The sequence below is a fragment of the Streptomyces sp. NBC_01198 genome (assembly GCF_036010485.1).
Lineage (GTDB): Bacteria > Actinomycetota > Actinomycetes > Streptomycetales > Streptomycetaceae > Actinacidiphila.
The window spans coordinates 1,256,276-1,312,893 of sequence record NZ_CP108568.1 but is presented as its reverse complement, the minus strand read 5'-3'; the positions used below and the strand labels follow the sequence as shown (position 1 = coordinate 1,312,893).

The window sequence follows — 56,618 nt, the reverse complement described above, 5'->3', positions numbered from 1 at the left end:
AGCGCAGGCCCGGGTCGTCGACGGGCCGCTCCACGAAAGTGATCGGCGAGGCGGAGCCGCACAGGTCGCGGATGCGGCGAGCCAGGTCGAGGACGGTCAGCTCGACCGGGTTGCCCAGGTTGACCGGACCCGGGTGGCCGCTCGCGGCAGCGGCGAGAATGCCGCCGACGGCGTCGTCCACGTAGCACAGGGACCTGGTCTGCGAGCCGTCCCCGGCGACGGTGAGCGGCTTCCCGGCGAGGGCCTGGGTGACGAAGGTCGGCACCGCACGGCCGTCCGTGGGCCGCATGCGCGGCCCGTAGGTGTTGAAGAGCCGCACGATGACGGTGTCCACGCCCCGGGTGGTGCGGTAGGCGGTGGTCAGGGCCTCGGCGTAGCGCTTGGCCTCGTCGTACTGGCTGCGCGGGCCGACCGGGTTGACGTTGCCCCAGTACAGCTCGGTCTGCGGGTGGACCAGCGGGTCGCCGTAGACCTCGGAGGTGGAGGCGAGCAGGAAGCGGGCGCCCTTGCGCTGGGCGAGGTCGAGGGCGTTCGCGGTGCCGTGGGCGCCGGCCCGCAGCGTCTCGACGGGGTGCCGGGCGTAGTCGTGCGGTGAGGCGGGGGAGGCCAGGTGCAGCACCAGGTCGACGAGACCGGGTACGTCGAACGGCTCGCTGACGTCGCGGACGTCCAGCGTGAAGCCCGGATCGCCGGACCGGGCACGGACGTTGTCCGCGCTGCCGGTCAGCAGGTTGTCGACGCAGACGACTTGCGTGCCCTCCTCGCGCAGCCGGTCGCACAGGTGTGAGCCGACGAATCCGGCGCCGCCCGTGACCACCGCCCTGCGCACCGGGATGCTCCCGTCCATGTCTGTCTCCTTCCGTGTCGCCCCGTGTGTCATGGTCAGGATTCCCGCAGCGACCGGCCGGTCCTGGCCAGGAACACGTCGTCCAGGGAGGGGCGGTGCAGCTCGATGGTGGCCAGGTCGACGCCGACGTCGGCCAGCGCGCGCATGATCCGAGGCATCGCGGTCTCGCCGGCGTCCACCGACAGCCGCAGGCCGCCGTCGTAGCGCACCTCGGCCGACGCCACGCAGGCCAGCTCGGCCAGCACCTCGGCCGCCTTCGCCGCGTGGTCGCCGACCTCCAGGGTGACCACCTCGCCGTCGATCCCGCGTTTGAGCTCGGCCGGGGTGCCCTCGGCGACGATGCCGCCGCCGTCGATGATGGCGATCCGGTCGCACAGCGCGTCCGCCTCGTCCAGGTAGTGCGTCGTCAGGAAGACGGTCATGCCCTCGGTCCGCAGCCGGCGGATCTCCTCCCACAGGTGGGCGCGGCTCTGCGGGTCCAGGCCCGAGGTCGGCTCGTCCAGGAAGAGCACCTTGGGCCGGTGGACGACGCCGAGCGCGATGTCCACCCGCCGCCGCTGGCCGCCGGAGTACGTACGGCAGGGGCGGTCGGCGTACGCGGCCAGGTTGAAGGCGTCCAGCGCCTCGGCGGCCCTACCCTGCGCCTCGGCCTTGCCGACGCCGTGCATCCTGGCCTGCAGGACCAGCTCCTCGCGAGCCGTCACGGCGTCCCAGGTGCCGCCGCCCTGGGCGACATAGCCGATGCTGCGGCGGACCGCCGCCTGCGCGGTCCGCAGGTCCGCGCCGGCCACGACCGCCTCGCCGCCGTCGGGCGGCAGCAGGGTGGCGAGCATCCGCAAGGTGGTGGTCTTGCCGGCGCCGTTCGGGCCGAGGAAGCCGAAGATCTCCCCCTGCGCCACGGTCAGGTCCAAGCCTGCCACTGCCTCCACGGTGGTCGCCTTGCGGCGGCGCCCGGTGCGGAAGGACTTCCGCAGTCCCCTGGTCTCAATCATCGAGGCGTCCTTGTCGTGGGTGGGATTCAGCGGACCGAGCGGGCGAAGAGCCGGGCCGACCAGGCCAGCGCCAGCAGCGCCACGGCGGCCGTCAGCGCGATGCTCTGCCAGACCGAGGCGTCGCCGGCGTCCCCGGCGAACAGTGCGCGCATGCCGACCACCGCCCGGCTGAAGGGATTCCAGTCCGAGATCCGGCGCAGCCACAACGGCGCCAGCGCCAGCGGCAGCAGAGTCCCCGAGAGCAGCATCAGCGGCTGCGCGAGGTTGTTCACCACCTGGCCCAGCGCGTTGGGGTCGCTGACCTTGAGTGCGATCCCGTAGCTGACCGCCGAGCTGGCCAGCGTGATCAGCGCGAGCAGCGCGTACGCCAGCAGCAGGTCCTCGACGTGTACGAACAGGCCGAGCGGCATCGCCAGGACGCTGATGATCCCGGCCTGCACCACCAGGGTCACCACATCGCGCAGCGCCCGTCCCAGCAGCAGCGCCACCCGGCTGACCGGGGTCACCCTGGCCCGCTCGATGACGCCGGAGGCAAGCTCGGCGAGCAGACCGAACCCGACGTAGAGGCCGCCGCCGAGGGCGAGAGCGACCAGCATGCCGGGGACGTAGATGCGGTAGGCGTCGGTCATCGAGTCGGCGCCCATGGTGGCGAGCGCGGGTTTGAGCAGCGGGGCGAACAGCGCCAGGTAGACCACCGGCTGGGCCACGCCCAGCAGGATCGACAGCGGCGACCTGGCCAGCAGCAGCATGTGCCGCCCGAAGACCAGCCAGATGTCACGGAGTGTCTTCATACCGGTTGCGCTCCCCTTCCTCTTCTCCCCACGGGTCCGGGGCCGGGCCCGCCGTCGAGCAGTCCTTCGAGGTGCCGGGCCGCGGCCCCCGCGCCGCCCGCGGCGGCGAAGGACCGGGCCACCCGGTGCGCCGCGGCGCGGTAGGAGGGCTCCTCCATCACGGCGAGCAGCTCCTCGCGCAGCTCCTTCGGCCGTACGCTCGCGAACCTGACCCGGCGTCCGGCGCCGACGGCTTCCACCCGGGCCGCGTTGATCGGCTGGTCACCCTTGATCGGTGCGACCACCAGCGGCACCCCGTGGGCGAGCGCCTCGCAGACGGTGTTCAGGCCGCCGTGGCTGACCACCGCGTCCAGCCGCGGCATCAGTTCGAGCACCGGCGCCCGGGAGCGGACCAGCACATCGCCCTCGGGGGCGCCGGGCACCGTGCCGTCCGGCGCCACGACGATCGCCTGGACGGTGCGGGCCAGCGGGCGCAGCGCCTCGACCACTCGGGCGTGGAAGTCCTGGGCCAGGTCCATGGACAGGGTGCCCACGGTGACCAGGACCAGGCGCCGCGCCGGGTCGAGCCGGTCCCACGGGAAGTCGCGGTCCGGCGGGCGCGGGGCCAGTGCCGGGCCGACCAGGACGGCGTTGTCCGGCCAGCCGAGCGGTCCCGACAGGGCGGTGCCGGTGAAGCCGATCAGCAGGTGCGGGGAGAACCGCAGGTCGTGCGGAGGCTCGCCGGGCATGCCCGCCGCGGCCCAGGCCGCGGCCATCTGCGCGTGGATCCACGCCTCGACCCGCGGCAGCGCGCGGTACGGTCGGGTCAGCTCCATGGTGGTCGGTGCCAGGCTCGCCCAGGGCAGACCCGCCCGGTGCGCGGCGATCGCGCCGGCCACCGCGTGCTGGTCGACCGCGAGGACGTCGGGGCGGAACGCGGCAACGGCCCGCTCGATACCCGGCAGGGTGGCCTTGGCGTGCGGGACGGCATAGCCCGCCCAGCGTGACCTGGCCGCGGCCATGCCCCGGTCGGCCTGGCCGCGGTGGGCGCGCAGCGGGATGGGGGCGATCGCCGCGTCAGGCCCGAGAACCGGCCGCAGGAACGACTCCGAGCCCGCCCACAGCACCTCGTGCCCGCGAGCGGTCAGCGCCCGGGACACCGCGGCCATCGGGTGCGCGTGACCGGTCAGCGGCAGCGAGACGAACAGGTAGCGGCCCATCAGCCACCGTCTGCGGGCAGCGCGTCGCCGTCGTGCCGCCGGGCGGCGACGTACGCGGCCACGTCGGCGACGGTCAGGTCGACGATCTCGTCGATACCGAGCCCGGCCACATGCGCCGCCAGGTCGACGCGGTCGCCGTAGCGGTCGCGCAACGCCACGCTCCACGCGGCCAGTTCGTGGCTCTCCACCAGCAGGTCCCCGTCGACGCGGGTGCCAGGGACGACCGCGTCGAGCCACGCGTCGTCCTCACCGACGATGTCCCGCAGCAGATCGGCGATCGGGCGGATCAGCCGGTCCGCCGCGCCGGCGGGCAGCGGCCGGGTGGCCCGCAGCGCCCCGTAGGCGATGACCCCGGTGTCGAAGCCCTTCTTCATCAGCGGACCCGCGTGGAAGAAGCCCAGCACGTCCACCCCGCGCTCGCGGGCCAGTTCACGCATCACCGTCCTGCCCCGCTCGAAGCGTCTGATCTGCGCGAAGGACGGGTCCCAGGAGTTGGCGACGGCCCTGCTCCAGTCCACGGTGGCGACCTCGGCGAAGCCGGCGGCGCGGGCCAGTTGCTCGTGCCCCTCCAGCGAGGACAGGTCCGGCATGACCTGGTGCCGCAGGATCTGCCCGACGAGATCGCGCTCGCCCTGGTCCAGCTCCCCCTCCCGCACCGCCCAGGTGGCCACCGCCAAGGTGCCGCCCGGGCGTAGCAGCCGCATCGCCTCGGCGAAGAAGGCCGGCCGGTCGGGGAGGTGCATCAGGCTCTCCAGCGCCCAGACCACGTCGAAGGACGCGTCGGGGTACCCGTTGGCGAGCGCGTCCCGCTGGTGGAAGCGGGCCCGGTCCGCGATGCCGGCGGCCCGTGCCTTCTCGTTGGCCCTGGCTGCCTGCCGCGCGCTGAGCGTGACCCCCTCAACCGTGCAGCCCATAGCCCCGGCCAGGTGCAGCGCGGGGCCGCCGATACCGCAGCCGACGTCGAGCACGGCCGCTCCGGCCGGGACGCCGCCGAATTCGACCAGTTCGCGGACCAGTCGATCGGTCGCGGCATGCCGGTCGGCGCCGTTGGCGCCGGGGATTTCGCCGAGGTCCCAGAAACCGTGGTGGACGTGTTCGCCCCACAGGTCCTCGTACAGATCGAGAGTGATGTCGTAGTAGCGCTCCACGGCCGTGTTAAGGCCGGCGCCGATCCCAGGTTCCACTGATGGCCAATCGTCGAAATCTGGCAGGAATGCGGAATACGAAGGCAGCACGAATAGAGCCGTGGGGTCCGACGCGGAAACAGGTGCGCGGGCACGGAAAAATGTTGCACCCGAGCGGTGTGCTGAAGGGTGCATGGAGCAGGGTGTGCGGCAGTGCTGGGAGATCTGCGCAGGAGGGCGCGAATGTGCGTCCGCGAGGGCGGCCGCAAAGGAAAGGGATCGCCTGGCCGTGAGGGGCGGCTAGGGGATCACCTGCATGTGGTGCATCGTACTGAGCTGGCAACTTGCTGCCGGATCACGGCAGTTGGCGAATTGGCGCCATGCTAGCGGCGGTTGCCGGGATCCGTCAATACGAAGGGATTTGTGTCGCGTGTGACGGATCGATACGGCAGAGATTGTTGGGAAGTTGTGCCGTGCCGACCGGGTCTTGACAGCGCGGAATTCAGAGTTGAAAGTTCGGCGTGGGAATTCCGTCGGCTTCCTTTTGGTCTGGACCGGCAAGTGGACCGGCCGATTGTGCTGTGCACGTGTGGGCATCACCGGGAAACGGGAAAGAGGTCCGGGTTCTTCATGAAGACTGCACCGACAACTCCGCAGAAGGGTCCGGTGCCACCGGGGGACAGCTCCTCGTGGGACCCCTCGTGGGTCGACGAGGTCCTGCTCGCCGGACCTGGCGCCGGCGTCTGCCTCGACTTCGGCGCACCCGTCAGCAGGGACGAGCTGCGCCGCCAGGTCCGGCAGCGCCAGGCCGCGCTCGCCGCGGCCGGCCTGCGCGCCGGCGGCTCGGCCGCGCTCTGCCTGGCCCCCTCGCTCGCCCTGGTCGCCAACCTGCTGGCGGCCTGGCGGATCGGGGCCCAGGTCGCCCTGCTCGACCACCGGCTCACGCCGTTCGAGACCGAACGGGCGCTGGGCCGGCTGGAGACCCAGGTGGTCGTGTCGGCGGAACCGGTACGCGGCGGGCCGGCCCGTGGCTACTACGACCAGCGGGACAGCCCGCGGGCCCGCTCCGGCAGCCCGGCCCGCACCCCGCATGCCCTGGTCCAGCTCAGCTCGGGCTCGACCGGCCCCTCGAAGATCATCGGGCGGACGGCGGCCGACCTGGTCGCCGAACTCGGCAGGTACGCGGTGATCGACGGCGTCCCCCGGGCCGGCGAGCGCATCGTGTCCATGGCGTCCATGGTGCACGTCCTCGGCCTCGTCGGCGGCCTGCTGCACAGCCTGCACGCCGGTGTGCGGCTCGCCTTCCCCCGCCGGGCGACCGGTGAAGGCATCCTCGACGCGGTGGCGGCCGGTCCTGAACCGACCACGCTGCTCGGCGTGCCCTTCCACATCGAACTGCTCACCTGGGTCGCGCATCCGCCCCGGCTGCCGCAGCTCACCGGCATGACCACCGGCGGCGAGCTGGTCAGGGCGCAGGTGCACGAGGCCTTCACCGACCGCTACGGCGTCCGGCTCGGCAGCATGTACGGGATGACCGAGGTCGGCGTCATCGCCACCGACCTGTTCGGCGAGCACCGCCCCGAGGTGGCCCCGGCGCCCGGCCTGGTGGTCAGGGAGTCGGGCGGTGAGCTGCTGATCGCCACGGGGAGCTCGCCCTACCTCGGCCCCGCCGACCCGACGCGCTGGTCCGACGGCTGGCTGCACACCAGGGACGGCGGCACCGTCGACCACGACACCGGCCGGGTGCGCGTGCTGGGGCGGCTCGACTCCCAGGTCTCCGTCGGCGGCCTCAAGGTCGACCTCACCGAGGTCGAGCACACCCTGGCCGCGCTCCCCGAGGTCGCCGCGGCCGTCGTCGTCCACGGCTCGTCCATCGAGGCGTACGTGGTGCTGCACGAACCGGGCGCCACCGCGGCCGCCGCGGTGGAGGCGGGGCTCGCGTCGCGTCTCGCCGCCTACAAGCGGCCCCGGCTGCTGCACTTCGTCGACCGGTTGCCGCGCACCGCCACCGGGAAGCTGGTGCGCGACCAGGCCGTCCTGCGCGCCACCGAACGGAGCACCCACCGGCCGTCCGACCGGTGACAGGCCACCCAGGGAAGGGAACCCCCGCGATGTCCACCGTGGAGACCGACGAGATCAGGGCCTTCGTGCTCAGCTCGCTGAAGGAGATGAACTACAGCGTCGCAGGCGTCGACGACGGCACCCCCCTCGGGCCGGCCGGTGTCGACCTGGAGTCGCTCGCCCTGGCCGAACTCGGTATCAGGGTCGAGGAGCGCTTCGGCGTGGTCTTCGAGGAGGACGAGGCCGAGGTGCTGGGCACCATGACCGTCGGTGAGTTCGGCGCGGCGCTGGCCGCCCGAATCGCCTCCACGCCGGCCGCGGGCCAGTGAGCGGGCCGGCCGCGCCCGCCTCCGAGCCGGGGGCCTCTCCCGGGCGCGCCGAGATCGTGGCGATCCTCGCCGCCTTCGGCGCACGTCCCCCGGAGGAGGTTCCCGAGGGCATCGACTCCATGGAACTGGCCTGGCTCGTCCACCAGATCGAGCAGCGGTACGGCCATCGCGTCGACGACGAGTCGATGGCCGCGATGACGACGGTGTCCACGGCCCTCCGGGTCCTCACCGACCTCGGCTCAGCCGCCTCCGGCGCGGGGTCGTCCCCGGGGCTCGGGGCTGCTGAGCCCGGCGGCTCGGCAGCCGGTGGCCCGCGGCGGGTCGCGTCAAGCGAGCCTGGTCCGAGGACCGTTGAGCCTGGCGGCTCAGGGCATGTCGCGGCCGCCGGCGGTTCGGGGCCGATCGAGCCTGGATCCGGTGCTGTCGGCGCCCGGGGGCTGTGCGCCGGTCCTGGGATGCCGGGAGTTGGGAACGGCGGGACCGGGGGAGTCGGGGAACGGCGTCGTCATGCGTGAGCGCGGGCGGGATGCCGCGGCGCCAGGCGCGGGTGTCCCCGTGCCGGTGGTGGGGCGAGGGGGGCGGGGGGTTGTCGTCACCGGGGTCGGGGTGCTCAGCGCGTTCGGGGAAGGGGTGGGGCCGTTACTGAGGGCCGCGCTCGACGGGACTCCAGGCTTCCGGCCCGTGGTGCGCTTCGCCGGCGGCGGGCATGCCGCCGCACACCCCGGGACGCCGGTGCTGGCGGACGAGCTGGCCGGGGCGATCGGGCGGGCCTGCGACCAGGCGGGGCTGACCGGCGTGCGGCGTGCGGCGTGCCCGCTGTATCTGGCCGTGCACGGCGACCCGGAGCTGCCGCGCGTACCGGAGCATGAGCGGGCGGCCCACGGGGCCGACACGTTCGCCGGCACGGTCGCGCGGCGCGGCGGGCTGTCCGGCGTGGCGCGGGCGTACACCTCGGCCTGCGTGGCGTCGAGCACCGCGGTGGCCGACGCCGCCGCGCTGATCGCCAGAGGGCGGGCGGAACGGGTCGTGGTCGCGGCCGGATACCTCGTCGACGCCGACCAGTCCGCCGTCTTCGCGGCCGGGCGGGCGCTGGCCGGTGACGGGCGGGTGCGCCCGTTCAGCGCCGGGCGCAGCGGGCTGCTGCTGGGCGACGCGGTGGTCACCGTGCTGGTCGAGTCCGCCGCGGCGGCGGCACAGCGGCGTGCACGGCCGCTGGCCCGGCTGGCGGGCTGGGGGCGGGCCGGTGACGCCTACCACGTGTGCAAGCCGCGCCCCGACGGCGCCGGCCTGGCCCGCGCGATCACCGACGCGCTGCGCCGCGCGGGCCTCGGACCTGCGGACGTCGGCTACGTCAACGCCCACGGCTCCGGCTCACCGGCCGGCGACGCGGCCGAATCCGCGGCGCTGCACCGGGCGTTCGGCGACGCGGCCGAGTCCGTACCCGTGAGCTCAACCAAGTCCGTGCACGGGCAGGCCCTGGAGGCCGGTGCGCTGCTCGAACTCGTCCTGACCATCGCCGCGTTGCGCGCCGGGCAACTGCCGGTCAATGCCGGCTACCTCGGGCCGGACCCGGACTGCCGACTGGGCCTGGTCCTCGACCGCCCCGCGCCGGCCACGTCCGCGTACGGGCTCAGCCTCACCTCGGCCTTCGGCGGCGCCAACACCGCACTCCTGGTGGGTACGCCATGAGCCGTACGACGCCGGCCCCCGCCGGCCGCCCCGTGACGGCCACGCCGCCGCTGACCGACCACACCGTGGCCATGGGCCTGCGCGTACTGGCCGCGGCGGCCTGGCCGGAGTCCGCGGCCGACCGCGTACCGCCCGCGCTGCCCGGTTTCGTCCTCTCCACCTTCAGCCCTCTCTTCGCCGAGACCGCCACCCGCTGCCTCACCCGCCGCCCGCCGGGCGCCCTTCCGGTGCCGGGCGCGGCCGTGGGCGGGGAGCACGCGGTCCGTGCGGAGGGCGAGGGGGACGGGGGCGTTGCGGGGTCCGTGGCCGCGTCGGCACCCGCGCCCGGTGCGCGCCCGGCGGAGGGCGTCAGGACCGCCGTCGTGATCGTGAGCGCGTTGGGGGATGTCGCCGGGGCCGTGCGGGTGGCCGAGGCGGTGGACGGCGGGCAGCGGCCGGGGCCGCTGATGTTCTTCCAGGCCGTGCCCAACGCCGTGGCCGGGCTTGTGGCTGCCAGGTGGGGGCTGTGTGGGCCGGTGGTGTGCGTCGCGGACGGCAGGGCGGGAGTCGAGGTGGCGGCGCTGCTGATCGAGGACGGTGACGCCGAGGAGGCGCTGGTGGTCCTGGTCGACCAGGCGTCCGGCGACGGCGACAGGGACCGGGCGGAAGCCGTATTGCTCAATGGAGGGGATCGGCCGTGACAGGTGCGCGGGGCTCGGACGTCGTCATCACCGGGATGGGCATGGTGACCCCGGTGGGCACCAGTGCCGCCGAGGTCATGGCGGCGATGTGCGAGGGGCGGTCGGGGCTGCGGCGGCCACCGGCGGGCAGCGCGCTGGACGGCAGCGCCGAGGTCGCCGGGTTCGGGCCGCCGATCGACCCCGGCTCCGTACTGGCGGGACCCGAGGCCCGCGTCGTCGACCGCTACATCGTGATGGCGCTGCGGGCCGCCGCGGACGCGCTGGCCGACGCCGGGATCGAGGTGGGCAGGGACGTCGACCCGTACCGGATCGGGGTGATCCTCTCCGGGACCGGCGGACTCGCCACGCTGGAGGCGCAGGTGGTCACCAGGACGCAGCGCGGCCGGCTGGGCGTCAGCCCGTACCTGCTGCCGGGGATGCTGCCGAACATGGGCGCGGCCCGGGTCGCGATCCGGCACGGCATCCGCGGCTACAGCTCCTCGATCGGTACCGCGTGCGCCGCGGGGGCGCAGTCCGTCGGCGAGGGCCTGCGGCTGCTGCGGGCGGACGAGGCCGACGTCGTGGTGTGCGGTTGCAGCGAGGCGCCGCTCTTCGCGACACTCGCCGACACCTTCAGCAACGCCCGCGCCCTGGCCCGCGGTTGGGCGGCGGAACCGGCTGCGGCCAGCCGGCCGTTCGACCGGCGCCGCAACGGCCTGGTGCTCGGCGAGGGCGCCGGCGTGCTGGTCCTGGAACGCACCGCCCACGCGGACGCGCGCGACGCGGCCGGCTACGCGGCCGTCATGGGCTGGGGCGCCACCAACGACGCCCACCACCCGACGACCCCGCATCCCGAGGGCGAGGGTGCCGCCGCCTGCATGCGCCGGGCCCTGGCCGACGCGCGCCTGGAGCCGGCGGACATCGGCTACGTCAACGCGCACGGCACCAGCACGAAGATCGGCGACCGCGCCGAGACGCTGGCCATCCGCCGGGTCTTCGGTGCGGGATCGCCGCCGGTCAGCGCCACCAAGGCGGTCACCGGGCACATGCTCGGCGCCTCGGGCGTGGTCGAGTGCGCGGTGAGCGTCCTGGCGCTGCGGCGCGGCCTGCTGCCGCCGACGCACAACCTCGACGACCCGGACCCGGCCTGCGACCTGGACCACATCCGCAAGAGCCCGCGCCCTGCCGCGGGGATCGGCCAGGTGATGTCGAACTCGTTCGGCTTCGGCGGCCACAACATCAGCCTCGTCTTCGGCCGGCCGGGCACCCGGCACTCCCGCCCGCTCTGAGGCCCCGACCGTAAAGGCAACGCACCCGGCACCAGGTCCCAGCACACCGCGTCATCGACAAAGGAGCAGCAATGGACTACCTCGGCATCGATCATGTCGAGTTCTACGTGGGCGACGCCCGCCAGGCGGCGTTCGTCCTGTGCTCCGCCTTCGGCTTCCGCCTGTGCGGGCAGGGCGGCCCCGAGACGGGCCTGCCGGGCCAGCGCAGCCTGCTGCTCGGGCAGGGCGAGTGCCGGGTGCTGCTGACCTCGGGCCTGCTGCCGGGCCACCCGGCGGTGGACTACGTCGCCCGGCACGGCGACGGGGTGGCCGTGGTCGCCTTCGGCACCCGGGACGCCAGGTCGGCGTTCGCCGCGGCGGTGGCGGGCGGCGCCACCGCGATCGAGGCACCGCGGACGTACGAGGCGAAGGAAGCGAGCGTGACGGCCGCCGTGGTCTCCGGATTCGGCGACGTGGCGCACCGGCTGGTCGAACGACACGGTACGGAAGGGGAGTTCCTGCCCGGTGTGATCGAGATGCTGGACGGTCCCGCGCTCCCTGCGGACGGGCCGGACCTGCTGCGGACGATCGACCACGCGGCCGTCTGCCTGGAGCCCGGCACCCTGGACGCCACCACCGGCTTCTACCGGTCCGCCTTCGGCTTCGACCTGATCTTCGAGGAGTACATCGAGGTCGGCGGGCAGGGGATGTCCTCGCAGGTGGTGCAGAGCCCCGGGGGCGGTGCCACCCTCACCCTGATCCAGCCCGACCTGAGCCGCTCGCCGGGACAGATCGACGACTTCCTCGCCTGGCATGCCGGACCCGGGGTGCAGCATCTGGCGCTGAGCAGCCAGGACATCGTCGCCGCCGTCGACGCGCTGGGCGAGCGGGGCGTCGGATTCGCGCCCACCCCCGACAGCTACTACGGCTCGCTCGACAGCCGGCTCGGAGCCGTCGACCTGCCGGTGGAGCGGCTGCGCCCGCGCGGCATCCTGGTCGACCGCGACCACTGGGGCCAGATGTACCAGATATTCGCCACCTCCCTGCATGTGCGGCGGACCTTCTTCTGGGAGCTGATCGAGCGGCACGGCGCCCGCACCTTCGGCACCAGCAACATCCCCGCGCTGTACGAGGCAAAGGAGCGGGAACTCGCCGCGGTCCGCGGCACCGCGAAGGCGGCCCTGTGATGGCCGGCGACCCGGCCCGTTCCGCGCCCACGGGCGCGCAGGCCCACACCGAAGCCGCCCGTTTCGCGCTCACCGACACCGAGGCCGCGCTGCTGCCGGACGACGGGGACGTCGCCTTCTACGCCGAGCACGGCTGGTACCTGACGAAGAAGCTGCTGACAGACGCGGACGTGGACGAGCTGGCCGCCGCGAGCGAGCGCTACTACGCCGGCGAGCGCAGCCGTACGCTGCCGGTCCGCCCGCCGCGGCTGGCCGCCTGGCAGCCGTCGGACGGCGCGGTCCAGCGCCACAACGACTACGTGCACGTCGAGAGCGACCCGATCGCCCGTGTCCTGCGCAAACCGCTGATCGGCGCGGTCGCGGCCCGGCTCGCCGCGGCCGAGGAGATCCGGATCTTCCAGTCGACGCTGATCCTCAAGCCGGCCGTCGAGGGCGAGCCCAGCAACATCGTGCCCTGGCACTTCGACAAGCACTACTGGTCGACGTCCAGTTCGGAGCGGATGCTGACCGCGTTCATCCCCTTCCACGACTGCGGCGAGGAGATGGGCACGCTCACCGTGGTCGACGGCAGCCACCGGTGGAAGGAGACCGGCCACCAGGACTCGATGACCCGGCACTTCGCCGACCGCGACCGGGACGACCTGGAGCGGGTGCTGGCCGAGAACGCCGCCTACAACGGGGCCGAGATCCGCAAGGTGCCGCTGATCATCCCCAAGGGGCACATGAGCTTCCACCACTGCCTGACCTACCACGGCAGCGGCGCCAACCGCAGTGGCCGGCCCCGCCGGGCGGTGTCCTTCCACCTGCAGGACGGCGGCAACGAATACCGCAGGTTCGCGCTGCAGGACGGCAGCGAGGCCGCGTACAACCACGACGTCCTGGTCAGGCGGCTGCCCGACGGCCGGCCCGACTACGCCGACCCCGCCTACTGCCCGGTGCTGTGGCGCGCCGGCCGGCCGTGACCGGCCCGGCGGCCGACCCGGCCGGGCTCTACCGGACGGTCGCGCTGATCCGCGGGTTCGAGCAGCGGGCCGTCGAACTGGTGCGTACGGGGGTGATCCGCGGCGGCATCCACCCCTGCACCGGGCAGGAGGCGGTGGCCGTGGGGACGTGCGCGGCGCTGCGACCCGACGACGTGATCACCAGCACCCACCGCGGGCACGGCCACGTCCTGGCCAAGGGGGCGGACCCGGCCCGCATGATGGCCGAGCTGGCCGGGCGTACCACCGGGCTCAACAAGGGGCGGGGCGGCTCGATGCACGCGGCCGACTTCAGCGTGGGCGTGCTGGGCGCCGACGCGATCGTGGGCGCGGCCGTCCCGATCGCCACCGGCGCGGCCTGGGCGATGCGGCGGGCCGGCGGCGACCGGGTCGCGCTGGCCTACTTCGGCGACGGGGCGGTCAGCCAGGGGGTGGTGCTCGAAGCCTTCAACCTGGCCGCGCTGTGGCAGGTCCCGGTCGTGCTCGTCTGCGAGAACAACGGCTTCGCCACCTCGATGCGCCCCGAGCAGACGATGGCGGGCACGGTCACCGGCCGCGCCGCCGCCTTCGGCATCCCGGCGGAGACCGTGGACGGCATGGACCCGCAGGCAGTGCTCGACGCGGCGACTGCGGCCGTCGCACGGGCCAGGTCAGGCGCGGGCCCGTACCTGCTGGAGTGCGTCACGCGGCGCTTCGACGCCCACCACACCTGGGAGCACACCGCACGCCCCCGCTACCGCACAGACGCGGAGGTGGCCGCGGCCAGATCCCGCGACCCCCTGGACATCCAGGGCGCCCGCATCCCCGCGGCTACCAGGGCCGCGATCGACGCGGAGACCGCGGGCGTACTGGACGAGGCGGTACGTTTCGCCCTCGCCGGACCGCACCCGGACCCGGCAGGCGCGCTCGACCACCTCTACTCCACCGGGCTGCGCCCCAGGGCGGGGGTGCTGTGATGCCCTGGCTCTCCTACCTCAAGGCCCTGAACCGCGCGATCGGCGACGAGATGGAACGCGACCCGGCCGTCTGCGTCCTCGGCGAAGACGTCGGGGTGGCCGTCACCTACGCCACCGCGGGGCTGCTGCAACGGTTCGGCGGCGACCGGGTGTTGGACACGCCGATATCCGAGCAGGCGTTCACCGGTTTCGCCACCGGCGCGGCGATGGCCGGGATGCGCCCGCTGATCGAGTTCCAGATCCCGGCACTGCTCTTCCTGGTCTTCGAGCAGATCGCCAACCAGGCACACAAGTTGTCTCTGATGACCGGCGGCCAGACCCGGGTGCCGGTGACGTACCTGCTGCCGGGGTCGGGTTCGCGGGACAGCTGGGCGGGCCAGCACTCCGACCACCCGTACAGCCTGTTCGCACATGTCGGGGTGAAGACGGTGGTGCCGGCCACCGCGTCGGACGCGTACGGGCTGCTGGTGACGGCGATGAGGGACGACGACCCGGTGGTGGTGTTCGCGCCGTCCGGGGCGCTCGGCCTGCGCGAGGACGTCGACTTCGGCGCGCTCGCGCCGGTGCCGCTGGGAGCGGGCCGCGTCCACCGGGCGGGCACCGACGTCACCGTCGTGGCGGTGGGGCACCTGGTGCACGACGCCGTGGCGGTGGCGGAGGAGCTGGCCGGCTCGGTATCGGTCGAGGTCTTCGATCCGCGCTCGCTCCACCCCTTCGACTGGCAGGGGCTGGCCGCGTCGCTGGAGCGCACCGGGCGGCTGGTCGTGGTGGACGACTCCAACCGTTCCTGCGGGATCGGGGCGGAGATCGTGGCGACGGCCGCCGAGGAGATGCGGCTGACAGCCCCGCCCCGCCGCGTCACCCGCCCGGACGGCGCCGTCCTCCCCTTCGCCCGCGACCTCGACCTGGCCTGCCAGCCCACCCGGGCCCAACTGCGGGCGGCGGTCGAGAAGTCGGTGGGCGCGGGATGAGAGCCGGCGGCACGTCCCGGGGCGGGCGGCGGCGGTACGTCCGGGTGGGGTACGGCAGGGTCCGCGCCGGACGGCGGCCGGTCCCCACGATGACAACGCAAGACGAAGGAGGAACGCGGTGACCGGCACCAACATCCGAGCCAGACTGGCGGCCGACCCGGGCCTGGGCGCGGGCAACGTCCTGCCCAAGCTGTTCGAGCACGGGGCCGACCCCGAAGGGCCCGGCGTCACCTTCGACGTCCCGGTCGACGGCCACCCCGCCTGGTGCGAACTGACCCTGGGGCAGCTGCGCGACCGGGTCACGGCCAGGGCGGCCTGGTGGCACGGGCACGGCATCCGCCCGCGCGACCCCGTCGCCGTCTACGTGTCCGGTTCCGCGGACTGCCTGCTGAACTTCCTCGCGCTGGCCTGGCTGGGCGCGATCCCCGCGCTGATGAACCCCTACCTGTCCGGCGACATCGCCGCCGAGTACCTGCGGCGGCTGCGCGGGGTCGGCCTGGTCACCGACGCCGAGCACCGCGACCGGCTGGCAGGCCGTGACCTCGGCCCGGCCCTGCACGCCGACGCGGCGGCGGTCGGCACCGGCTCCCCGGAGCGGGCGCCCGCTCCCTACCGCCACCACGCCGACGACCCGATCGCCGTCACCCATTCCTCGGGCACCACGCGGATGCCCACGGCAGTGGTGCACTCCAGCGCCAGCCTGTTCGCGGCCACCCGGCTCTTCCGGCTGTCCGCGCCCCGCGCGCGCGGCGCCGAGCGGATCCTCAGCGCGCTGCCCGCCGCCCACGCCGCCGGCATCTCGGCGCTGAACATGGCACTGTGCCTGCGCAGCGACCTGCTCTTCCTGTCCACCCAGAACGACGGCCCCGCCGTGGTGCGGGGCATCGAGCGCTGGAAGCCCACCGGCGTCTTCGGATTCGCCGCCACCTGGGCGCAGTTGGCCAGGATCGACCTGACCGCCCACGCCATGGACTCGGTGTCGCTGTGGTTCAACACCGGGGACTGCGCGCACGAACCGCATATCCGCCGCCTCGTCGCGGTCGGCTCCCGCGAGACGGCTACGCGCGACGGAGTACGCCGTACGCCGGGATCCAGCTTCGTCGACGGCCTGGGCTCCACCGAGATGGGCCACTCCGCCTTCCACATCACCCACAACGGCACGACCGGGCGGTACGGGCGCTGCGTCGGCGTCCCGCACGGCTTCGCCGAGGTGGCGCTGCTCGACACCGCGACCGGCGAGGAGGTTCCAGTCGGGCAGGTCGGTCAACTCGCCTTGAAAGCACCGACGTTGGCACCCGGTTACTGGAACGACTCGGCCGCCACCTACCGCAACCGCCTGAACGGCTACTACCTCACCGGCGACCTGATGTACCGCGACGAGGAGGGCTACTACTTCCACGTCGACCGGGCCGTCGACGCCGTCGACCTCGGCGGCGCCTGGCTCTACACGGCCATGTCCGAGGAGCGCATCCTCGCGGCCTGCCCCGACGTCCACGACTGCACGGTGGTCTCCGTGGAGGTCGGGGGCCGCATCGTCACGGACGTGCTGCTGGCCCTGCACGAGGGTGCAGAACCGGACGCCGACCGTACGCCCGCGGTGCGTGCGGCGCTGACCGACGCTGCCGCGGCCACGCTGCGCGCGGTCGTGGTCATCTCGGAGGCCGACCTGATCACCGGGCCCACCGGCAAGGTCCGCAAGTTCCTGATGCGCCAGCGGCACCGGGCGCAGGCGGCGGTGGTCTGAATGCCCGCACCGGACGCCGCTCCGCTGCCGGACGCCGCCCCGCCGGTCCCCGGGCCCGAACGGGCGCCCGCTCCCAGCGAGCGGGTGGAGGTGCACTTCGCCGGCGACGGCGAGGGCGAGGACGAGATGTCCTGGGGCATGTGGGAGATCTGGCACGCGATGTGCCGGCAGCGCAGCGCCCTGCCGATCGGCGGGCGGGCCGCGCTGGAGCCCGGCACGACCGTCGAGGACCTGGCCGGTGAACTGCGCTACCTCATGGGCCGCTTCCCCTCGATGCGCACCCGGCTGCGCTTCGACGCCGCGGGCCACCCGACCCAGCGGCTCTTCGCCGCGGGCCGGATCACCCTCGGCGTCTACGACGCCGCTCCTGGCGCCGACCCGGACGCCGTCGCCGCCGAGGTCGAGGCGCACTACCGGCGTACCGCCTTCGACTACGCCGGCGCGTGGCCGGTCAGGATGGGCGCGGTACGCCAGGAAGGCCGGCCCACCCACCTGGTCACCGTCATGCACCACCTGGTCGCCGACGGCCTGGGCGGGGCGGTGATGCTGCGCGAGGTGCGGTCCAGGGAGACCGCGCCGGTCACCGGCATGCAGCAGCTCGACCAGGCGAGATGGCAGCGGTCGCCCGCGGGGCTCCGGCAGACCGAGCGGGCCCTGCGGCACTTCGAGGGCGTCCTGCGGGCCCTTCCCGAACGCCAGTTGCCCGGCGCGACCGATCCGCGCACCCCGCGCCACTGGGTGGCCGAGTTCCGCTCGCCGGCGCTCGACGCGGCGCTGCCCGCCATCGTGGCCAGAACGGGCGCAGGCGCGCCGGCCGTTCTGCTCGCCCTGTTCGCGCTCGGGCTCCACCGGGCCACCGGAATCAGCCCCGTTGCGGTCCGCCCGGTGGTCAACAACCGTTTCCGGCCGGGGCTTTCTGATGTGGTGTGCATGGTCGCCCAGGCAGGGGTGTGCGCCATCGAGGTCGAGGGCGCCACGGTGGAGGAGGTCGTCGAGCGGGTCAGGCGCGGCAGCATGTCCGTCCACAAGCATGCCTACTTCCACCCCGAGCGGCTGGTCGAGCTGACCGAGCGGCTCTCGCGCGAGCGCGGCGCCGACGTCAGCGTCGGCTCCTTCTTCAACGACCGGAGCACGCACGCCCTCAAGCCGCAGGACGACGGGCCGTCGGCCGTCCCCGCGCCGGGCCCGGGGGACGCCTGCTTCCGCTGGACCGCCCAGGGGGACGGCCAGACCGAGCGCTTCTTCGTCCACGCCGACGACGCACCGGGGGGCGGCCTGCTGTTCGAGATCCGCATCGACACGCACTTCGTCTCCCCCGCCCAGGCCCACGCCTTCGCCCACGCGATGGAGGCGGCGGCGATCGAGGCGGCGTCGGCCGCGCAGGCGGGTCCGGGGCCGGGGGCTCCGGGTGAGGGCGGGGCGGGGCAAGCGGAGGCGGGGAGGTGACCGCGCTGATGGCGGTCGCCGACTACGTGCCGTCCGGCCGGACGCCGATCGAGGAGCCGGCAGGGCGCCTCGGCCTGACCGCCATGCAGGTCAGGGTCTTCCGGCGCTACCACCGGCTCGGCGAGGTCGCCCGCGATCCGGACGGCGGCCTGCTGGACCTGCTCAGGGGCGCGGTGGCCCGGCTCGAACCGCTGCGCGGCCGGGAGCACCGGGTCCGCTACGTCCTGCACGCCAGGACCTTCCCGACGGTGGTGCCCTACCCGTACGACCCGGTCGGCCGGCTGTGCGAGGAGTACGGGCTCGGCCACGCGGCCGTCTTCGCGGTGGGCCAGCACGCCTGCGCTTCGGGCCTGCTGGCCGTCGACGCCGCGGGGCGGCTGCTCGCGGCGGACGGCGACCCGGACGGCCTGGCCCTCGTGCTCACCGGCGAGAAAGCGTTCACCGGCGAGGCCCAACTCGTCCCTGAGACGTCCTTCTTCGGCGAGGGCGCGGCGGCCTGCCTGGTCGCGGCGACCGGCGACCGCGACCGAGTGCTCTGCTACGCCGTCGAGCAGCACGGCGAGTTCGACGGCGAAGGAGCCGAACTCGCCCTGGAATTCAAGCGCGTGTACGCCGGCGCGCTCGCCGCGGCGATCACCGCGGCGGTGGGGCGGGCCGGGCTGGCGCTCGGCGAGGTCGGCGTGATCCTGCCGCACAACGTGAACCGCCCAGCCTGGAACCAGGTGTGCCGCATCCTCGGCTACCCGCGTGAGCGCGTCCTGCTGGAGAACGTGGCGCGCACCGGCCACGTCTTCTGCGCGGACAGCTTCGTCAACTACCGCACCGCGCTGGCCCGTGGGCGGCTGCGGCCGGGCGAGCCGTACGTGATGGCCGCCGCGGGCGCCGGCCTCGGGGCGGCCTTCTCCGCCATGGTCCTCGTGCACTGATCACCACCGCATCCTTCTTTCGCAGAGAGGCTTCACCGATGACGGAGCACAACACCGCCCCCGCGGGCGCGGAACCGGCGCTGCGCGACCGGCTGGTCGGCAGCATCCGCGACCTTCTCCCGCGGGTCCTGGGGCGGGAGGTGGCCGGCGTCACCGAGGACACCGCGCTGATGGACGCGCTGGGCCTCAGCTCGACCACCGGACTCGAACTGGTCCTGGAACTGGAGGACCGGCTCGAACTGGAGATCAGCGTGGAGGAGTTGGGCCGAGACGACTTCGCCACGGTCGGCTCGCTCGCCGACTACGTGGCGGGAAACCTGCTGGCGGAAGCGTAAGGATGCGTACTCTCGTGCCCGGCCGCGCCTTGGATCAGGTGCCCGCGGGCTGGGGAGTCCGCCGGGCGGTACGCCTGGCGTTCCCCGGCCCCGCGGCCCGGTCCGCCGACCCCGTCCACACCGAGCGCCTGCGGGTCTACCTGGCCGACCTGCTGCAACCCCATGGACTCGCCCTCGACGAGCAGGCGTTCGGGTGCGGCGGCCAGTCGTACGGCGAGATGGCCGAGGAGCTGATCCAGCGCGCGGTACCGCCGGGGGAGTCCGTCGACCTGCTCGTGCTGGCCTACTCCGTCCCCGACATCACGCCGGGCCGCGCCACGGCGACCTGGCTCAGCCACGTCTGCCCCGGCCGCCCGCTGGCCCTCGCCGTCAGCGACCAGGGCCCGGCCGGCGCCTTCACCGCCCTGCGCCTGGTCCGGGCGTACGCCGCCGGGGCGGGCCTGGCCCGCGCGTTGCTGCTGCTCGTCGAACAGCCCGCCCTGCCGTACCCGCCCGCCGGGCCCGTCGCGCTGCCCGCCGGGGCGTACGGCGTCGCGCTGCTGCTCGGACCCCCGACGCCGGGCGACCGCCGCCGCCCCGTCGCGCTCGGCCCGGTGAGCGTACGGCCCAGGTCCGCCGCCGATCTGCTCCCGGCGCTCGCCGGAGCCCCGGGACCGGTGACGGCGCTGCTCGGCCCGGCGGTTGCCGCCGCCTCGCACCCGGCGCTCGCCGAGGTGGCGCGGGTGCGTACCGCGGATCCGGGCCGGCCGGCTACCGGGGTGTGGTGGGAACTGGTGGCCGAGCTGGGCGGGTTGCCCGACCGCCCCGACGCGCCGCGCCGCCTCCTGCTGGCCGACCGCACCCCCGCCCCCGCCGGCCTGTCCCTGGCCGCCTTCGACACCGTCACCGACCCCCATTCCGCCGTCGCGACCGCCGTCGGGCAGCAGCGGTGACGCCCCCGGTACGCTCGACCTCCGACCAGGCGCCCCCGGGGGTGCTCGCGACGCTGGGTGATTATGAGCAGGTCGCACGGCGGCGGCTCGACGCGGTGGTCTGGGACTTCGTGGAAGGAGGGGCGGAGAGCGAACGGACGGTGGCCGCGAACCGGCGGGCGTTCGAGCGGGTCGTGCTGAGGCCCCGGGTACTGGTGGACGTCACGCGCTGCGAGACCGGGACGGAGCTGCTCGGGGCACGGCTGGCGACTCCGGTGGGTGTGGCGCCCACCGCCTACCACCGGTTGGCGCACCCGGACGGTGAGGTCGCCACCGCGCGGGGAGCCGGGACGGCCGGAGCGCTCTTCGTGGTCAGCATCTACGCCAGCCGTACCCTGGAGGACATCGCTGCCGCAGCGGCCGGGCCGCTGTGGTTCCAGCTGTACTGGCTGCGGAGTCGCGAAGTGCTGGCCGGGCTGGTCCGCCGGGCCGCGGATGCGGGCTGCCGGGCGATCGTCCTGACCGTGGACGCGCCCCGGCTGGGCCGCAGGCACCGGGACGCGCGCAACGGCTTCGCGCTCGGGCCCGGCATCCGCGCCGCCAACCTCGACGCGGCCGTGACAGCCGCCGCCCATCGCCCCGCCGCAGGGAGTTCCGCGCTGGCCGTACACGCCGCCGAGGCCGTCGACCCGTCGGTGACCTGGTCCGACCTGGCGTGGCTGCGGTCCCGTTGCGACCTGCCGCTGGTGCTCAAGGGCATCCTCACCGCCGAGGACGCGCTCCTCGCGGTGCGGCACGGCGCCGACGCCGTCATCGTCTCCAACCACGGCGGCCGGCAGCTCGACGGCGCGACCGCGAGCCTTGGCGCGCTGGCCGAAGTGGTCGACGCGGTCGGCGGCGCGTGCCCGGTACTGCTCGACGGCGGGGTGCGCGGCGGCACCGACACCTTCGCCGCCCTCGCACTGGGCGCCCGCGCTGTCCTGCTGGGCCGCCCGGTGCTGTGGGGGCTGGCGGCGGGCGGAGCCGACGGGGTCGCCGGGGTGCTGGGGCTGGCGACCGACGAGCTTGCCCACACGATGGCGCTGGCCGGGCGACCCGACCTGGCATCGATCGACCGGTCAACCGTGGCAGCGGCAACGGAGGGGCGATGACAGTGGAGTTGGCGCGCGGGGACCTGCATGCGTCGGTGTCCGACCCGGAGTCGGCGGCGATGAACTTCCTCAACGAGGTCGCCGCCCGCTTCCCCGACGCGATCTCGCTTGCGGCGGGCCGCCCTTACGACGGCTTTCACACCACCGACGACCTGGACCGGTATCTGCACAGCTACCTCGCCCATCTCGAAGGGCTCGGCCTCACCCCGGAGCAGCGGCAGCGCCAGCTCCTCCAGTACGGAAGGACCAACGGCCATCTCGGCGCGCTGATCGCCCGGATGCTCGTGGTGGACGAGGGCATCGAGGTGCCCGAGCGGGCCGTCATGGTCACCAGCGGCTGCCAGGAGGCCTTGGTCGTCGCGCTGCGCGGCCTGTGCGCGGGGCCCGGTGACGTGGTGCTCGCTGTCGAGCCCTGCTACGTCGGACTGACCGGCGCCGCCCGGCTGCTCGGCGTCGAGGTCGTCCCGGTGCCGGAGTCGGCGGACGGGCTCGACCCGGAGACCGTGGCGCGCGTGGCGGCGGCGGTACGGGCCGCAGGACGCCGGCCGCGCGCGCTCTACGTGGTGCCGAGCTTCGCCAACCCGTCGGGCACCTCGATGCCGGTGGCCGCCAGGCGGCGCCTGCTCGATGTGGCGGCGGAGGCCGACCTGCTGATCCTGGAGGACGATCCCTACGGGCTGTTCGGCCTGGACGACCAACCCCGGCCCACGCTCAAGGCGCTGGACACCGGGCAACGCGTCCTCTACCTGGGTTCGTTCGCCAAGTCCTGCTTCCCCGGCGCGCGGGTCGGCTTCCTGGTCGCGGACCAGACGGTGGTCGGTGCGGACGGCACGCGCAGCCTGCTCGCCGAGGAACTGTCCACCGTCAAGAGTCTGTTGACGGTGAACACCTCACCGGTGGCGCAGGCGGTCATCGGCGGCATCCTCGTCGAGGCCGGATGCAGCCTGCGGGCGGTGGGCAAGGAGAAGACCGCCTTCTACCGGCACAACCTGCGGACGCTGCTCGCCGCATTGACGACGTCCTTCGCGGGCGACCCGCGAGTCCGCTGGAACGCCCCCGCGGGCGGGTTCTTCGCCGTGCTCGACGTGCCGCTGACCGCGGACGAGGCGATGCTCGAACGCTCGGGGCGGGACTACGGGGTGCTGTGGACGCCGATGAGCTTCTTCTACGGTCCCGGCTCCGGCGAGCGGCCCGGCGGCGGAGGGCGGCGGGCGATCCGGCTGTCGTGCAGTGCGCTTGCGCCGGAACGCATAGGGGAGGGCGTACGCCGGCTGGCAGCGCTGGTGCGGGACCGGGGGGACCCGCGGTGACCGGCGCCCTGGACGAGGTCGACGTGTGGCTGGTGCCCGACCAGCGGGCGGAGCGGGTGCTGAGCGGCCTGCTCGCCCTGCTCGACGCGGGGGAACGCGCGCGTGCGGACGCCTACCGCTCTGCGGACGACCGGCGCCGCTACGTCGTGGCGCACGGCGCCCTCCGCCTGATCGTCGCCGCACACCTCGGCGCCCCCGCACGCGAGATCCGCTGGGTACGCGGGCCGCACGGCAAACCCGAGCTGGCCGGACGCTGGTGCGGCGCCCGGGTCAACCTCTCGCACTCCGGCGACTTCGCCGTGGTCGCGCTCACCGCGTCCCGCCCGGTGGGCGTCGACGTCCAGCGCGTGCTTCCCCACCTGGCCGCCGACGCGATGGCACACCGCTACTTCTCCCCGGAGGAGGCCGCGTCCGTCCGCGGGACCCCGGACGCCGCGAGCCGCGCCGCCCTCTTCGCCGACCTCTGGGCACGTAAGGAGGCCCTGGTCAAGGCTCATGGGGGCCGGCTCACCGAGGGTTTGCGCGTGCCGGTGACGCCCACCGTGCCCCCGGCGGCCCCCCGCCCCGAGAACGCCTGGGCAGCCGCCTACCGTGTCACCCCGCTCCCCGCCCCACCCGGCTACCGCGCCGCCCTCGCCCTCGCCGGCCACGCGGAATTCCAGGTCACCCCACATCAGTGGACCTGGCCGGGCCACGCCCCGTGACCACCCCATCCCGGAGGTATGGACATGCCGCTCGACCCCCAGATCCTGGCCCTGCGCGAGCAGCGGGCCCGCGATGGTGAGGCGCCGCTGTACACCCTGTCCGTCGAGCAGGCCAGGGCCGCTGATCTGGCCGCGATACGGGCGGCCGGGGGCGGCGCGCGACAGCTGTACGACGTCGCCGACCGGGTGATTCCCGGGCCCGGCGGGGAGTTGGCGCTGCGGGTGTACCGGCCGCGCGCGGAGCGGCAACTCCCCTTGCTGCTCTACTACTTCGGCGGCGGGTGGACGCTCGGCAGCATCGACACCGCCGACATCCTGTGCCGGACGCTGGCCGCGGAGGCCGGCTGCCTGGTCGCGACCGTCGGGTACCGCCTCGCGCCGGAACACCCTTTCCCGGCGGCCGTTCACGACTGCCATACGGCCCTGCGCTGGGTCGCCGCGCACGCGGCGGAGATCGGCGCGGACCCCGGGCGGATCGCGGTCGGCGGCGACAGCGCGGGCGGCAACCTGGCGGCGGCGGTGACGCTGCTGGCCCGTGGCGACGCCGCCGTCCAACTGGTCGGCCAGCTGCTGGTGTACCCCAACACCGACCAGCTGGCCGACGACGCGTCGATGCGCGACAACGCCGACCCATGGCTGTTCAACCTCCACTCGGTGGCCTGGTACACCCGCCACTACCTCGCGAACCCTGCGGACGCCGCCGACCCGCTGGCGTCCCCGCTGCGGGCGGATGACCTGGGCGGGCTGCCGCCGGCTCTGGTCATCACCGCGGAATACGATCCGCTGCGCGACCAGGGCGAGGCGTACGCCCGCCGACTCGCGGCGGCCGGGGTGCCGGTGGAACTCACCCGCTACCCGGGCATGGTGCACGGCTTCTTCGCCATGGCCGGCGTGGTGGACGCCGCGACCACCGCCACCACGCAGGCGGCCCGCCACCTGCGCACATGCTTCGGCCTGCGCCAGCTTGATCTTTGACCTCGTGGTCCGAACGAGGTGTCGTACGAACAGCGGACCCATCGCCGCACAGGACACGGTCTAAGGGCGGCGAACGCCCCGCCCCTGCCCCCGCTGAGCCTTCGGCGGTATTGTGGCGGTGAGGAGGGCGAGGGGGGTGGCGGCCGCCCAGGCCTGGGGGGAGTTGGCGTGGGGGTAGGGGACGGCGCCCTGGGTGCCCTCGCGGGGGTAGCCGGAGATGACTTCGGGCAGGCGGTGGTCCGAGGCGGCCGCGGCGTCGAGCAGTCCGGCGGTGACCGTCGCGGCCGCCTCGTGCAGGCCGTTCGCGGCCAGTCCGAGAACGATGAGCGCGTTGTCGTGCGGCCAGATGCTGCCCCGGTGGTACGACAGCGGGTGGTACGGCGGCTGGCCGGAGGCGAGGGTCCTGATGCCCCAGCCGGAGAAGAAGTCGGACTCGAGCAGCCGCCGCCCCACCGCTGCGGCGTCCTCGGGGTCGAGCAGGCCCGACCACAGCAGGTGCCCGGCGTCCGAGGCGAGCACGTCGACCCGGCGGCCGTCACCGTCCAGGGCGAGGGCAGGGAAGTCCGCGTCCGGCATCCAGAAGTCCGCGCGGAACCGGTCCCGCAACGCCTCGGCGGCACCTTCGAGCCGGCGTGCCCAGGCGAGGTCGTGCCAGACGTCGCGGGCGAGGCCGGCGGTCCTGCGGAGCGCGTCGTAAGCGTAACCCTGCACCTCGGAGACGGCGATGGCGCCGGCGGCCTGGGTGCCGTCGCGGAAGCAGACCGCGCCGGCCGAGTCCTTCCAGTTCTGGTTGAGCAGTCCGCCCCGGTCGGCCTCGTAGACGAGGTAGCCGTGCGCGTCCAGCCCGCCGTGGCAAAACATCCAGTTCACGGCGGCGCGGGCGTGCGCTTCCAGGCGTCGGGCCAGCGCGGGGTCGCCGGTCCGCTCCGCGTGGGCGTGCAGCAGGACCAGGAAGAGGGGGGTGCTGTCGACCGAGCCGTAGTAGCGGCCGTAGGGCACCTGGCCGAAGTGCGCGAGCTCACCGTGCCGGATCTCGTGGACGATCTTCCCGGGCTCGGCACCGCGTGCGGGGTCGTGGTCCACGGCCTGGGTGGCGGCCAGTGCGCGCAGCGTGTCGTGGGCGAGCCCCGGCCGGTAGGGGAGCGCGAAGTACGACGTAAGCAGGGAGTCCCGGCCGAACAGGGTGAGGAACCAGGGCACTCCGGCGCCGGGGACGTGGACCTCCTCCCCGTCGGGTCCGGTGGCGGGGACGAGCAGCCGGGCCAGGTCGTCCAGCCCGCGCGCGCAGGCGCGGGCCAGGTCCGAGCCGTCGCCCACTGTCACTCCGGGGCCGGCGGGGACGCCGTCGCGGGTGAATTCACACCTCTCGCGGGTGACGTGCTCTTCCACGGCGGCCGGGTCGTCGGGGAGCGCGCCGCCGGACCGCCGGGCCCCGTGCGCCAGGCCGGCGACCGTGACGGTCAGTTCGGCGCTGCCGTGGGCGGGGAGGTCGAGGTGCCAGGTCAGTACGCGCTCGCTGCGCTCCGGACGCGGCTGGGTCACCACGGGCGCAGGTCGCGCGGCGATCGTGGTGGAGGAGTGCCAGGCGTCCCGCCGGTAGTCGAAGACGACACCTTCCGGGACGCTGCCCGCCGTACGGACGGCACCGGGCTTGTCGTAGACGCGGTGGTCCGAGCGCAGTTCGAACTGGTCGGCGAAGTCGGCGTCGGCGTGGAAGGCGATCGCCACCCGGGTGGGACGGGCCACGTTGCTGACGACCGTGATCGCCTCGGTCAGCCGCCCCTCGCGCAGCGCCTGCCGGCGGAAGAGCGTGCAGCCGGGCGGCTCGTCCCGGGTCCCCGCGGGGGTCACCACGATCACGCCGCCGTCCTGCGCCGCGGCGACCAGCACGGTGGGTTCGGCGCCGTCGACGGTCAGACGCCACCGGCTCAGGTGCCTGGCGTCGCGGACGAACAGGCCGTCCGGGGTGCTGCCACCCCTGCCGTGCACGTCGCCGCCGGGTCCGAGAACCGCGAACGTACCGGCGTGGACGAGCAGCCGGCCTTCTTGCTTCATGGTGTTCCCTCCGGCGCGGTGGCCAGCAGATCCAGGACGGCCGCCGCCGTCCAGCTGAAGTCGGTCATGCCGCGGGCCCGGCCGGTGCGCGGGTCGACGTACTCCGCGAAGCCGGATGCGCCGCCCGAGGCGAGGACCGCCTGCCGCAGCGCGTCGGCGAGGCGTACCGCCCCGTACTGGCGCAGACCGCGCTCGATCGCCCAGTTCACGTTGAACCAGGCGGGGCCGCGCCAGTAGCGCGACGAGTCGAACGCGAGGCCGCGCAGGTCGTAGCTGGGCACGAGCGCGGTGGTCGAGCCGAGGCCGAAGTGCTCCCCGGTGACGGTGTGCAGCAGCGCCTCGACGAGCGCTTGCGGCAGCTCCGGCACGAGCAGGGGCAGCAGTCCGCTGACGCTGCGCTCGGCGATCAGCGCCCCGGCCCGGAGGTCGCGGCTGAGGAACATCCCGGCCTCCGGCTCCCACAGCCGCTCCACCAGGGCGTCGGTGAGGGCACGGGCCCGGGCGCGGTGCGGGAGGGGGTCCTTGCCGAGCGCCTCGGCGATGGAGGCGAGGGCGTGCTCGGAGACGATGTAGAGGGCGTTGAAGCCGGGGTCCTCGACGGCGAAGGGATGCGGGGCGCCGCCGTCCCGGTAGGCGCGGTCGCGGTAGCCGGCGGCGAGGCGCACGTAGCGCCCGTAGTCGAGGTCCGTGGGCCGGTCCGCCGCGGCCCCGTGGGCGAGGTCCGCGCGCCGGAACGACGAGGCCGGAGCGGGGTCGATCCGGGACAACGGGCCATCCCAGCACGGGCTGTTGTCCATGCCCGGCTCCCACGGGTGCACCACGCCGGCCAGGCCGTGCCCCGCGAGGTCGCGGTGGGTCGCCAGGTAGTCGTGCCACGCGGTCAGCCGCGGATACAGCCGGCGCAGGAATCCCCGGCGGGCGGAGGTCTCCGGGTCGGACTCGTGGACGAGCCAGGCGGCCATCGCGTGCACGGGGGGTTGTACCAGCCCCGAGGTCTCGATGCCGCGCGGCGCGCCGGCCGCCCGCCCCGCCGCGCCGGACCGCCAGAAGTCCGGGCTCGGGAAGTAGGCGTCGAGCGGTATCGCGGCATTGAAGACGATGTGCGGCACCCGGCCGTCGTCCCACTGCGCGCCGAAGAGGGTCTCCAGTTCCCGCTGCGCCCTGCGCGGCGAGAGGTGGCGCAGCCCGATGGCGACGAACGCGGAGTCCCAGCTCCACTGGTGCGGGTAGAGGCTCGCCGAGGGGACGGTCGAGCCGCCGGTCCAGTTGGTGAGCAGCACGCGGACCGCGGCGTCGCGCAACCGGCGACGCGCGGTGTCCGACTGGGCGGCCCGCGGTGTCATCGGGGAGTCCAGGGTGCTCGTCGTCACGCGCCCGACCTGCGCAGGAAGCCGGGGATGGAGCGGACGGCGGCGACCGGGTCGCCGGTCAGCCGGCACTCGGCGGCGAGGTAGCCGTCGTATCCGATGGCGTGCAGGGCGCCGAGCCAGGCCGGCCAGTCCAGGTGTCCCGCGCCGGGCTGGAACCGGTTGGAGTCGCTGACCTGCGCGTGGCCGATGTAGGGCGCGGCGGCGAGGATCGCGGCCGCGGGATCGGCCTCCTCGATGTTCATGTGGTAGCTGTCGATGCCGATCTTCACCGAGTCAAGGCCGACCTCGCCGATCAGGTCCACGGCCTGCCCGAGCCGGTTGACCATGTGGTCCTCGTACCGGTTGAGCGGTTCGAGGAAGAGGGCGACGCCCTGGGCGCGGGCGTGCTCGCCGAGTTCGGTGAGCCCTTCGAGCAGGACGGTGCGCTCCTCCTCCTCGCCGCGCGGCGGTTCGAAGGGGGGCAGGCGGCGGGAGAACATCCCGTACGAGGCCGGGGTCTGCGCGCCGAGTCCGCCCAGCTCAGCGATCACCGTGAGCTGGGACTTCATCTGGTCGATGGCGTCGCGGCGCAGGCCGGCGTCGAAAGCGCCGAAGAAGTGCAGCATGTCCACGCAGACGGTCGGCATGACGACGCCGTCCGCGGCGGCGGTCCGCAGTTCGGGCAGCCGGCCCTCGAAGTGCAGGTCGCCCTTGGCGCGCAGCTCGATGCCGTCGAAGCCGGCGTTCTGTGCGAACTCCCACTTCTCCTGGAGGCTGTCTCCGGGCAGCAGCTGCTCCTGGCAGGCGGTCTTGAGCATCAGGGATCAGCGGCCTTTCAGAATTCCAGAACGACCTGGAGGGCGTCGGAGGGACGCTCGTCCAGCAGTACGTAGGCGTCGGACGCGTCAGTGGCGGGGACGACGTGACTCACCAGGGACGTCACATCGACCAGTCCCTCGGCGACCAGGGTGAGGAAGGTGCGCTGGAGCCGTTCGACGGTCCAGCGTCCGGCCAGCTGCGGGGGCACCCCGCCTATCTGCGAGCAGATCAGTTGGACGCGGTTGTGGTGGAACTCGTCGCCGAGCCGCAGCCCGACCCCGTCGCCCTGGTAGAAGCCGGAGGCGACGACCCGGCCGCCGACGGTGACCGAGCGGAGCGCCTCGTGGAGCGCGGGGTAGACGCCGCTGATCTCGATGGCGACGTCGGCGCCGCGGCCCTCGGTGGCGTTCCTGATCGCTTCCGCGACCCCGCCGGCCACGGCGTTGAGGGTGGCGGACGCCCCGTAGCTACGGGCGGTGGCGAGGCGTACGTCGAGCGCGTCGACCGCGGTGACCCGGCCGCCGTTGAGCTGGGCGAGGCGGGTGGTGAGCAGGCCGATGACGCCCTGGCCGAAGACGGCGACGTCCTCGCCCACGTGGATGTCCGAGGCGAGCACCGCGTTGTAGGCGATGGCGCCGACCCGGGCGAAGGTGGCGGCCAGCGGTGCGAGTCCGGCCGGCAGGCTGTGGCCGATCATCCGCTCGACGGGGACGATGCCCTCGCTGCGGTGCCCCCAGATACCCCAGACCAGTTCCCCGACGTTTGGCAGGCCCGGAGTCCCGGCGAGTTCGGGGGAGACCTCCGTCACCTCACCGACCTCCGAGTAGCCCCAGCCGGCGACCGGGTACTCGATGCCTGCCGCGCCCTCGCGGAAGATGCGCGCCCCGGCGTCCCACGTGCGGGTCAGGTACGGGTTGGTGCCCCGGTACGCGGTGAGTTCGGTGCCCGCGGAGACCCCGGAGAACCGGGTACGGACCCGGAGGTGCCCGGGGGGCAGAGGGGCAGTGCCGTGCTCGGCGACTTCGACCTGGCGCGGGCCGGTGAACTGGACGACGCGTTCCACGTGGGACTCCGGAAAGTTGGCTGTGTGGGCGGCCGGGAGGGGCGTACCGCCCCGACTTAGGTCGAAGATATCTCACACTTATGTCTTGTCAATACGCAAAAGTAGTGCTGTGATGCCTGAACATCCAGCGTAAGTAGCGTGAGGACACGGCATGCGTAAGTGGAACCGTCGGTCATCGAGGACCGCGGCGGGTGGGCTGGCATTGGCTCTGTGCGTCGGCGTACTCGCCGGCTGCGCGAGTCGAACCGGCCCGGCCGCGCCGGACAACCACATCACGGTGTGGTCACAGGCGAACCTCCCACCGCAGATGGCCGCGTCGAAGAAGATCGTCGACCGGTTCCAGAAGGAGACCGGGATCAAGGTCAAGCTGGTCGGAGTGGACGAGAACCAGCTTCCGCAGCTGATCATGTCCGCCGCCGCGGCCGGCACGCTGCCCGACGTCATCGGCGGCGTGCCCATCGGGCAGGTCTGGCAGATGTACACCAACGGGCTGCTCGACACGAAGGTCAGCGGCGAGATCGTACGGAGCCTCGACGCGAAGACCTTCGACGCCAACGCGCTGCGGCTGACCAGTGACGGCACCCGGCAGCTCGCGGTCCCCGCCGACGCGTGGCTCCAGCTGCTGGTCTACCGCAAGGACCTGCTCGCCAAGGCCGGGCTGCCGGTGCCGGACACGTACAGCAAGCTGCTCGCCGCGGCGGACAAGCTGAACACACCCGGCCAGGACGGGATATCCGTCGCCACCGACCCCAGCGACGCCTTCACCCAGCAGAGCTTCGAGGACATCGCGCTGGCCAACAACTGCCAACTGGTCGACGACCAGGGCAAGGTGACCCTCGACTCTACGGCCTGCCGGACGGCCTTCGCCGTGTACGACAAGCTCGGCAGGACCTACGGCTCCCCGGGGACCCAGACCGTCGACTCCACCCGCGCCACCTACTTCGCCGGCAAGTCCGGCATGGTGCTCTGGTCGACCTTCCTGCTGGACGAGCTGGCCGGACTGCGGAACGACGCCCTGCCGAGCTGCCCGCAGTGCAAGAGCGACAAGCAGTTCCTTTCCGACAACAGCGGTGTCGTCACGGCGATGGCCGGTGCGGACGGCGCCAAGCCGGCCCAGTTCGGCGAGGTGGCCTCCTGGGTGGTGACCAAGACGGGTGAGACCGCGGCCTCCAAACGCTTCATCGGCTACATGATGGACGCCGGCTTCGAGGACTGGCTGGGCATGGCCCCCGAAGGCCAGATCCCGGTGCGCCACGGCACCCCCGCGGACCCGGACAGGTACCTCGACGCGTGGCGGCACAGCGAGATCGGCGTGGACACCCGCAAGCCCCTGGACGAGGTCTACCCCAAGGCGCTGCTTGACCAGCTCCTCGCGGGTGTCGGCAACATGCAGCGGTGGGGGTTCAAGCAGGGCCAGGGCGCCCTGGTCGGCGCCACCAACGGCCAGCTCCCCGTACCGAAGGCGATCAGCGCGATGACCGGCGGCCAGATCTCACCGAAGAAGGCCGCCGCCGAGTCCGACTCCGATGTCGCCGCACTTCAGAAGTCCCTCCAGTAGCGGGCCGTCGGCCCCGACCGCCCTTCGGCCGCCCACGCGCAGGCCGTCCCCGTCAGGAAGACACATGAGCGCACAGCCCGGCGCGAAGAAGCGCCGCCAACTCACCACTGCCCAGCGGGAGAACCGCGCGGGACTGGCCTTCGTGACCCCCACCCTGGTGGTGGTCCTGGTCGTGGTGATCATCCCGATCCTCTGGACGATCCTGCTGGCGTTCCAGCACGCCAAGCTGGTCGACATCCAGGGCATGGGGGTGTTCGGCAACTGGTCCCTGCACAACTTCACGCAGGTCTTCACCTCCCCCGGCTTCTGGCCGAGCCTGTTCACCACCCTCGCCTACACCGTCGGCGGCACCGCGGGCTCCGTGCTGCTCGGCCTGATAGCCGCGCTCGCCCTGCGCAAGCCGTTCCGCGGACGCGGGCTGCTGCGCAGCAGCATGCTGCTGCCGTACGTGGCACCCGTCGTCGCGGTCGCCTTCGTCTGGCAGGTCGCTCTCAGCCCGCAGTACGGCATCGTCAACCAGTGGGGCGGCAAGCTGTTCGGCTGGGACAACCCCATCGCCTTCCTGTCCACCCGCGACTACCAGGTCGACCTGTTCGGCTTCCACTTCGGGCTGCCGCTCGCGCTGCTGACGGTCATCGCCTTCGAGACCTGGCGCTACTTCCCGTTCGCCTTCCTCTTCCTGCTGGCCAGGCTCCAGGCCGTACCCGACGGTCTTGAGGAGGCCGCCAGGGTCGACGGAGCCACCCCCACCCAGCGGTTCCGCTACATCCTGCTGCCGCAGCTGATGCCCGTCATCGCCCTGCTCAGCGTCCTGCGCTTCATCCTGACCTTCAACAAGTTCGACGACGTCTACCTGCTGACCGGTGGCGGCTCGGGCACCGACGTCGTCGCCGTGCGGGTGTACGACTTCCTCACCGCCAACTTCGATGTCGGCGCCGCCGCCGCGCAGGCCCTCGTCCTGGCCGTCGTGCTGATGGTCCTGCTCGGCATCTACTTCAAGTTCTTCGCCAAGAAGGTGCAGGAGGAGGCGTGATGACCCGCACACAGTTCGAGGAGCGCCTGTTCGGCGTGCTGCGGTGGGTCACCATCGCCTTCCTGGCAGTGATCACGATCCTGCCCTTCTACTACATGCTGCTGCTCTCGGTGAAGCCGATCGACTCCCTGCTGCTCGACCCGGGATCGCTGTGGGTCTCCGGCAAGGACTTCACCCTCGACACCTACCGGACCGTCCTGAAGTCCAGCGCCGACGGCGGCCAGGGCTTCCTGCGGATGATGTTCAACTCGGCGCTCGTGTCGCTGGGGACGGTCGTCCTGACCCTCGCCGCCTCGGTGCCGGGTGCCTACGCGATCAGCCGGCTGAGGTTCTTCGGCGGCCGCCAGGTGAGTGCGCTGTTCCTGGCGGTCTACCTCTTCCCCTCCACCCTGCTCGCGGTCCCGCTGTTCGTGATGTTCGCCAAGCTCGGGCTGTCGGGGAACCTCGCCGGCCTGGCCATCGTCTACGTGGCCCAGACCGTGCCGGTGGCGATCTACATGCTGAAGAACTACTTCATCACCATCCCGGTGAGCATCGAGGAGGCGGCCGCCCTCGACGGCGCCTCCCGCTGGCAGACCGTACGCAGGGTGGTCCTCCCGCTCGCGATGCCGTCGCTGATGGCCACCGGGCTGTACGTCTTCATGATCGCCTGGAACGAGTTCCTCTTCGCGCTGCTCTTCCTCGCCGCCGATCCGGACAAGTGGACCGTCTCGCTGGGCCTGCAGCAGCTCTCCAACGGCATCGAAGTCCCCAAGACCGTGCTGATGGCCGGTTCCGTGGTCCTGACGATCCCCATCATCGTGCTGTTCTACGCTGCGGAAAGACTGCTGACCGAAGGTCTGACCAGCGGCGCCGACAAGAGCTGACCCATGAGAGCGGGAGTGCACACGACCATGCCGGCCAACCAGGCGAGCGCGGGCCATCTGCTGCGGCTGATCCGCAGCGGGCAGGCCACCACCCGAGGCGAGCTCCAGCACGCGACCGGGCTCTCCCGCTCCACCATCAGCAGCCGGCTCGACCAGCTCTTCGGAGCCGGCTGGCTGCGGGACACCGCGGCGGGCGCATCCACCGGCGGACGGCCCTCCACCCGGCTGGAGTTCGACACCTCGCACGCCGTGGTGATCGCCGTGGACCTGGAGACCCGGCACAGCCGGGCCGCCGTGCTCGACCTGGACGGCGCCGTCCTGGCGGAGCACACCGAGCAGCTGCTGATCGCCGACGGCCCGGACCAGGTTCTCGACACGGTCGCGGGCTGGTTCCCCGCGCTCCTGGAGAAGGCCGGCGTCAAGGCCTCCCGGGTGTGCGGGATCGGGCTGTCCGTACCCGGTCCTGTGGACTGGGCGATCGGCCAGGTCGTCCAGCCGCCGATCATGCCGGGCTGGGACGAGTACCCCGTTCCGAGCCGCGTGCAGGAGGCCTACGCCCGCCATGTCGACCCGATGGGGCCGCCGGTGCCCGTCCTGGTCGACAACGACGCCAACCTGATGGCGTACGCGGAGCAGCGACGCTTCTACCCCGACTGCTCGGCCTTCGTGCTGGTCAAGGTCTCGACCGGTATCGGGGCGGGCGTCGTCGTCGACGGCGGTCCCTACCGCGGCATCGACGGCGGGGCCGGCGACATCGGGCACATCCGCCTGCACGACAGGACCGAGGCGCTGTGCATGTGTGGTTCCTACGGCTGCCTCGCCGCCGTGGCCAGCGGGCGGGCGATCGCCGAACAGCTGGCCGCGGCGGGGATCCCCACCACGTCGGGATCCGACGTGCGCGAACACCTGGCGGCCGGCCAGCCGGACGCGGTGCGGCTGGCCCGCGAGGCGGGCCGCCGGGTCGGTGAGGTCCTCGTCACCGTCGTCACGCTGCTCAACCCCGGAGTGCTCGTGCTGGCCGGCGACCTGGCAGGCACCCCCTTCCTGACCGGGGTGCGCGAACTGCTCTACCAGCGCGCCATGCCCCGCACCACCGCCCACCTCAACGTGGTGACCTCGCGGCTCGGCGACCAGGCCGCGCTCGTCGGGGCGACCGCCATGGTGGTCGAGCACCTCTTCGCGCCCGCCAGGGCCGACCTGCGGCTGGCCGCCCTCAACAACGGCGGCTGACCCCCTCCCCGTCCCTCCCCGTCCCATGCCGGAGTTCCCGTGGCCCACGTCCACCCGTCCGACGCCCGTCCCTCAGTACCCGCCCCCGAACCGGGGGAGATCGGGTCCGCCGAGGCGCCGCCGCCCCCGCTGAGGGTCGGCCTGGCGGGCGCGGGTCCCTGGGCCAGGACGATGCACGCCCGCATGCTGGCCGCTGGGCCCGAGACCGTCCTGACCGCGGTCTGGGCCCGGCGGTCGGAGGCCGCCCGAGAGACGGCGGCGCCCTACGGCGCCGCCGTCGCGGCCTCCTTCGACGAGCTGCTCGACCGCAGCGAGGCGATCGCCTTCGCCGTCCCCCCGGCGGTCCAGGCCGATCTGGCCGTCCGCGCGGCCAGGGCGGGCAAACCCGTGCTGCTGGAGAAGCCGCTGGGCGCGGACCTGGCCTCGGCCCGCCGCGTCGCGGAGGCCGTGGCCGAACACGGGGTCGTCTCCCAGCTCGTCCTGACCAAGCGCTACCACCCCGCGACCCGGGCCTTCCTCCGGCAGGCGCAGGGCGCCGAGGTGAGCGGGGCACGCTCGTGCTACCTGCACGGCGGCTTCCTCGGCGGGGAGTTCGCCACGCCCTGGCGGCTGGCCCAGGGAGCCCTCTACGACCTGGGCCCGCACCTGCTGGACCTGCTGGACCTGGCCGTCGGCCCCATCGCCGCCATCAGGAGTACCGGCGACTCCACCCGCTGGATCGAGCTGACCTGCGAGCACGCCGACGGCGCCGTCAGCCAGGCGTCGCTGTCCGGCGCGGTCCGGCTGTCGCGGGCCCGCACCCGGATCGAGCTGTACGGCCCCGGCGAGGAGATCGTCTACGACACCGCGGAGCTGGACCACGAGGAGTGCTGGCCGGTGCTCCGCCGCGAGTTCGCGCAAGCCGTCCGCACCGGGGTCGCCTCGCCCATCGACGCGGCACGCGGCCTGCGCCTGCAGGAACTCCTGGACATGGCCGCGTCCTGCCACACCCCCTGACTGCGGGTGAGGAGGCGGACGCAACTCGGCGATACCGCGCAGGCCGGTCGGCAGGGAGCTCGGTCCGGCCACCATCGATGCCGGATGCCGGCAGAAGACCGGCATCAAGGACATCGTCTCGGCAGTGCGGGCCGACGTGGAACGTGCCGTGTTGCGAGGCCGCACGAACCACTTGCCGGTCCTGCGGCGGCTGCGCGCGGGGACACTGGCGGCGGCCTCCCTTGCCGCCTCTCCGGAACCGGGGGCGAGCCCTTCGCCGACAGCACCGCCGCGACCGCGATGATCGAACGGGGCGGTCCGGTGGCCGTGGTGGGGCACGGCGCCGGACCGCCCGGCGGGGGTGGGGCTCAGGCCGCCAGCGTGCGGACCAGCGCTTCGGCGACCGGGGCCGAGGACGCCGGGTTCTGGCCGGTGATCAGGTTGCGGTCGGTGACGACGTAGGGAGCGAAGACCTCGCCCTCCTGGAAGTCGATGCCGAGCTCCACCAGCCGGTCCTGGAGCAGCCACTTGGCCCGGTCGGCGAAGCCGGCCGCGGTCTCCTCGGCGTTGGTGAACCCGGTCGCCCGGTATCCGGCGAAGGGGGAGGTGCCGTCCTCCCCGACGGTGGCGAGCAGCGCGGCGGGGCCGTGGCAGACGACGGACACCGGCCTGCCGGAAGCGAGCACGCTGTTCAGCAACCGGCCGGAGGCGGCGTGGACGGACAGGTCCTCCATGGGCCCGTGGCCGCCGGCGTAGAACACCGCGTCGAAGGCGTCCGGGTCCGAGGGGTCGATGTCCTCCAGCCGCAGCGGGCTGCGCAGTTCGCTGATGGCGGCAAGTTCCGCGGCGATCCGGTCGGCGTTCTCCTGGCCGCCGTTCACGTCGGGCGACAGGCTGCCCGCGTCCACCGTGGGGACGACGCCGCCGGGGGTGGCGAAGACGATCTGGTGGCTGGCCGCGCGGAGGACCGCGTAGGGGGCGGTGACCTCCTCGGCCCAGTAGCCGGTGGGGTGCTTGGTGCCGTCCGCCAGCGTCCAATGGTCAGAGCCGGTCACGACGATGAGAATCCTGGACATGTCTGTGCTCCTCCGAGCGTCGAGCGTCGTAAGCGCCAAAGGTTCTTTGACGCTTACGATCTCACCACGAGGTCGGGCTGTTCGTAAAGGTCATTCGCCTCATGAACCTTACGGACGTAGGATGGGCGGGACGGCACCGGAGCGAGAGCAGGAGCGGACACATGGCAGGAACGGACGGCGAGGGCACCACGCGGTCCCGGGTTCCCGCCCCGGCGGGGGCGCTGGTGGCGCTGCTCAACTCACGCCCGCACGCGGAGCCGCTGCTGCCGGACCGGCTGGACGACCAACAGGCGGCCGCCGAGATCCTGCAGAGCTACCGCCTGCCGGACGCCGGGGAGCTGACCGCCGAGCGGCTCGACCGGGTCCGGGCACTGCGCGCCGACCTGATGGCCGCTGTGGAGGCGGCCGACGCCGATCGGGCGCGGCGGCGATGGGAGGCCCTGTCGGCGCACGTCTCGGGCATCACCTTCCGGCTGGACTTCGCCGACGGGACGCCGGCGCTGTCCCAGGTGACCGGTGACCCGCTGCTCGGCGGGATCGTGGCCGCCGTCGCGGACATCCTCAGGGACGGCACCTGGCAGCGCGTCCGGGTCTGCGCGAACGACGGGTGCCGCGCGGTCTTCTACGACACCACCCGCAGCCGCACGCAGCGGTGGCACTCCTACGAACTCTGCGGCAACCGGGCGAACGTCGCGGCGTTCCGCGCCCGCGAGAACGCGTAGCCCCGCGGGCCCCGAAAGGACACCGCGGGACGGCCCGCCGCGGAATGCGTCGACCACGGCGGGCAACGCGCCACCGTCAGGACAGCAGCACTGCGGCCAGCCGCCGCCAGGCGTCCAAGGGGAGGTCCGTCCGTGTGTCGGCGGTGACGACCTGGAGCGCCAGGTGGTCGGCCCCCGCGGCCAGGAACTCCTGGGCGCGCGCCGCGATCGTCTCGGCGTCGCCGAGCGCGAACACCGCGTCCAGCAGCCGGTCGCTGCCGCCGTCGCGCAGGTCGTCCTCGGTGAAGCCGAGCCGCCGCAAGTTCGCGGTGTAGTTGGGCAGCGTGAGGTACATGGCCAGATACGCGCGGGCCGTCGCGCGGGCGCGCTCCAGGTCCGGGTCCAGGACCACCTTGAACTCAGGGGCGAGCAGCGCGTCCTGACCGAGGATGTCACGGGCCCGGGCGGTGTGCTCCGCGGTGACCAGGTACGGGTGCGCTCCCGCCGCCCGGTCCCTGGCCAGCTCCAGCATCTTGGGGCCGAGCGCGGCGAGCACCCGTCCGGCTGCCGGCACCGGCTCCGGTGCGGAGTCCAGCGCCGTCAGATACTCGCGCATCGCAGAGTACGGCTTCGCGTAGTCCTTGGCGAGAGCTCCGTGGCTCACCCCGAGCCCGAGCAGGAACCGTCCGGGATGGGCGCGTTCGAGCGCCGCCCGCCCGGTGGCGACCTCCTCGGCGCCGTGCTCCCAGATGCTGAGGATGCCGGTGGCCACCACGATCCGGGGCGCGGCGGCGAGCAGCGGTGCCGCGTACGCGACGTCCGGGCCGCCGCCGAGCCAGATCGTGCCGTAACCCAGGGCGTCGAGTTCCGCCGCGGCGTCGTCGTGCGCACCTGAATACGCGGGGCCGTCGCCGCTCTGCGCGGTGGTCCAGGCGCTGCTCCACACGCCGATCCTGCCCAGAGGGTTCTGCTGTGCCATGTGACTCGTCCTCGGTCGAAGGGAATTCGGGGTACCTCCGTTGTACACGGCGCGTGGTCCCCGATCCGTAAGCGCGGGCGGCCCGCGACCGTCCGGCCGACCTGTACGTGACCGGTACCACATCGATTCCCGAGATATGACGTGGACCTCATCGGCGGCCCGAAGTGTCACACTCCGCGGTCCTGGTCCCCTCCTTGCAGGCGAAACCGAACCGCAAGGGGGATCCCGGTGCACGCCGGCGCCCTCCGACGGCCCCGCCACCGGCGGACGCCGTGCCGGCAGGCCCCCGCGGCCTGACGTAGCGAAACCCACTCCCCGGAAGGCACGTCTCCGATGAAACCCAAGGACACCCGACCGTCCTTCCTTGCAACGGGCCGCGGCAAGCTCACGCTGACCTTGCTGTGCGCCATCGCGTTCCTCGACTTCATCGACGGCTCGATCGTCAACGTCGCCCTGCCCGCCATCCGCAGCGACCTGGACTTCTCCGTCCAGGACCTGCAGTGGGTGCCGAGCGGCTACCTGCTCACCTACGGCGGCTTCATGCTGCTCGGCGGACGGCTCGCCGACCTGCTCGGACGGCGCCGCGTCGTGGTGGCGGGGACCGCGCTGTTCTCGGTCTCCTCGGTCGTCGGCGGGTTCGCCACCACCTCGGGCATGCTGGTCGGCGCGCGGCTCGCACAGGGGGCGGGGGCCGCGCTGATGCTCCCCGGGGCGCTGTCCATCCTCACGACGATGTTCAAGGAGGGCGGCGACCGGACCAAGGCGCTCAGCGTCTGGGGCGGTGTCGCCGGCGGCGCGTCGGCGGTCGGCGTGCTCCTCGGCGGCCTGCTGACCGACGGCCCCGGCTGGCGCTGGGTGATGTGGGTCAACGTCCCGGTCTGCGTTCTGGTGATCGCCGGGCTGTACCTGCTGATCGAGGCCGACCGGCGCACCGTCCGCTCGGCGAACTTCGACATCCTCGGGACGGTGCTGGTCACCGGAGCGGTGCTGCTGCTCGTCTACACCCTGGTGAAGGCGCCGGACGTGGGCTGGGCCGAGGACCGGACGATCGGCGGCCTGGCGGGCGCCGCGGTGATCCTGGTCGCGTTCCTGATCAACGAGCAGCGCAACAAGAACCCGCTGCTGCCGCTGTCGATCTTCCGGATCAAGGGGCTCGGCGCCGCCGACGTCACCCAGTTGGTCGCGGTGGCCGGCTTCCTGTCGATGTTCTTCTTCCTCAGCCTGTACATGGAGAACGTCCTGGGCTACTCGCCGATGAGGACCGGCTCCGCCTACCTGCCGCTGTGCGTGGGCGTCGGCGTGGCCGCGGGCATGGCGTCCCAGCTGATCCCGCGGATCGGGACGCGGCCGCTGCTGATCGTCGGGCTGCTGCTCGCCGGCGGCGGAATCCACTGGCTGTCGCGCATCCCGGTGGACGGCCACTACCTGAGCGACCTGCTGCCCGGGCTGCTGGTCACCTCGATCGGGCTCGGCTTCGCCTTCGTGTCGATCACCACCGCGGCCAACGCCAACGTGGAGCCGGAGCGCGCCGGGCTCGCCGCGGCGCTGCTCAACGCTTCGCAGCAGATCGGCGGGGCGCTCGGGCTTGCGATCTTCTCCGCGGTCGCGACATCGCGCACCGGGCACCTCGTCGCGCACCGGACGCCCATGCCCGAGGCGCTCACCTCGGGGTTCTCCCGGGCGCTGCTGGTCAGCAGCTTCTTCCTGTTCGCGGCGGCGGTGGTGGCGCTGCGGGCCGCAAACAGCCGCGGCGAGGCGGCGGAGGAGCCCACCGCACAGACGGCCCCGGAACCTGTCCCCACCAACTGACAGTGATGATGTTCGTGGTGACGCTACGGGTGGGCCTGACTCGCCAACTGACTGACGTCTCGACTGTCCTGTTTGGGATTTGTCGGCCCGCCGGGCGTCACCACGCACGCGGCCGGACGGGCGCTTGTGACTTCATAGGAGCTTGGTCCAGAAGCCCCGTCACTGTCTTGTCCACCCGCCCGACCGGCGCGTGCCGCCCTCGGAACGGACACGCCACAAGGACGGACATGACCAGCATGACGCACGACGGCCCGCAGATCACCGGCGGAGTCGACACCCACGGCCTGACCCACCACGCGGCGGTGATCGACACCATCGGCCGGCACCTGGCTGACCAGGAGTTCCCGGCCACGATCCGCGGCTACCGGGATCTGCTGGCCTGGATGCGTTCACTCGGCGAGCTGGCCGCGGTGGGTGTGGAGGGCACCGGCGCCTACGGGGCCGAACTCGCCCGGGTGCTCACCGCCGCAGGAGTCACAGTCATCGATGTCGACCGTCCGGACCGCAAAACCCGGCGGATGAAGGGCAAGTCCGACCCGATCGACGCCTACGCCGCCGCGACAGCCGTACTGTCCGGGCGGGCCACCGGCACCCCCAAGAGCCGGGACGGCGTGGTCGAGGCCGTGCGCGTGCTGCGGACCGCTCGCCGCAGCGCGGTCAAGGCCCGCACCCAGGCGATGAACCAGATCCGGGGCCTGCTGGTCTCGGCGCCTGCGATGCTGCGCGAGCAGGTCGCGGGAGTGGACCGGGCCACGCTGATACGCACGCTCGCCCGGCTGCGGCCCGGCGACGACCTGTCCCGCCCGCTGACCGCCACCCGGGCAGCCCTGCGCCGCCTGGCCCGCCGCCACCAGGCGATGGACGCCGAGATCGCCGAGCTGGACGCGGAACTCGGTCCGCTGACCCGGCAGGCCGCTCCCGCACTGCTGGAACTGTTCGGCGTCGGCCCCGAAACCGCCGGCCAACTGCTGGTCTCGGCCGGGGACAACCCCGAACGTATGCGTTCGGAGGCCGCCTTCGCGCACCTGGCCGGGGTCGCACCGATCCCGGCATCCTCCGGCCGCACCCACCGCCACCGCCTCAACCGAGGCGGCGACCGGGCCGCGAACAACGCCCTGCACACCATCGTGCTCGTCCGCATGCGCTACGACGAGCGCACCCGCACCTACGTCGAACGCCGCACCAAGGAAGGCCTGTCCAAAAAGGACATCATGCGCTGCCTCAAACGATTCGTCGCCCGCGAGGTCTACCGCGCCCTGACCAGCACACCGACCGAACAAGCCACACAAACCGACCTTGCTCCTGCCGCTTGACATCTATAGGAGCATCCCGGCGCCGGGGCGATCCGGCACTCGGCGCCCCCGCGCAGCCCGGCGCTTGCCGCAATCCGCATCCGCGCAGGCCGGCCGGCCTGTCCACGGTCCTCACCGGTCACGGAGGGCCCGGCAGGCCGAAGAGCGGCAAGCAGGAGTCAGGGCCGGCCTCATGACGAGTGTCAGCCAGCACCCGTTGCTCTGTTCCGTTGCGGCGCCCTGACCTGCGGGAAGAAACGATTCCCGGCCCATACGCCTGGATGGGTGACAGGAACCGGACCTCCAGGAGATCCCACGTGCAGATACCCACCCACGAGCCCGGACGGAGTCCCACCTCGTTCGGCGACGTGTACGAGACGCACTTCGACGCCGTCCTCGGCTTCGTCACCCGCAGAACCGTCGACCGGGACCTGGCCGCCGACCTGACCGCCGACGTCTTCGTCGCGCGGGGGCCATCTTGACACTGCCCGGCAGATCCGATGGTTGAGACCGAACGCGTTCAAGGAACCCGGCTGTCTACCCGCACATGTTCAGCTCTTGTCTTGCGGAGGCCCTCGCATCGACCGCTGATCGGGCTACCGACCTGTGCGGATGACACTCTCGGCAGCCGCAGGGCGACGCGTGTGTGCCGCGCCGCGATCTCCCCGGTCAGCGGCGGCTGGTGGCCAGGATGACGAGGAACTGGCCGCCGCCCGGCTCGATGCTGGCGGTCACCGGCAGCCCCGGTACCAGTCGGGAGAACCGGTCCACCAGCCAGTCCGCCGCCTCCTGGGCGTCCCGCCGGGTCGGACAACGGCCCACCATCTCGCGGCCCCCCTTGCGCTCCAGTCTCCCGGCAACGGTGATCAGCGGCGCGGGCTCGACCACGTACAGGCGGTCCGGCCAGGCGATGGCCACCTCGACCGCGCCCTTGCGGGTGTTGCACGCTCGGTGTGCGAGCCGCTCGGCGACCTTGGCCTTCCGGTCGGCGGTCCGGCTGTCCACGCTGGGCCCCCGCGGGTCGTTCACCGACATCTCGGGATCGACTGGTTCGTCGCACACCCAGCACCGCCAGCCGTCACGCTCGGCCACAAATTCGAGGGGACTCACCCGAGGAGACTACCGCGCCCGGCCGCCACCCCGCAGGCCCGGGACGCGGCGGGTGAGGGTCCGACTGCCGGCCGGGGCGGCGGATACTTGGCGGTTGAGGCCGCCCCCGGGGCCAAGCGAGAGCCGGTGGCCGTGAGTACGGCGTCTCCGGCGGCATGGCCGTGTGTGTCGTTGACGGCCTTGAAGTCGTCCCGGTCGGAAGCGCGCGGGTTCCCGGAATCCCGAACGTTGGTAGGCCGGAACCTGCGTGCCAGCTGATGGGCGACAAGCTCAACACGTCGAGTGGCATGGACTACTACCGCGTATCCGCGTCCGCCGCCCGCATCCACGTCGTCACTGACCCTGACCCGTACGGGTCAGGCGACCCAGATCCGGACGGACATCAGAGGGGCGACGTCTGGTCCGTCGACGTGTGGTGACCAGCTGGCGACCTCCCAGCAGCGTCCGCGATATCCCTTCGCTACGAGGAGCCCCGGGCAACGATCTGAGGAGCGCGCGCCGCATCCCACCGGCTAGCCCGCAGGCCAATGCGGGTTCGGCTTGCCGTCATCGCTCATGTGCGCCCGCTGCCAGATCCCTTTCCAGCTGAGCGGTATCTCCGGGACGAACCGGTGCTGCTTCCCGCACGGACATGGCGCCAACACCCTCGCGCACCCGCGGCACAGCTCCACCCAGCCGTGCCCGGTCGAGTGCGACACCGGCGGTCTCTCGTCCCCGCAGGCGGGGCAGCCGGGGAGATCGGCGCCGTTCAGGATCGTGTTCTGCCGCCGGACGTACTCAGGCAGTCGCAGCGACGGATGGCGGAACGGGTCTTCGTACCAGGCACGGTCCGGGCCGTCCCACCTGCTGCGCAGCCACCACGGTCGCGGGTTCGGAACGGGCCGACGCCCGGCCTGCTTGTCCGCCCGGCGTTGTGCGGCGTACTCCTCCCCCCGCGCGAGCCACAGCACCCGTGCCTCAAACAGTTCTTCCACCGCCCGCACCAGCGAGTCCGGGTCCGCTTCCAGCCGCCGGGGGATCGCGGCGCTGAGTGTGAGGTGGTGGTATGTCGCCCGGAAGCCGTACGGCGCAAAGAGGGTGATGCAGTTCCGCAGCGCGCTGTGCCGGCGGCGCAGGGGAAGGCGCGCGTCGTGCACGTGCGCCCGGTTGGTGAGAAAGCTGGTCATGGTGTGGGCGCCAGGTCCAGTGCCCGTGTCAGGGCGGCGGTGACGGCGGCGGCGTGCGCCGGCAGATGCCGTTCGGCCCAGGTTCTGGCCAGGCTGAGGAAGTCCTGCAAATCCTTCTGGGCGCCCGCGACGAGCTTGCGTACCTGGTCCACCGGCAGCTCGGTCACCGGACTGCCGTCCGTTCCGTGGGCGTCGAGCGTCAGCCGGACGGTGTCGCCGACGCGTTCGGCCACCGAGGACGGATCGTGGCCGAAGGAGGAGCCTCCGGCGGCGAACAGATCAGGCATGGTGAGGAGCCCGTGCAGGAATGTGCCGAGCGGGTCGGTCGGGCACGGCCCGTGCTCCTCCTCCGGCTCGAAGTCGTTGCAGCCGGCGATCCGCATGACCGCCGTACCGGCCTCCGCCGCAGTCAGTTCCCCGTTCAGCACGAGGTAGCCATATGGCTCGTGCTCGCCAACCGGCCAGAGCGCGAAGTCACCGGCAGCGACGATCTCCGGAACGGGTTGCATCTCCAGCACATGGGGATGATGCCGGACCCACCGCTACACTGCCACGGGCTTTCAGCTGCTCGATCGGACTCGGAGCAGGCCCACTATCCGGGCAGTTTCGCGGTGCGGTCCGGGCAGGCAAGGCCCGCGGACGACGTCGTCCCAGTGGGTGGCGTCGCGCAGGACGGCGGTGGTGATGCGGCCGCCGCGCGGTCCGGTGAACAGGCGGGCGCCGGGTCTGCTGCCGTCGGCGAGTTCTTGGAGGGCGTCCCACTCGCGTAGGGCCACGGAGCGGGCGCAACCTCGCAGTCAGCACACTCCGCGACGCCGGCCACCGCAGCATCGCCGCCGGGCTACGACAAGCCTCCTGCCAGCCCTTCACACACCCACTCGGCCGGCTCGGGCTCATCTGACCTGAACCAACACGTGATCACCAGGAATCTGAACCAGCCCTGCGCGCCCCCTGGGAGGTCCGCACGCCCCGGATGTGCCGCCACGGGGAGGTGGCGGCACATCCGACAGGCCGGCCGCCGGATCAGGCCGGTGTCAGCTGCCATTGCTGGTTGGCGCCGTTGTTGGCGGTCCACTGCACGACGGCGGCTCCGTCGTTGGTTGCCTGGCCGCTCACATCGGCCGCCAGGCCGCTGTCATGGCTGACGATGGTGTAATACCCGTCGCCGGTGGGCCGCAGGTACCACTGCTGGTTGGTGCCGCCGTTCGCCGACCACTGCTGCAGTTGCAGGCCGGGGGTGGCGGAACCGCCGTTGACGTCGAGCACCTTGCCGGTGGGGTTGTAGCGCAGGGTGAAGGCGCTGCCCGAGGCGCTGAGGGTCCAGGTCCCGCCGCCGGTCTGCTGGACGGCCTTGGCGCCGTCGGCGGTGGAGTTGCCGGCGATGGCCAGCGGCTTGCCGCTGTTGCGGTTGACGATCCGGTAGGTGCCCGGCGCGGGGCTCGTGGAGCTGCCCAGGGTGAAGTACTCGACCGCGTCGCTGAACACGGTCGTCCCGGCCTTGCTGGTGGACAGCACGAGGTAGACCCGGGAGCCGCTGGACGGCGCGGTGAACGACACGGTCTGCGTCGCCTTCGAGCCGAGCGGGACGGCGAGGGTGGTGTTCCCGGAGGCGATCACCGGGCCGGTGGCGCTGTCGAGGTGGGCGCTCCAGGCGAAGCCCACGGCGGTGCCGGTGAAGTCGTCGTTGAACACCGAGATCGTACGGTTCACGGTGCTGTTGGCGGCGTATCCGGGGACCGCTTGCGGGAGCGGGAAGGTGCCGTTGGAGTCCGACACACCGGAGGCCGACCAGTAGGGCAGGTCGATCGCGGCGACCGGGTTGAACGCGGCCTGGATGCGCTGGATCTGCGGATTGCTCCACGGGTCGGAGAGGTTGTCGGCGCCGTAGACGGGATGGCCGCCCTCTTCGGGGGTGAAGTCGGTGGTGCGGACGCCGGGTATGACGCCCGCCCAGCCGGACAGCAGGGTGTAGGGGCGCAGGTCGCTGGCGTCCTTGCCGCGCTTGGCCACCATCGTGGTGGCGAACCACTCGAAGCCCTGCTTGGTGTTGCACTTCGGCCAGATGTACTCGCCCTCGCCGTCGGGCCGGCCGGCCACCGACACGACCTTCTCGCCGTAGGTGCCGAAACCGTCCAAGTAGTGCCCGAACACATCGAAGTTCGCGTACGTCATGGTGGGGTAGGGGTTGGCCGGAGCGCCGACCCACGCGTCGACGCTGACCGGCCGGGTGCCGTCGTTGCCGTTCATCGCCGCGTACAGGTCCTTCTCGAACTGCTCCGAGTCCATACCGCTGCTGCCGGGCTCGTTGCTCTGGCTCCAGCGGATGATCGCCGGGTGGTTGCGGTCGCGCAGGGTCAGCGCGCGGGCGTGGTCGACCATGTTGTCGTGCCCGGCGACGAAGTCCTGAAGGCTGTTGGAGCCGCGGATGCCGGTCTCGTCGATGATCATCAGGCCCATCTCGTCGGCCACGTCGAGCATGTAGGGGCTGGCCGGCTCCTGGTGAATGCGGACCACGTTGTAGTTCAGCCGCTGGTAGTTGTCGACCGCCTGCGGCCAGCCGCCGTTGCCCGAGGAGGGCGCGAGGAAGCCGGGCAGTGTGTCGTAGGCGTCGCCCTTGCCGCCGTTGTTGACGCGGTCGAAGTCCGCGCCCTGGAGGTTGTCGCCGCGGAAGTTTACCCGCACGCCGTTGAGGTAGTAGTACTCGCCGTTCTGGCTGCTCTCCCGGAATCCGAAGCGGTAGGCCGCGTCGCTGGTGCGGCCGTCGTCGGTCGCCGCGTGGACCGTCAGGCGGTGCAGTTGGGCCCGATACCCCTGCCGGTAGGGGACGTTGGGCCACCAGTACGAGGAGGAACCCAGGTTCCACGCCACCGGCCCGACCGTCACCTTGACGGTCGAGTGGGCGGCCACCGCGACCGTCTTGCTGGGCAGGGACGGGTAGGTGAACGACGTGCCGTTGTCCGAGGCGAGCGAACCGGTCAGCGTCACCGTCCGCGCGGCGCCCGAGGTGTTGGTCACCGACGCGTCGTAGGTGAGGGTCTGATTGGCCACGGACGTGCGGATGAACGTGTCGCTGACGTACACCGCCGGATACACGCGCAAGAACGCCGAACGGAAGATCCCCTGCGGTACGGCCTCGGCCCAGTCGGCCGCGTCGGGCACCAGATACCTGCCGTTCGCGGGGTTCTTCAGGGCGCCCCTGCCCTTCACATCGACCGTTACGGTGTGCGTGGTACCCGGTGCCGCGTACGCGCTGATGTCGAAGTTCGACGGCGTGAAGGCGGTGGTCCTGGTCGCCACCGTCCGCCCGTCGACCGACAGGGTCGCCTGGTGGTTCACCGCGCCGAACTCGATCCACGTGGACTGCGGCTGCCCGGAGTCCGGCACGGTGATCGTGCGGGAGTACACCGCCTCGTTCACATCGGTGAAGCCCTGCTTGTACCAACCGCCGCCCGGCACCGTGATCGACGTCGCCGACCGGCCCAGCGGGGTGAACCCCCAGGTGCCGGCCAGGTCGACCGAGGCGATCGCGGCGTTGCCGGCGGTGACGCCGTCGGTGCCGGAGGCCGGCGAGGCAACGGCCGGCGTGGCTCGAGGGGCGGTCGCTGTGGCCGGCTGTGTTCCCACAGCCCCGGTCAACAGCGCCACGACGGCCACGGACCAAAGGGCCAGGCGTCGACGGCGCGGCGGCTGTACGTGTTGTCGCTTCACACGATCCTCCTTGTGAACGGACCAGGCACGGGCAGGTGGTGAACCGGTCGGGGCGGCGCTGAAGCCGTAAGGCGGTGAGCGACTCGCCGGGTCGGCCTTGTCCCACCACAACTCGCCGACAACCAGGGGGAAGGGGCCCGCCCGGACCGCCCGACCCCTCGGCTCGCCTGACAGGCACCCACTGTGTTAGCGCTCACACGTACCGATCGGTCGGAGATATGGCGTCAATGGAGGGACAGATGTTTCGGATACAAGAACGTGCACCTGCACCCCTCACGGTGTCAAGCCTCACGACACGAACCGATTCACCCGGCCATCGGTGAGACCTCCTGTCCCAACCCGTGCCCTGGGCGCCCCTGTGCTCTCATCGGCGACAGAAGCCCAGGTTCCCGCGTGGACGGCTGGCGCGCGGGCCCGGCGCCTGAACAGGCCCGTACCGCACCCCCCTTGAGGTAACGACGAAGGATGTGTCAGTCTCATTTCGACCCCGCTATCGGAGCTGTCCCTCGCTGGCCGAGCGCGCACACCTGGATCTCTCCCACGGAATGTGAGCGCTCACCCCTCCTGGGCGACGCGCGCTGTGGAGTTGCAGCGCCCGCGCCGCTTCGCTGTGGTACCTGCTCAGGTTTTCGGATACGCCGGACGGGCGCGTTGTTGGGCCAGTGGCTCGCCGGTGAGGCCCGGGCCGAGGGTGTGTCCCGTCGCGACCTCCTGTGGCTGGCAGCCGCAGGAGGCGTGGTCATCACGACGCTGGCGGGCCTGCCGACACCGGCAGCGCACCGCTGACCCGGCAGACACTCAAGAGCGCATTCGAGACCGCCGCCCGCGCGACGTTCACCGCGGGCACCCGGCACCGGCTGACCGGCCGCTCCTGGTCGGGCAGCGGAGGCATCCGGCACGTCGAGGTCAGCACCGACGACGGCGCCACCTGGAAGCGCGCCCACCTCCACGACCGCCCCCGCGCCGCGGCGTGGTCCCGCTGGTCCACCGACTGGCACCCCACCACGCCCGGCCCCACCGCTCTGCCGGCCCGCGCCACCGACACCACCGGCCGCATCCAGCCCGTCCGGACCACCCCCGACACCCGGGGCTACCCATTCGACGCGGTCGTCCGGAACCCCGTCACCGTAGTTCCCGGGAAGCGGAGTACCGCCCACTACCGGACCGGCAGCTCGTGACGCCGGCCCCCTGACCGCGCGCTGCGGGGCGGTCCTCGGGCGCAGTGCGAGCCGCGTCAGTCTCCCTGGGACCAGGCGGCGGAAGTGAGCGACAGGTAGATCCCGAAGTTCTGGAGCCCGGTGGTCGTCAGGATGTCCCGGTGAAGCCTGTCCACCCGTTCCTGGCGATCGGCGGCGCGGCTTTCGAACCACTTGGTCCGTACCTCGATAACCAGATCCAAGCCGCCTGGGTCCAACGGATCCCGCCGCCTGAAGCGGATCTCGACATCGCCAGGCTGCAGGTCCCCGTCATACGGTTCCTCGGGACACTCGACAGCTCTGGAGACCAGGTGCGGCAGCACGGAACCCAGTTCGCGGAGCTTGGAACCCGCGACGCTGTGGGGATAGGTGATGTCTACAAGCGGCATCTGGCCACTGTAGTGTCACGGTCTCCGCGACCCGATAGAAGCCGCTCACACGGTTGCTGCTGGCCAGCACGACCCGTCGCACCCCCTGCCGGCGCGCGCCCTCCAGCACGTTGTGCGTCCCTCGGACATTTCCGTCCAGCAGATCCGGCAATGGCGCCACATCAGGGAGCCCACCCAGGTGCACCACCGCATCCAGGTCCTTCAGGACTGCTGTCACCGCTTCCGCGTCACGCAGATCCAGCTGGTGGACCTCCTCTGCCGGCGTCTGTGCTGTGAGCCCTGCACGATCGATGAGCACCAACCGCGCTACCTCATCACGCAAGCCGACCCGGACCACCGATCCGATCCGCCCGGCGGCACCGGTGATCGCCACAGCCTCAGGTTTCGTTCCCATGGCGACCACCCTCCCGCACACCACTGACATCGGGCCTTCGCGGGCCTTCCGCGGGCGACAGGAAGTGGTGACGGCTGGCGACCTGCCTGACGGTGGCTGTTCGCGAGCTCGTTGGCTTGGCTCTGTCGGCAGCGTGCCGCGACCTGCGCCCCGAGGCGGCGTGGACGACCGCGCGCCGTCCGCTCGATCCGCGGTCACGCACTGCGCCTCGCCGAGCTCTGGATGTTGGGTAGGCGCAGACGCGAGGGAACCTTCGCCGGATCGCGCGCCTCCTGGCGAGGTGAACGGCCTGTCGTATCCGGCGAAGGGATCCCCTCATGACCAACAGCGATCGCCCCATGCCCCCGTTGGAGGGGGTCGAGCACCGGTGGGTGACGGTGCGCGGGGCCCGGTTGCACTTCGCCGAGGCCGGCAGCGGCTCGCCCGTCGTGCTCCTGCACGGTTTCCCGCAGCACTGGTACGCCTGGCGCGCGCTCGTCCCGCTGCTCGCCGACGACTACCGGCTGATCTGCGTCGATCTGCGCGGCTTCGGCTGGTCGGAGCAGACCGAGCGCGGCTACGACACGGACGGCCTCGCTGACGACGTCCTCGCGCTGCTGGACGCACTCGGTCTCGACCGGGTGACCCTGGTCGGCCACAACTGGGGAGCCGGGGTGGGCTTCCGGCTCTGCCGGCGGGCCCCGGATCGGTTCCGTGCCTTCCTCGCGCTGAACATGACGCACCCGTGGACGCGCCACCGCGACATGCTGCCGAATCTGTGGCGGATGTGGTTCACCGCCTTCATCGAGTACCCGGTGCTCGGACGGCTGGTCCTGCGGCACTGGCCGGCCTTCACCCGCTATCTGCTCCGACGCGCGGTCGCCGACCCGGCCGTGTGGCGGGACGCGGATCTCACGGAGTTCACCGAGGCGGCGCAGGCCTCCGCCCATGCCGGGCAGGCGATGTTCTGGCAGTACGTCGTGCGGGACATCCCGGCGGGCTTCCGGGGCGCCGACCGCCGACGGCGGCCGGCCGTCCCGACACTGGTACTCGGCGGCGAGCACGACCCGGTGATCCCGCCTGCCCTGCTGAGGGGCGGCGACCCGCACGCGGAGTGTCTGACCGTACGGGTGGTGCCGGGTGCCGGGCACCATCTGCACGAGGAGCGGCCGGAGTTGGTAGCCGAGGCCCTGCGGGAACTCATCGCCGGAGCCGGCTGAGGGGGTCAACGCAGGACGGCGCGGCGCTCCACCTCGCGGAAGAGGGCGTGAGCGCGGCGCTCCCCCAGCAGGCGGCCGTACAGGCGCTGCACGCCGCCGAGGGCGGCCGGGCGCGCCGCGCCGCAGACGGCGAGCCGAGTCCCGGTGCCGTCCGGCGTGGCGGCCATGCCCATCGTCACCAGCCGGGACTGCATCAGGCACCACCCGGGGCTCAGCCGTACGTCGTACGGTCCGCGCAGGCCGAACACGTCGACGGCCTGCGCCGGTTTGCGCTCGCTGTCGCCTGGCGGGACCTTGAACTCCCGTACGAAGGGGATCAGATGGGGCAGCTCACCCTCCAGGTCGGCGATGACCGCCCATACCTGGTCGAAGGGCAGATCGATCCGTGTCTCGGCGTACAAGGGGGCGCGCAGTCCGGCAGCCAGTACGCGCAGCCGGGCGACCGTATCGGGTGCGTTCACCGTGTCCACGCCTTCCGGAATGACGAACGCGCCCTGTTCAGGCGCGACTTCACGGTGCCCTCGGGTACGCCGAGCAGCTCGGCCATCGTCCGCTCGTCCAGGCCTTCCAGCTCCCGCAGCACCAATACGGTGCGGTGCTGGACGGGCAGTCGGGCAAGCAGATCCCTGACCTCTGCCGTCAGTTCATCGCCGACGCCAGGTAGCAGGTCCCGCAGCCGGCCGATCTCCGCGGGGTCGGCGGGTGTCTCGCCCGCGGTACGCCGTGCCACTCGGACAGCCTCCCGCACGGTGACCGCACGCACCCACCCGTAGAAGGCCTGCGGATCCCGCACTCCGCGCAGGCCCCGGAACACCGCGAGAAGGGATTCCTGGACGGCGTCCGCGGTATCGGCCGGGGCAATCGGGGTGCACAGCCGGGTGACGTACGGCGTCACCAGCTTCAGCAAGTCGTCCATGGCGAGGGCGTCGCCACGCCGCGCGGCCCCTACGAGCGGCACCGCCACGTCCCAGGGCCGCACGTCGTCGTCCATCGCCGTACACCGTATACGTAGCGCCGCGGACGGAGCTGCGCAGAGGCGCGGATCAGGGCTGGGCGCCGACGCGGCGCCCGCGCAACCGTGAGATCAACTGGCGTGCCCGAGCCCGCTTTTTCGGGTCTGCGGCCGCACGGCGGGCGGAGGCGATCACGCGCTTCCCCTGCGGGCTCCGGCTGAACTCCTTGATACGGGCGATGACTCCGGGCATGTCGCCTCCTGGTGGCCTGATACCGCGAAGACTCTTCGCAGCGCTCTCACAGAGGGGCCTACCCGGCCAGCGACCCACGATGTCCGCGCCCGCCCGCGAACCACTCGCATCACGTCGTCTGGCAGACGCCTCCGCCGACCGCACAGACCCGGTTGACGACGGCCGTCCCGTCCGCCGTCCCCCGGCCGAAACACCTGTCACGCGGTCGTCTGCTCTGTCGGAAAGACACGGCCGGCCGCGGCGAGGCGCAGCTGCTCCAGTACGGTGCTCTGCTGCTCAGCGCGTTCCAGCAGCGTGTCCAGATGGTCGGCGTAGAGGCGCTGATCGTTGTCGGCCAGGGTCCGCAGGGTGCGCCAGCAGGCTGCCTTGCCCTGGACGCCCAGAAGCATGGATTCCAGTTCCAGGACGTCGCTGAGCGGGGAGCGGGAGAAGAGGTGGCCATTGGGCTTGAGGCGGCCGGCTTTCTCGGCCAGCCAGCCCAGCGCGACCTTGGAGCGGTCGGTGGGCACGCCCAGGTCGGTCATGATCTGGATCAGGGAGTCGCGGTCCTGCTCGATCTGCTTCGCCAGGTCGGAAAGGGCATTGTCGGGATCCCTGCCCTGCTGGCCCTGCGCTGCCCGGCGGAACAGTTCCAGGCCGGCGGTCGCACCCGAGAGATGGTCGTTGAGGTAGATCGCCAGCAGCTCGGGCCCCTCCGAGACGTCCTTCGCCGCGGAGTGGGCCGACGCCCGCTCGTCTGTGCTGCTGTGCATTTCGCGGTCCACGGAGGCGCCGAGTTCGCTCCAGCTGTCCGCGAACTTCGCCAGCCCTTCGCGTTCGAGCGCGTCGGTGACGTCGGCGAAGTCGACGCCTGCCTGCTCCAGGGCCGCGAAGTGTGCCGCCGCGGCGGCGTAGTCGGCGTCCGACGGTGCCGACGAGGTGAGGGTGCCGTGGTCGGCGAATGCGGCCAGGGTGCTGCCGGGCATGGTGTTCACGGTGCCGGCGATGGCGAGTTCGCTGACGTACATCGTGTCCGGGTAGGCCGGGTTCTTCACCCCGGTCGATGCCCACAACGGCCGTTGCGGGCGGGCTCCAGCGGCGGCGAGGGCCTGCCAGCGAGGTCCGGCGGTCACCTGCTGGTACGCCTGGTGGGCCAGCCGGGCGTTGGCGACCGCCGCCTTGCCCTTGAGCGCCGTCGCTCCGGGGGTGCCCAGGGCGTCGAGCCGGGCGTCGACCTCGGTGTCGACACGGGAGACGAAGAATGAGGCGACGGAGTGGATGCCCGTCAGGTCGCGGCCGGCATCGCGTGCCTGCTCCAGGCCGGCCAGGTAGGCGTCCATCACCGCGCGGTAACGTTCCAGGGAGAAGATCAGGGTGACGTTGACGCTGATGCCCTCCGTGACGGCGGCGGTGATCGCGGCCAGTCCTTCACGGGTGGCCGGGATCTTGACCAGCAGGTTCGGCTGGTCGACGGTCTCCCACAGTTTCCGTGCCTGCTCGATCGTGGCGGCGGTGTCCCGGGCCAGCCGCGGGTCGACCTCGATGGAGACCCGCCCGTCGGTCCCGCCGGTGCGCTCGTACACCGGGCGGAACGCCTCGCAGCCGTCCCGCACGTCGTCGGTGGTAAGAGCGAAGACGGCGTCGTCGACGCTCCCACCCTCACTCCCCAGGCGGCGCAACTGCTCGGTGTAGCGGTCCCCCTTGGACAGGGCCGAGGCGAAGATCGTCGGATTGGTGGTGACGCCCACAACATGGCGTTCCGCGATGAGCTTCTTCAGCTCACCTCCGGCCAGCAGCTCACGGGACAGGTCGTCGAGCCAGACCGAGACCCCGGCAGCGGACAGTTCGGCAAGCGGATCAGATGCGATGGGAACAGACATGCGAAGCCTCCAATGGGGTGGTGCTGTCGATGGGATCATCACGCGAGCCCGCCTGACCGATGACACGCTGGTCAGCGGACCGCCGCACCTTCTATCAGTCGCGCGGCTCGAGGACCGGCTGGCGCCTTGGTGAGCGCCACATCCGCTGGTCGCAACCGGGAGAGGGGGATCCGCTCCCGCTGCGCAACTACCCGAGTTGCACGCCTGCCCCGTATCGCCCATCGCATACCTCCGCGGGAGACTTGGCCCGCGAGCACGGTCAGGCCACGTCGAGATCCGGCAGGAGACCGGCGGCTGACGGGTGTTCGCTTGTCAGCGATCCTGAGCGCTTTTGTTCGCCCCGTAGCGAGACCGTTTGACGATCCGTTACCCATGTCCCAGACCACACCGGTTGAACCACCGAGGGCCGCATGAGGGGTGTGCTGATGAGATCGTCGCAGAGCGCGATGTCCCGGAGGGCTGTGTTCGCGCTGTTGAGATTGTTTGCCGTGCTTGCCTTGGCGGCGGGGATGTTGACCACTGTCGGGTCGTATGAGGCGCATGCGTCCACCAACCAGTTCAAAGGCGTGAACTGGGCCGATCAGCGGGACAATTTCGTGAACGGGGTGCTGTATCCCTCGGGGCTGGGCGCGTCGGACACCTATGCGTCCGCGGGGGTGGTGGCCGATCGGGTGGTGGGCCAGTTGTACTCGATCACGGGTGCCAACACGGTGCGTATGCCGATCAACGAGCCGACGGTGTCGAGCTATTGGTCGACGTATACCGGGGCGGTCGACTCGGCGCTCGGCCGGGGAAAGGTGATCTTGGCGTACTGGGCGTACGCGGGCGGCAAGCCGGCCAGTATCTCGGCGTTCGACCGGATGTGGGACACGGTCGTCGCGCGGTACGGGAGCAATCCGAACGCGTACTTCGAGGTCATCAACGAGCCGTACGGGTACGGCAACGGAGATCTTGACAACTTCTACAACGACTGGCTGGCCCGGTATTCGTCGGTGCCGCGGGGCAGGGTGGTCCTGGACGGTGCGGGCGACGCGCAGAACGTGTCGGCCGTGGGCAGCGACAGCCGGCTGAACAACACGCTGCTTGCGGTGCACGACTACTCGTTCTTCGCGGGCTACGAGGACGAGACGGACTGGGCGAACCACCTGGCGGGCTACATCGGCGCGTACGCGGACCGCACCATCGCCACCGAGTGGGGCGGCCCGATGGGTCCCGGCAGCAAGAACGGCGTCCAGTACGCGGCCATCGACTACAGCATCCCGAGCGGGTCGTTCTTCGCCGACTACGTCCGGGGTGTCAGCAGTGAGTTGCGCAGCCTCGGCATGGGCAGTGTGTTCTGGCCGGGCCTGCGCGACGGCGACTGGTACAGCCTGACCACCAAGACCGGGAGCGGCTCGGGCATCAACCTGTCGCTGGTCAACCCCTCCGGTCTGACCCGGCTCCAGTACGCGTGGGGCGTCGGCAGCGGCGGTGGCACCTACGTCAGGATCGCCAACGCCGCGACCGGCCTGTACATCGACAGCGCCGGCCGCACCTCCAACGGCTCGGCCGCTGATCAGTGGAGCGGCAGCACCAGCCGCTTCGAGGAGCAGTGGACCATCGAGAACGACGGCAGCTACGTGCGGATCAGGAACCGCGCCACCGGGCTCTACCTCGACGGGGCCGGCCGCGCCTCCAACGGTGCGGCGGTGGGCCAGTACGCCGGGAGCAGCAGCGGCAACCAGCAGTGGACGGTCCTGACCGACGCGAACAACGTGCGGATCAAGAACCGGGCCACGGGCCTGTACATCGACGGGATGGGCCGGGCGGGTTCCGGGTCCGAGCTGGGGCAGTACGGCGACACCAACGGCGCCAACCAGCAGTGGCGGATCACCGCCGCCGGCTGACCGGCGGAGCGGCCGTCCGCGGCGGGTGCGACAGGGCGACCCGCCCTGTCACACCCGCCGCACGGTGCCGGCTCCCGACCGGTCGTCAACGACCGCGCGGGGCCGCGGTGTCGGCGGATTCCAGCCGTGCGTGTGCGGCGTGGACGTTGCGCCACACCACGTAGAGGGCGCATCCGGGGAGCGTGGCCAGGCCCAGCAGAGGAGCGCGGTTGACGAGCGCCGCCGCGCCGAGGAGCAGGACGAGGTCGGCCAGAGCGAGGGGCCAGCGCCTCAGAAGGCCGTAGGGGGCGGTCAGGTAGGCGGCGGGTGTGAGGGGGTGGTCCTCCGGCCCGGCCGCGGTCAGGGCCATGGCGTGCACGCCGGACAGCGCGGAAAGCACGGAGACCACGGCCAGCGCGGGGCACACCGCGAGTCCGACGGCGGTGTGCCGCAGCAGCACCGCGTCCGTCGCGCCGGCCGCCGCCAGCAGCGCGTAAGGCGCCCACAGCGCCGTCGCCCTGCGGAACAGGCGGCGGTAGGCGCGGGGCAGCTCGATCGCCCGTGCTGTGTCGGCGGTGTCGTCGGCGGCGCGTTCGAGATAGCCGAACGCACCGGCGAGTGCCGGGCCGACGCACAGCCACAGCAGTGTGAAGGGCACGGGGTGACGCCACGGCTCATGCGCGGCCGCGAGGGCGGCGAGCAACGGCAGGCAGGTGACTGCCAGTCCGAGGTTCACCACCAGCACCCGGTGGATGTGGGCCCAGATCAACTCCCATGAGCCGTAGCTCACGTTGGTGGGCAGGCGGCGGGTGGGGCCCGCGGGAGCGGGTGCGCTCGTGGTGGGGGTCATGCCGGATCAGCCCTTGATTCCGGTGGTGGCGATGCCGCGTACGAAATAGCGCTGGCCGAGCAGGAAGATGACCAGGATCGGAACCACCGAGATCACCGATCCCGCCATGATCATGGCGTACTGCGCGTCGTACTGGCCGATGAAGGAGCGCAGTCCGATCTGGACGGTCCACAGGTCGTTGTCCGTGAGGTAGATGAACGGACCCATGTAGTCGTTCCAGGTGTTGACGAAGGTCAGTAGGGCCAGACTGGCGAGGGCGGGCTTGGACAGCGGCAGGATGATCCGCGCCCAGATCCCGTACTCGCTCAGCCCGTCCA

At 72.3% G+C, this 56,618-nt stretch carries 51 protein-coding genes and 3 pseudogenes (2 of these 54 running past the window's edge); 30 read left to right on the top strand and 24 right to left on the bottom strand.

The genetic code is table 11. From position 1 onward, the window contains the following. The 5 genes in view from OG702_RS05845 to OG702_RS05825 are tightly spaced (at most 35 nt apart) and all read right to left on the bottom strand, a layout consistent with a single transcriptional unit that may run on beyond the window. Positions 1–847, bottom strand: partial view of an NAD-dependent epimerase/dehydratase family protein gene (locus tag OG702_RS05845; RefSeq protein ID WP_327287812.1) — the 5' portion only. The gene continues 104 nt to the left of window position 1, outside the view; 847 of the gene's 951 nt are visible here — the first part of the coding sequence; it begins with the start codon at positions 845–847; its stop codon lies beyond the left edge, outside the window. Between the two features lie 35 nt (positions 848–882). Beyond that, positions 883–1,839 carry an ATP-binding cassette domain-containing protein gene (locus tag OG702_RS05840; protein ID WP_327287811.1) on the bottom strand — a complete coding sequence of 319 codons (957 nt, stop codon included), beginning with the start codon at positions 1,837–1,839 and terminating at the stop codon, positions 883–885. 26 nt (positions 1,840–1,865) lie between these two features. Continuing rightward, positions 1,866–2,630 carry an ABC transporter permease gene (locus tag OG702_RS05835; protein ID WP_327287810.1) on the bottom strand — a complete coding sequence of 255 codons (765 nt, stop codon included), beginning with the start codon at positions 2,628–2,630 and terminating at the stop codon, positions 1,866–1,868. Next, entirely contained in the window at positions 2,627–3,829 is a 1,203-nt protein-coding gene (locus OG702_RS05830; RefSeq protein WP_327287809.1) for a glycosyltransferase, read from the bottom strand. Before OG702_RS05830 ends, OG702_RS05835 begins: the two co-directional genes overlap by 4 nt. After that, complete coding sequence (locus tag OG702_RS05825) at positions 3,829–5,013, bottom strand: methyltransferase domain-containing protein (RefSeq protein ID WP_327287808.1); 1,185 nt, start codon at positions 5,011–5,013, stop codon at positions 3,829–3,831. Before OG702_RS05825 ends, OG702_RS05830 begins: the two co-directional genes overlap by 1 nt. Positions 5,014–5,583: 570 nt before the next feature. Between OG702_RS05825 and OG702_RS05820 the strand changes: the two genes are divergently transcribed. From OG702_RS05820 to OG702_RS05735, 18 genes are all read left to right on the top strand, one after another. Then, a complete protein-coding gene (locus tag OG702_RS05820; protein WP_327287807.1) occupies positions 5,584–7,035 on the top strand; it encodes a class I adenylate-forming enzyme family protein in 1,452 nt (483 codons plus the stop codon). 29 nt (positions 7,036–7,064) lie between these two features. Next, a complete protein-coding gene (locus tag OG702_RS05815) occupies positions 7,065–7,343 on the top strand; it encodes an acyl carrier protein (RefSeq protein ID WP_327287806.1) in 279 nt (92 codons plus the stop codon). A gap of 681 nt (positions 7,344–8,024) precedes the next feature. Then, positions 8,025–9,032 carry a beta-ketoacyl synthase N-terminal-like domain-containing protein gene (locus OG702_RS05810; protein WP_327287805.1) on the top strand — a complete coding sequence of 336 codons (1,008 nt, stop codon included), beginning with the start codon at positions 8,025–8,027 and terminating at the stop codon, positions 9,030–9,032. Further along, entirely contained in the window at positions 9,029–9,712 is a 684-nt protein-coding gene (locus tag OG702_RS05805) for a hypothetical protein (RefSeq protein WP_327287804.1), read from the top strand. Before OG702_RS05810 ends, OG702_RS05805 begins: the two co-directional genes overlap by 4 nt. Then, positions 9,709–10,980 (top strand): beta-ketoacyl-[acyl-carrier-protein] synthase family protein, encoded by a 1,272-nt coding sequence (locus OG702_RS05800; protein ID WP_327287803.1) that lies wholly within the window; start codon positions 9,709–9,711, stop codon positions 10,978–10,980. Before OG702_RS05805 ends, OG702_RS05800 begins: the two co-directional genes overlap by 4 nt. A gap of 71 nt (positions 10,981–11,051) precedes the next feature. Next, entirely contained in the window at positions 11,052–12,146 is a 1,095-nt protein-coding gene (gene hppD / locus OG702_RS05795) for a 4-hydroxyphenylpyruvate dioxygenase (protein ID WP_327287802.1), read from the top strand. After that, positions 12,146–13,108 (top strand): phytanoyl-CoA dioxygenase family protein, encoded by a 963-nt coding sequence (locus OG702_RS05790; RefSeq protein WP_327287801.1) that lies wholly within the window; start codon positions 12,146–12,148, stop codon positions 13,106–13,108. The genes hppD and OG702_RS05790 overlap by 1 nt, the downstream gene beginning before the upstream one ends. Then, positions 13,087–14,082 carry a thiamine pyrophosphate-dependent dehydrogenase E1 component subunit alpha gene (locus tag OG702_RS05785; RefSeq protein ID WP_327287800.1) on the top strand — a complete coding sequence of 332 codons (996 nt, stop codon included), beginning with the start codon at positions 13,087–13,089 and terminating at the stop codon, positions 14,080–14,082. Before OG702_RS05790 ends, OG702_RS05785 begins: the two co-directional genes overlap by 22 nt. Continuing rightward, a complete protein-coding gene (locus OG702_RS05780; protein WP_327287799.1) occupies positions 14,082–15,053 on the top strand; it encodes an alpha-ketoacid dehydrogenase subunit beta in 972 nt (323 codons plus the stop codon). Before OG702_RS05785 ends, OG702_RS05780 begins: the two co-directional genes overlap by 1 nt. A 118-nt stretch (positions 15,054–15,171) precedes the next feature. Continuing rightward, complete coding sequence (locus OG702_RS05775; protein WP_327287798.1) at positions 15,172–16,797, top strand: class I adenylate-forming enzyme family protein; 1,626 nt, start codon at positions 15,172–15,174, stop codon at positions 16,795–16,797. Further along, complete coding sequence (locus OG702_RS05770) at positions 16,798–18,243, top strand: condensation domain-containing protein (protein WP_327287797.1); 1,446 nt, start codon at positions 16,798–16,800, stop codon at positions 18,241–18,243. After that, the gene (locus OG702_RS05765) at positions 18,240–19,169 is read left to right on the top strand and encodes a 3-oxoacyl-[acyl-carrier-protein] synthase III C-terminal domain-containing protein (protein ID WP_327287796.1); all 930 of its coding nucleotides are present in this window, start codon (positions 18,240–18,242) and stop codon (positions 19,167–19,169) included. The genes OG702_RS05770 and OG702_RS05765 overlap by 4 nt, the downstream gene beginning before the upstream one ends. Positions 19,170–19,207: 38 nt before the next feature. Then, a complete protein-coding gene (locus OG702_RS05760; protein ID WP_327287795.1) occupies positions 19,208–19,504 on the top strand; it encodes a phosphopantetheine-binding protein in 297 nt (98 codons plus the stop codon). A gap of 2 nt (positions 19,505–19,506) precedes the next feature. Then, a complete protein-coding gene (locus tag OG702_RS05755; protein WP_327287794.1) occupies positions 19,507–20,436 on the top strand; it encodes a hypothetical protein in 930 nt (309 codons plus the stop codon). Beyond that, on the top strand, positions 20,433–21,566 hold the full coding sequence (locus tag OG702_RS05750) for an alpha-hydroxy acid oxidase (protein ID WP_327287793.1): 1,134 nt from the start codon (positions 20,433–20,435) through the stop codon (positions 21,564–21,566). Before OG702_RS05755 ends, OG702_RS05750 begins: the two co-directional genes overlap by 4 nt. Further along, positions 21,563–22,876 (top strand): aminotransferase-like domain-containing protein, encoded by a 1,314-nt coding sequence (locus OG702_RS05745; protein ID WP_327287792.1) that lies wholly within the window; start codon positions 21,563–21,565, stop codon positions 22,874–22,876. The genes OG702_RS05750 and OG702_RS05745 overlap by 4 nt, the downstream gene beginning before the upstream one ends. Then, positions 22,873–23,580, top strand: a complete 708-nt coding sequence (locus tag OG702_RS05740) for a 4'-phosphopantetheinyl transferase family protein (protein ID WP_327287791.1) — start codon at positions 22,873–22,875, stop codon at positions 23,578–23,580. Before OG702_RS05745 ends, OG702_RS05740 begins: the two co-directional genes overlap by 4 nt. Before the next feature lie 24 nt (positions 23,581–23,604). Continuing rightward, the gene (locus tag OG702_RS05735; RefSeq protein WP_327287790.1) at positions 23,605–24,555 is read left to right on the top strand and encodes an alpha/beta hydrolase; all 951 of its coding nucleotides are present in this window, start codon (positions 23,605–23,607) and stop codon (positions 24,553–24,555) included. A gap of 60 nt (positions 24,556–24,615) precedes the next feature. Here the strand turns inward: OG702_RS05735 and OG702_RS05730 are convergent, their stop codons facing one another. Genes OG702_RS05730 through OG702_RS05715 form a run of 4 tightly spaced genes read right to left on the bottom strand, consistent with a single transcriptional unit; the run spans position 24,616 to position 29,841 of the window. Then, positions 24,616–26,610, bottom strand: coding sequence for an amylo-alpha-1,6-glucosidase (locus tag OG702_RS05730; protein ID WP_327287789.1), 1,995 nt, complete (start codon positions 26,608–26,610; stop codon positions 24,616–24,618). Beyond that, entirely contained in the window at positions 26,607–27,953 is a 1,347-nt protein-coding gene (locus OG702_RS05725) for an MGH1-like glycoside hydrolase domain-containing protein (protein WP_327293099.1), read from the bottom strand. Before OG702_RS05725 ends, OG702_RS05730 begins: the two co-directional genes overlap by 4 nt. Positions 27,954–27,976: 23 nt before the next feature. After that, positions 27,977–28,777 carry a sugar phosphate isomerase/epimerase family protein gene (locus tag OG702_RS05720; protein ID WP_327287788.1) on the bottom strand — a complete coding sequence of 267 codons (801 nt, stop codon included), beginning with the start codon at positions 28,775–28,777 and terminating at the stop codon, positions 27,977–27,979. A gap of 17 nt (positions 28,778–28,794) precedes the next feature. Beyond that, positions 28,795–29,841, bottom strand: coding sequence for a zinc-dependent alcohol dehydrogenase (locus OG702_RS05715; protein WP_327287787.1), 1,047 nt, complete (start codon positions 29,839–29,841; stop codon positions 28,795–28,797). 151 nt (positions 29,842–29,992) lie between these two features. Here OG702_RS05715 and OG702_RS05710 point away from each other — a divergent pair, with 151 nt between their 5' ends. From OG702_RS05710 to OG702_RS05690, 5 genes are all read left to right on the top strand, one after another. Beyond that, positions 29,993–31,399, top strand: a complete 1,407-nt coding sequence (locus tag OG702_RS05710) for an ABC transporter substrate-binding protein (protein ID WP_327287786.1) — start codon at positions 29,993–29,995, stop codon at positions 31,397–31,399. Between the two features lie 64 nt (positions 31,400–31,463). Beyond that, complete coding sequence (locus tag OG702_RS05705) at positions 31,464–32,432, top strand: carbohydrate ABC transporter permease (protein WP_327287785.1); 969 nt, start codon at positions 31,464–31,466, stop codon at positions 32,430–32,432. Next, positions 32,432–33,298: a carbohydrate ABC transporter permease gene (locus tag OG702_RS05700; protein ID WP_327287784.1), complete on the top strand. Its 867-nt coding sequence runs from the start codon at positions 32,432–32,434 to the stop codon at positions 33,296–33,298. The genes OG702_RS05705 and OG702_RS05700 overlap by 1 nt, the downstream gene beginning before the upstream one ends. A 27-nt stretch (positions 33,299–33,325) precedes the next feature. Further along, entirely contained in the window at positions 33,326–34,528 is a 1,203-nt protein-coding gene (locus OG702_RS05695; RefSeq protein WP_327293098.1) for an ROK family transcriptional regulator, read from the top strand. A 99-nt stretch (positions 34,529–34,627) separates the two neighbouring features. Next, the gene (locus tag OG702_RS05690) at positions 34,628–35,524 is read left to right on the top strand and encodes a Gfo/Idh/MocA family protein (RefSeq protein WP_327293097.1); all 897 of its coding nucleotides are present in this window, start codon (positions 34,628–34,630) and stop codon (positions 35,522–35,524) included. A gap of 347 nt (positions 35,525–35,871) precedes the next feature. On the opposite strand, the gene OG702_RS05685 is transcribed toward OG702_RS05690, so the two are convergent. Next, positions 35,872–36,579, bottom strand: coding sequence for a type 1 glutamine amidotransferase domain-containing protein (locus OG702_RS05685; protein WP_327287783.1), 708 nt, complete (start codon positions 36,577–36,579; stop codon positions 35,872–35,874). 161 nt (positions 36,580–36,740) lie between these two features. On the opposite strand from OG702_RS05685, the gene OG702_RS05680 reads away from it, so the two are divergent. Then, entirely contained in the window at positions 36,741–37,301 is a 561-nt protein-coding gene (locus OG702_RS05680; RefSeq protein ID WP_327287782.1) for a CGNR zinc finger domain-containing protein, read from the top strand. Between the two features lie 76 nt (positions 37,302–37,377). Here the strand turns inward: OG702_RS05680 and OG702_RS05675 are convergent, their stop codons facing one another. After that, positions 37,378–38,259 (bottom strand): LLM class F420-dependent oxidoreductase, encoded by an 882-nt coding sequence (locus tag OG702_RS05675; protein WP_327287781.1) that lies wholly within the window; start codon positions 38,257–38,259, stop codon positions 37,378–37,380. A 333-nt stretch (positions 38,260–38,592) separates the two neighbouring features. On the opposite strand from OG702_RS05675, the gene OG702_RS05670 reads away from it, so the two are divergent. From OG702_RS05670 to OG702_RS05660, 3 genes are all read left to right on the top strand, one after another. Continuing rightward, positions 38,593–40,068: an MFS transporter gene (locus OG702_RS05670; RefSeq protein ID WP_327287780.1), complete on the top strand. Its 1,476-nt coding sequence runs from the start codon at positions 38,593–38,595 to the stop codon at positions 40,066–40,068. Between the two features lie 227 nt (positions 40,069–40,295). Then, on the top strand, positions 40,296–41,381 hold the full coding sequence (locus OG702_RS05665) for an IS110 family transposase (protein ID WP_442814307.1): 1,086 nt from the start codon (positions 40,296–40,298) through the stop codon (positions 41,379–41,381). Positions 41,382–41,677: 296 nt separating this feature from the next. After that, entirely contained in the window at positions 41,678–41,842 is a 165-nt protein-coding gene (locus OG702_RS05660; protein WP_327287779.1) for an RNA polymerase sigma factor, read from the top strand. A 187-nt stretch (positions 41,843–42,029) separates the two neighbouring features. Here the strand turns inward: OG702_RS05660 and OG702_RS05655 are convergent, their stop codons facing one another. The 6 genes and pseudogenes from OG702_RS05655 to OG702_RS05630 form a co-directional block, all read right to left on the bottom strand. Continuing rightward, positions 42,030–42,470 carry a hypothetical protein gene (locus OG702_RS05655; RefSeq protein WP_327287778.1) on the bottom strand — a complete coding sequence of 147 codons (441 nt, stop codon included), beginning with the start codon at positions 42,468–42,470 and terminating at the stop codon, positions 42,030–42,032. A 110-nt stretch (positions 42,471–42,580) separates the two neighbouring features. After that, a pseudogene (locus tag OG702_RS05650) lies at positions 42,581–42,667 on the bottom strand (diguanylate cyclase domain-containing protein); the annotation flags it as partial. A gap of 315 nt (positions 42,668–42,982) precedes the next feature. Continuing rightward, on the bottom strand, positions 42,983–43,636 hold the full coding sequence (locus tag OG702_RS05645; protein ID WP_327287777.1) for a hypothetical protein: 654 nt from the start codon (positions 43,634–43,636) through the stop codon (positions 42,983–42,985). Next, complete coding sequence (locus tag OG702_RS05640) at positions 43,633–44,145, bottom strand: hypothetical protein (RefSeq protein WP_327293096.1); 513 nt, start codon at positions 44,143–44,145, stop codon at positions 43,633–43,635. The genes OG702_RS05645 and OG702_RS05640 overlap by 4 nt, the downstream gene beginning before the upstream one ends. A gap of 129 nt (positions 44,146–44,274) precedes the next feature. Continuing rightward, positions 44,275–44,364: pseudogene (locus OG702_RS05635) on the bottom strand (integrase); the annotation flags it as partial. A 295-nt stretch (positions 44,365–44,659) separates the two neighbouring features. Next, a complete protein-coding gene (locus tag OG702_RS05630; protein WP_327287776.1) occupies positions 44,660–47,260 on the bottom strand; it encodes an RICIN domain-containing protein in 2,601 nt (866 codons plus the stop codon). An 842-nt stretch (positions 47,261–48,102) separates the two neighbouring features. Here OG702_RS05630 and OG702_RS05625 point away from each other — a divergent pair. Continuing rightward, positions 48,103–48,522: pseudogene (locus tag OG702_RS05625) on the top strand (hypothetical protein); the annotation flags it as partial. A 56-nt stretch (positions 48,523–48,578) separates the two neighbouring features. On the opposite strand, the gene OG702_RS05620 reads toward OG702_RS05625, so the two are convergent. Beyond that, on the bottom strand, positions 48,579–48,929 hold the full coding sequence (locus OG702_RS05620) for a hypothetical protein (protein WP_327287775.1): 351 nt from the start codon (positions 48,927–48,929) through the stop codon (positions 48,579–48,581). Beyond that, on the bottom strand, positions 48,811–49,323 hold the full coding sequence (locus tag OG702_RS05615; protein WP_327287774.1) for an NAD-dependent epimerase/dehydratase family protein: 513 nt from the start codon (positions 49,321–49,323) through the stop codon (positions 48,811–48,813). Before OG702_RS05615 ends, OG702_RS05620 begins: the two co-directional genes overlap by 119 nt. A gap of 317 nt (positions 49,324–49,640) precedes the next feature. Here OG702_RS05615 and OG702_RS05610 point away from each other — a divergent pair, with 317 nt between their 5' ends. Further along, positions 49,641–50,522: an alpha/beta fold hydrolase gene (locus OG702_RS05610; RefSeq protein ID WP_327287773.1), complete on the top strand. Its 882-nt coding sequence runs from the start codon at positions 49,641–49,643 to the stop codon at positions 50,520–50,522. A gap of 5 nt (positions 50,523–50,527) precedes the next feature. Here OG702_RS05610 and OG702_RS05605 read toward each other — a convergent pair whose 3' ends face one another. The 3 genes from OG702_RS05605 to tal all read right to left on the bottom strand — a co-directional run bounded on the left by OG702_RS05605 (position 50,528) and on the right by tal (position 53,586). Further along, positions 50,528–50,983, bottom strand: coding sequence for a hypothetical protein (locus OG702_RS05605; RefSeq protein ID WP_327287772.1), 456 nt, complete (start codon positions 50,981–50,983; stop codon positions 50,528–50,530). Then, positions 50,980–51,513 (bottom strand): RNA polymerase sigma factor, encoded by a 534-nt coding sequence (locus OG702_RS05600; RefSeq protein ID WP_327287771.1) that lies wholly within the window; start codon positions 51,511–51,513, stop codon positions 50,980–50,982. The genes OG702_RS05605 and OG702_RS05600 overlap by 4 nt, the downstream gene beginning before the upstream one ends. Positions 51,514–51,924: 411 nt before the next feature. Continuing rightward, a complete protein-coding gene (tal, locus tag OG702_RS05595) occupies positions 51,925–53,586 on the bottom strand; it encodes a transaldolase (protein ID WP_327287770.1) in 1,662 nt (553 codons plus the stop codon). Between the two features lie 509 nt (positions 53,587–54,095). Between tal and OG702_RS05590 the strand changes: the two genes are divergently transcribed. Beyond that, entirely contained in the window at positions 54,096–55,472 is a 1,377-nt protein-coding gene (locus OG702_RS05590; RefSeq protein ID WP_327287769.1) for a ricin-type beta-trefoil lectin domain protein, read from the top strand. A gap of 85 nt (positions 55,473–55,557) precedes the next feature. Here the strand turns inward: OG702_RS05590 and OG702_RS05585 are convergent, their stop codons facing one another. Further along, the gene (locus OG702_RS05585; RefSeq protein WP_327287768.1) at positions 55,558–56,301 is read right to left on the bottom strand and encodes a hypothetical protein; all 744 of its coding nucleotides are present in this window, start codon (positions 56,299–56,301) and stop codon (positions 55,558–55,560) included. A gap of 6 nt (positions 56,302–56,307) precedes the next feature. Further along, on the bottom strand, positions 56,308–56,618 hold the end of the coding sequence (locus OG702_RS05580; protein WP_327287767.1) for a carbohydrate ABC transporter permease. 598 nt of this gene lie beyond the right edge of the window; the window shows 311 of its 909 coding nt (coding positions 599–909); its start codon lies beyond the right edge, outside the window; its stop codon occupies positions 56,308–56,310.

Excerpts from the sequence above, each read along its gene's own strand:
- OG702_RS05840 (WP_327287811.1), bottom strand. The coding sequence starts at position 1,839 with ATGATTGAGACCAGGGGACTGCGGAAGTCCTTCCGCACCGGGCGCCGC.
- OG702_RS05835 (WP_327287810.1), bottom strand. The coding sequence starts at position 2,630 with ATGAAGACACTCCGTGACATCTGGCTGGTCTTCGGGCGGCACATGCTG.
- OG702_RS05830 (WP_327287809.1), bottom strand. The coding sequence starts at position 3,829 with ATGGGCCGCTACCTGTTCGTCTCGCTGCCGCTGACCGGTCACGCGCAC.
- OG702_RS05820 (WP_327287807.1), top strand. The coding sequence starts at position 5,584 with ATGAAGACTGCACCGACAACTCCGCAGAAGGGTCCGGTGCCACCGGGG.
- OG702_RS05815 (WP_327287806.1), top strand. The coding sequence starts at position 7,065 with ATGTCCACCGTGGAGACCGACGAGATCAGGGCCTTCGTGCTCAGCTCG.
- OG702_RS05805 (WP_327287804.1), top strand. The coding sequence starts at position 9,029 with ATGAGCCGTACGACGCCGGCCCCCGCCGGCCGCCCCGTGACGGCCACG.
- hppD (WP_327287802.1), top strand. The coding sequence starts at position 11,052 with ATGGACTACCTCGGCATCGATCATGTCGAGTTCTACGTGGGCGACGCC.
- OG702_RS05790 (WP_327287801.1), top strand. The coding sequence starts at position 12,146 with ATGGCCGGCGACCCGGCCCGTTCCGCGCCCACGGGCGCGCAGGCCCAC.
- OG702_RS05780 (WP_327287799.1), top strand. The coding sequence starts at position 14,082 with ATGCCCTGGCTCTCCTACCTCAAGGCCCTGAACCGCGCGATCGGCGAC.
- OG702_RS05770 (WP_327287797.1), top strand. The coding sequence starts at position 16,798 with ATGCCCGCACCGGACGCCGCTCCGCTGCCGGACGCCGCCCCGCCGGTC.
- OG702_RS05760 (WP_327287795.1), top strand. The coding sequence starts at position 19,208 with ATGACGGAGCACAACACCGCCCCCGCGGGCGCGGAACCGGCGCTGCGC.
- OG702_RS05755 (WP_327287794.1), top strand. The coding sequence starts at position 19,507 with ATGCGTACTCTCGTGCCCGGCCGCGCCTTGGATCAGGTGCCCGCGGGC.
- OG702_RS05745 (WP_327287792.1), top strand. The coding sequence starts at position 21,563 with ATGACAGTGGAGTTGGCGCGCGGGGACCTGCATGCGTCGGTGTCCGAC.
- OG702_RS05735 (WP_327287790.1), top strand. The coding sequence starts at position 23,605 with ATGCCGCTCGACCCCCAGATCCTGGCCCTGCGCGAGCAGCGGGCCCGC.
- OG702_RS05730 (WP_327287789.1), bottom strand. The coding sequence starts at position 26,610 with ATGAAGCAAGAAGGCCGGCTGCTCGTCCACGCCGGTACGTTCGCGGTT.
- OG702_RS05725 (WP_327293099.1), bottom strand. The coding sequence starts at position 27,953 with ATGACACCGCGGGCCGCCCAGTCGGACACCGCGCGTCGCCGGTTGCGC.
- OG702_RS05720 (WP_327287788.1), bottom strand. The coding sequence starts at position 28,777 with ATGCTCAAGACCGCCTGCCAGGAGCAGCTGCTGCCCGGAGACAGCCTC.
- OG702_RS05710 (WP_327287786.1), top strand. The coding sequence starts at position 29,993 with ATGCGTAAGTGGAACCGTCGGTCATCGAGGACCGCGGCGGGTGGGCTG.
- OG702_RS05705 (WP_327287785.1), top strand. The coding sequence starts at position 31,464 with ATGAGCGCACAGCCCGGCGCGAAGAAGCGCCGCCAACTCACCACTGCC.
- OG702_RS05700 (WP_327287784.1), top strand. The coding sequence starts at position 32,432 with ATGACCCGCACACAGTTCGAGGAGCGCCTGTTCGGCGTGCTGCGGTGG.
- OG702_RS05695 (WP_327293098.1), top strand. The coding sequence starts at position 33,326 with ATGCCGGCCAACCAGGCGAGCGCGGGCCATCTGCTGCGGCTGATCCGC.
- OG702_RS05685 (WP_327287783.1), bottom strand. The coding sequence starts at position 36,579 with ATGTCCAGGATTCTCATCGTCGTGACCGGCTCTGACCATTGGACGCTG.
- OG702_RS05680 (WP_327287782.1), top strand. The coding sequence starts at position 36,741 with ATGGCAGGAACGGACGGCGAGGGCACCACGCGGTCCCGGGTTCCCGCC.
- OG702_RS05675 (WP_327287781.1), bottom strand. The coding sequence starts at position 38,259 with ATGGCACAGCAGAACCCTCTGGGCAGGATCGGCGTGTGGAGCAGCGCC.
- OG702_RS05670 (WP_327287780.1), top strand. The coding sequence starts at position 38,593 with ATGAAACCCAAGGACACCCGACCGTCCTTCCTTGCAACGGGCCGCGGC.
- OG702_RS05665 (WP_442814307.1), top strand. The coding sequence starts at position 40,296 with ATGACCAGCATGACGCACGACGGCCCGCAGATCACCGGCGGAGTCGAC.
- OG702_RS05645 (WP_327287777.1), bottom strand. The coding sequence starts at position 43,636 with ATGACCAGCTTTCTCACCAACCGGGCGCACGTGCACGACGCGCGCCTT.
- OG702_RS05640 (WP_327293096.1), bottom strand. The coding sequence starts at position 44,145 with ATGCAACCCGTTCCGGAGATCGTCGCTGCCGGTGACTTCGCGCTCTGG.
- OG702_RS05620 (WP_327287775.1), bottom strand. The coding sequence starts at position 48,929 with ATGCCGCTTGTAGACATCACCTATCCCCACAGCGTCGCGGGTTCCAAG.
- OG702_RS05615 (WP_327287774.1), bottom strand. The coding sequence starts at position 49,323 with ATGGGAACGAAACCTGAGGCTGTGGCGATCACCGGTGCCGCCGGGCGG.
- OG702_RS05610 (WP_327287773.1), top strand. The coding sequence starts at position 49,641 with ATGACCAACAGCGATCGCCCCATGCCCCCGTTGGAGGGGGTCGAGCAC.
- OG702_RS05600 (WP_327287771.1), bottom strand. The coding sequence starts at position 51,513 with ATGGACGACGACGTGCGGCCCTGGGACGTGGCGGTGCCGCTCGTAGGG.
- tal (WP_327287770.1), bottom strand. The coding sequence starts at position 53,586 with ATGTCTGTTCCCATCGCATCTGATCCGCTTGCCGAACTGTCCGCTGCC.
- OG702_RS05590 (WP_327287769.1), top strand. The coding sequence starts at position 54,096 with ATGTTGACCACTGTCGGGTCGTATGAGGCGCATGCGTCCACCAACCAG.
- OG702_RS05585 (WP_327287768.1), bottom strand. The coding sequence starts at position 56,301 with ATGACCCCCACCACGAGCGCACCCGCTCCCGCGGGCCCCACCCGCCGC.